Genomic DNA, 57,671 nt, shown 5'->3' with positions numbered 1-57,671 from the left:
AAGTTTTGGCGCTCTTACACGAATTATTAAATCTATCAAGTTCTCAAAGTCTTCCACGTTTTCAAATCCAAACAGGATCTTGTTTACCTCTTGCATATAATCTCTTCTGCTTGTGAAGACCTTGCCGCCACTGCCAATCAGGTTCTCAAACTTCCTTCTTGTGAGTGGAATCTTTTGTCCGTTTATCTTTTCATAGAAGAATATGTCAATCCCAAACCTTCTGTTGTCTGTCAAGACAAAATACCAGCAGTCAACACCTGAGCCTATTTTTGCTCTCATACCCATACCTATTGAAACAAATATGTTTTCCTTTTTGAACTCCAAAAAAAGGTATGCTGTTGACTCATTCTTCCCTGAGATATCCTGCTCGCCTAAGACATAGTCCTCAAGCTTTCTTGCATTTGACCCGAAAGAGTCAAGCCTGGATGGATGATAGTTGCCGTCTAAAAGAAGGGTTATAAAACTCTGCATTGTAACAGACTTTCCAGAACCGTTTGGGCCGCGAATCAGCATCCTGCCCTCGTAAAAGTCAAAATATTCCTCATCATAGTACCAGTAGTTAAAAACACCCGCTCGGGATAGCACCCACCTGTGTTCTTTGCTCATCTTGAGTCAAAAAACCTCCATCTTGTTCTTTTTTCAAAATGCTCTTTCTTTAAATACTCTCTTCAGCTTCATCTGAAACTTGGTACTCGCCAACTACTTTCAGATAAATTGGATAGATTACAACAAATCCGTGTTCTTGAAGCTTTGCAAATCCAAGTTCACATAAAAACTTCAAAAACTCCTCAAACACTTTCTCAAGGCTTTTTTCTCGCCATTCTTTGTTCCAAAAGTTTTTGTACTGCTTTTGCACATCTTCTAAAATGGACCTTAAAGAGGTTACGTGAATCTCCAAGGTCTCATTTGTCGGATGAAGACTATATTCACCCTTTTCTATCTTTGATAAAAGCTCGCTTGCCACCAAAAGAAGAATGTCGCAAAGGTTGCTATCGTCAGGATAGGTATTTTTATAACTCTCGCTAATAGCTAAAAACGCAAAAGACTTGAATATATGAAAACTTGCCTCTGGCAGATGTTTTTCAAGCTCTGATGTAATGTTAACCTTTTGACGCTTTATATACAAAAGCTCATCCTCATTCTCAAAATTAACACTGCCATCAACAACAAGCCCTCTGTACGCCCTAATCCTTTTGATATCTGATATGGGCTGTGAAATTCCGTTTGTAAACTCAAATTCACTATTTAAAATCTCCTGCCAGCTGCTGTACTCAGTAATACTCTTTGGAAATATTCTCATAAAATATCGCGAAATTCCTGTCGACTCGTAAAGCACCTCTGCCTCACTATTTTCCGCAAACTCTTCCTGGTTCCCATCATCAATTCTTATCATCCTCATCTTTTCACAAAACTTAAGCACTCTGATTAGGGAGCGTCTGTTTGAGTAAAGCGTCCAGTCAACCTCTTCATCTGGAAAGTTCATCCTGATATACTCTGTGATGTTAGAAAGCAAAAACTGGTCTTCTGGCCCTTTATCTTCTAAAAAGGCAAGAACAAGGCACAAAAATGCATAGTCTCGCGGCTGTTCAAAATCAAGTACTCCCATATACTCTTTGGGCATAAGCGGCACTTTTTCAAGCTTTACCATGTTTGAGGTTGTTATAAATTTTAAACCCAAGTTTTTTGCAATAAACTCTCTTGTCTCTTTGTCAAGGTTTTTAAGCTGGTAAAAGGTCTCACTATCCTCTTCTTTCAATATCCAAAAATTCTCAAGAAGCTTCAAAAGATCACTCATATTTTTGCTTTTCCTTCTTTCGCAAAGGTTTTTGTTATTCATCAACAAACTCAAGGATATACGCTGGCATGTCCATCTTGCCATCAGTGCACTCTAAGATACACCTTTTGTCATCTTGAGGTCTTATGACTCTAAACTTTTTGCCAGAGTCAGTGTTTGCCACTTTGCTGCTAAGCCCTCGCGACAGCCACACAAAAAGCCTTTTTCTTACCTCTGGTGTAATCCTGGGAAGCTTTTCAAACTCTATTTTGTTTCCTATAAGGAGGCCTTGCAAAAGCTCATTTTCTTCTTCAATCTTTTTTTTGTACTCTTCAAACCTTTTCTTCTTTTCTTCAGAAAACTCGCTTGCAGGGACCACTTTGATCTTTTCTCTTATTAATCTTCCTCGTGATTTCAAAGGCACTTTAAAACTTGGAAGGTCAAGAATGCTAATAGTTGTTGATTCGGTGGCTCTTGGAAAGTCACCTGTGATATATTTTGGACACATCACACCAAATACAACAGCAGACAACTTATGACACTCTGATATGTCAAGATTTGAAAACAGTCTTGCTAAGTGCTTATATTCCTCTGTCCTGTTTACTTTAAGTGTTGAGGACTCTGAAAGCCTTGCTGCATAACTTGAAACCTTTCTAATTATCTGCTGAATCTGCTCAAGAAGTCTTTCTGCCTGCCCGTTTGGACTGACAAACCAGTCTTTTATATTCTGCCATCTGCTTTTGATATACCCTTCTATTGTGCCGCCATCTCTGAATATATTTTTGGGATGTTCTTTTTCTGCCTGAATTATGTACATCAAAAGCTCATCCACCTTGAACTGTGGCAGGTTCAAAAAAAGAGTTCTTATCCTTGGCAGATAACCTTGGAACATGTCATGAAAATTGTAAAGGTAATGTACAAGTTTTGATTTATATTCTAAAAACTTTTCTTTTATCATTAGACTTTCATATTCAGAGGATGTCAGCATAGAAATATACTCTGTATAGCTCTTTTCTATCTCCTCAAATGCGCTTGTTAGCTCATCCCACCAATCAACTGCCTGTTTTTGTGGGTCTTTTAAGACCGAATCAATGCTAATCAAGAGCCCATATATCTTTTCTATATGTTTTGGGTTTAGCTCTGCTTTTGTTTCCTGTGAATTTTCAAGCTCAAACAGAAACCTTTCTATCCTAAGTCCAATTGAGGTAAGCTCGTACAAAAACCTTTTGTTTTTGAACTCTTGCAAGGTGGCTGTTTTAGAGGTATCTTGGGTAGATTTGAGATTACCCCAGTCAACAAGGCTTTTGAGGTCTTGCTCGCACATCTCTTCTGTATATTCAGAAAAGTTTGGAAGAGTCTTTAAAAAGCTGTATATCTCGTCCTTTGTCAGCCTGTTTTTGTACTGCATGTGATTTAAAAAGCAAAACCTCAAAATAGCCCTGTACCTTTCTGCATTTGGCTCAGTGAGATATTTAAACTGTTTCATTTGTGCAAGAAGAGGTATTGTAAATTGTGTCATGGCAATTGTCTCAGCCTTTATAGGAATTTTTAGGTTATTTTATTATACCACAAAAAGAAACCCAAAACAAAAAAGCTCTCATTGGCAGCTTGAAACAAAATCAAAGCAATTTCTGCCAACGAGAGCTGGTGCTTTAGCCTTTTTAACTTGCACTAGGGAGAGCCTTCTTGAGCCTGCTTATCTCAACCTCGTGTCTTCCAAGGATTTCATAAAAGACCTCAACGTTTACTCTCTTCTCTTTCAGCTCTTTTACATCTTCTTTTAGAGTTCTGAAATCATCAGAAAGTCTTCTTACCGCAAGCTCAACAATTGAGATTCTGTCATCTATGTATTTCTTGAGCTCTTCATGCTCTCGTGCATTTTGCTGCATGTAAGACTCTTGAATCTCAGCCATAAGTTCAAGTTTTCTCTTGAGGTCTTCAAGCATAACAGAGTTCTTGGTTGTCTCAACCTCAAGCTTGTCAACACGTTGCTCAAGAATTCCTATTCTTTGTTCTAAACTTTCGACCCTTTGCTCTAAACTATCAACCCTTTTTTCAAGCGCTTCAAGCCTCTGCTCAACTCTGTCAAGTCTCTGCTCTACTCTGTCAAGTCTCTGCTCTACTCTGTCAAGTCGCTCCTCAACTCTGTCAAGCCGCTCTTCAACTCTGTCAAGCCTCTGCTCTACTCTGTCAAGCCGCTCCTCAACCCTGTCAAGCCGCTCTTCAACTCTGTCAAGTCGCTGTTTTACCTCATCTAAGCCTTCATTTATGGTATTGACCCTTTCCAGAACAAGACTTAGCATCTGTTTTATCTCATCCATCCTTTTACATCTCCTTGAGCTGAATTTTAAATTATTATATACAAATATCTCTCAATTGTAAATTAGGAAATATTGTACTGGTTGTATTTTGTCACTAAAACTATTACTTCTGGCTTCACAATAGTACGAAGTTTATTTCAAAATCAACATAGCATCTCCAAAACTGAAAAATCTATAACGCTGGTCAACAGCTATTTTGTATGCATTCATTATTCTCTCATACCCGCCAAATGCACAAACAAGCATCATCAAGGTTGTATCTGGAAGATGAAAGTTTGTAACAAGCCCATCTAAAATTTTAAACTCATAGCCCGGGTAGATGAAGATATCTGTCCATCCTTTTTGTGCCTTTACCAAGCCTTTTTCAACTGCTGCTGACTCCAAAACCCTGCACGATGTTGTCCCAACTGCAATTACCCTTTTGCCAAGTTTTTTTGCCTCATTTATTTTCTCTGCCACATCTTCAGATATCTCATAGTACTCTTCATGCATCTTGTGCTCTTCGATATTCTCAACCTTTACAGGTTTAAATGTGCCAAGTCCAACATGAAGTGTAACATAAAGAGTCTGAACACCTTTCTTTGATATCCTATCCAGAAGTTCTTCTGTAAAGTGAAGCCCTGCAGTAGGTGCTGCAGCAGACCCCGGCACTTTGCTGTAAACTGTCTGGTACCTGTCTACATTATCAAGCTTTTCTTTTATATAGGGTGGAAGCGGAATCTCGCCCAGGCTTTCTAAAATATCTTCAAATACACCTTCATACTCAAACCTGACAATTCGTGTACCTTCATCTTGGTTTACATGAAGAACCTCGGCCTTTAGTCTTCCATCTCCAAATACAAATCTTCTTCCTTTTCGCGCCTTCTTGCCCGGGCGGGTCATAACCTCCCATGTATCTATACTGAGTCTTTTTACAAGCAAAAATTCAATAAAACTGCCTGTGTCCTCTCGCTGGCCTATCAAACGTGCTGGAATTACCTTTGAGTTGTTAAGAACCAAGCAGTCACCTTCATTTAAATACTCTATAATATCGCGAAAAATCCTGTGATCTATCCTGCCATCTGGATGAATTACCATAAGCCTCGAAGAGTCGCGCGGCTCAACTGGTTTTTGTGCTATTAGTTCTTCTGGCAAGTCATAGTGAAAGTCACTTAGTTTCCACTTTCTCATCTTTTCTCAATCTCAACCCCTGTGTAATAGTGTTTTATAATCTGTTTATAGTTATACCCACTGTCAGCAAGGCCTTTTGCGCCCCACTGGCTCATACCAACACCATGTCCCCAGCCTTTGCCGTTGAATGTGTATGTTGTAGGAATGACAGGTACCTCTTCTACTGTCCCATCTTCTTTTACAACCTTTACTGTAGAAGCTGCTGATACACTGCCGCCTGCCCCAGAGCTCAAGCGTGTTTCATCACCTGAATAAATAACATCATATACAGCTGAAATAACATCATTCTTTGCAGAAGAATAAATACTGCTATCAACAGTCTGCCCAAGGGTCATTTTTCCATTTAACACACTTTCACCATTTTCAGCAAGAATCTTACTGTTACCAATCCTTGTTCGCTTTACTTTGCCATTTTCATCTACAACATTGACATCTGCATCTGTTACAATTGTATATGCCTGGCTATAAAGTCCAAACAAAAGCCTTGTTGCTTCTTTCTGGCACTCGTACTCACCAGCTGTTCCAATAATTTTGAGCCTTAATACCCTTCCAGCCTTTGTATACTCTAAAACTTTTATATCAACTATATCCCCTACATCTATATTTTTCTTCTTCAGCATATTTTTTATCTCATCTTTTGTGAACTGGAATGTCCATGATGATTTTGAATTTTTCGCCTCTTTTGAGTTATCAACAGACCTCAAATACTCAACAGGATACAGCCACACATTTTCAGAATCTTCTGTTGGAATTCCACCTGTTGATGAAAAGTACACAGCATCAATTGGTTTGCCTTTATATGTTATTATCTCACCTCTTGTTGAGTCAACAGCTAAAATCGCCCTCTTTTCACCGTATGTGCCATCAACCGCCCCACCATACACCTGGCAATGGTCCGTTGGGCACAGGTCAAAGCCCAAAGCGCCATGTCTGTTCAAGTTCCTCACAGCATATGTCCTTGCAATAACTGCAAACGCTTTAACAGCTTCAATGTTCCAAAACGGGTCTATCTCCATCCTTATAACACCATATAAGTACTCTTCCAATTTTGAAACGTTTATAACAGTCATATCACTGCCCTTTATGCGCTTAAACTCAACCCTTCCTCGATACCACCTGCTGTCCACTTTTATCCTCTCTATACCATTTTCCTGTTGTGGAATGAGCATTAAAAATTTACTGTTTTGCCCATCAAAAGCAAAAAGAACTTTTCCCTTTTCATCCTTTACAAGTACCATTGTCTCAGAGGAATAAAGGGTTGCCCCTTTAAGTTTTGATTGGAGCTTTTTAGCCTCCTGAAGATTGCTAAAATTGCCAATTAGCACAGAGTATCCATTGTTTATATAACCCACAAAAGCATCTTTATATGCACCCAAATAGTCTTTTAGAGCATTCTTTGCAGTAGCATAGGATATATACCTGCCTATTGCAACGTGTATATTTGTCCCTTCTTTGCCATCTTTTTTGTATACGTCCTTTGAAACAATTAAAGTATCTTTCTGAGTATTGGCAACTGTGATAAAGTTCTTATCATCAGAAATTCCTATGTAAAGTCCGCCTTTTGCATAGATTTTTGTTTCAATCACAGGCCTTGATTTGCCATACTTGTCAGCATAGTATATTCCTATTCTTATCCACTCAGGGATTTGAGTTTGTGAAAATGTGGGTAATATATTAACTGAAAGAAGAACAAAGATAATTAACAAAGCGACCCCGCAGCAAGCTTTCTTTTTCAACTTCAGTCTCTCCTTAAAGTTCTGATTTTGAAATTTGAACTTATTATTTTATTGTACCAAAAACCCTCTTGTTAGTCTATTGTAAAAAGAATATAATTTAATCTATAAATTTTATAGACTAATAATTTGGGTGGAGGGGCAAAAAATTGTATATCATAGTGGTTGGGTGCGGGAAAGTCGGGTCTACTTTAGCAAAGTCGCTTGCTGATGAAGGACATGATGTTGTTGTCATAGACTCTGATGCTAAAAACTTTGAACGGCTTGGCCCTGACTTTAATGGCATGAAAATTCAGGGTGTTGTGATTGACGAGGATGTGTTAAAACAGGCAGGGATTGAAAGAGCAGATGCACTGGCAGCAGTAACACCTGATGATAGTACAAACATTATGACAGCCCAGATAGCAGAAGAGATTTATCAAGTTCCAAAAGTGATTGCAAGAATTTATGATCCGCTGCGGGAAGATATTTTCCGCTCGCTTGGCCTTGAGACAATCTGTCCAACAACTTTGGCTGTTGAGTACATTAAATCAATCTTGCTTTCACGTGAGATTCGGCACAAGCACAGGTTTGGCAAAAATGATGTGTTTTTCAAATATGTCACACCAAAAAGAGATGATATTGGAAAAGGTTTGGATAAGATAGTTTTGCCTGAAAATTGTTATCTTTTTGGTATAATCCGAAATGAACATTTTTACTTTAAAAATAAGAACATAAAACTTCAGGAAAATGATATTATGGTAATTGCCGAGAAGAAGGTGAATGCATGAGAGTTGTCATTGTTGGTGGTGGAAAGGTAGGATATTTTTTGACAAAGCTCTTGGCAGAAAGAGGAAAGTATCACATCACTGTGATTGAGGAGCAGCCAGAGCTTTGCAGAAAAGTTGCTGAAGAGTTTTCAAATGTAACCGTGATAGAAGGAGACGGCACATCTTTGGATACACTTTCTGATGCAAAGGTTCATAAGTGTGACTTTTTTATTGCCGTCACAGGAAAGGATGAAGACAACTTAATTGCATGTCAGCTTGCAAAAAGAGTGTTTGAGGTCAAAAGAACAATTGCAAGGGCGAACAATCCAAAAAATATCAATGTAATGAAGCGGCTTGGCGTTGACAATGTTATATCATCAACAGATATCATTGCAAAGATTATAGAGCATGAGGTCGAGATAGAGCCTTTATCTGTTCTTGCAACACTCAAAAATGGTGAAATCATAGTGTTCCAGACAGTTGTGCAGAAAAATTCACCTGCTGCATACAAAAAGATTGCAGAGGTGCCATTCCCAAAAGAGAGCATCATCGGCGCAATAATAAGGGAAAATGAAACATTTGTACCCTCTGGTGACAGTGTAATTCTCCCTGGAGATACTCTTTTGGTCATCATCAATGAAAGGGATAGGAGCCAATTTAAAAAGCTTATTTCTTCAAAATAATGAGGTGACGCAGAATTGAAAAAGAAAAGAGATATCAAAAAAGTCACATTAGGTGTCTTGACAGAAATTGGCCTTGTATTGGGATTTATCGCAGTTGGTTTCATTGGCTCATTGTTAGTTTACTTGATATTCTTGATGCTTAAAAAGTGAGGAGATAAACAAGCGATGGACAAGTTTGTTTTCAAAAGCGACCATATAGAGCTAAGACATGTCCTTTACATGACAGGAAAGACACTGAGTGCAATTGGGCTTGTTGAGATAATTGCAGTTATTACCTCTCTTTTATACAAAGAATGGAATATGGCTTTTAATTTAATGATTGGTACAGGACTATTTTTTGTGTTGAGTTTCATTTTTATTTTCATCGGAAGAGACACAAAAGACCAGAGGTTTTCATGGGGCGCAGGAATGAGCATGGTAGGGCTAACATGGGCACTTGGTGGATTGATTTCAGCCATACCACCTTATCTTTCAGGTCATTTTGCTTCGTATTTAGATGCATTTTTTGAAGTGATGAGCGGGTATACAACAACCGGCCTTGTTTTAATCCAAGACCTTGACCATGCACCAATGGGGCTTAATATGTGGCGACACTTAATTACATATATTGGCGGACAAGGCATGGTGCTCATGACCTTGAGCTTTTTAGCCTCCGGTATGCGCGGGCTTTTAAAAGTTTACATGGGCGAGGCAAGAGATGAGCAAATCTTCCCAAATGTCATTCACACTGCAAGAATAATCTGGTTTGTAAGCCTTTTGTATTTGGTCCTGGGCACAGCGGCACTTACAATAACCGGGGTTTTAATTGGCTTGCCACTGGATATGGCATTTTTCAGGGGTCTTTGGATGTTTTTGGGCGGCTGGAACACGGCCGGGTTTGCACCTCAATCTCAAAATGCAATGTATTTTCATAGCACATCATACGAAATTATTAGTATGATGATAATGCTCTTGGGAACAATAAACTTTGCTCTGCACTATTTTATTCTGAGCGGAAATTACAAAGAAGGAATCAGAAATGCTGAGATAAAAAGCTTGTTTGTGACAATAACATCCCTAAGCGTCTTAGGAATAATTGCCCTCAAGGCAGTTTATTCAACATCAATTATTGCTTTTAGAAAGGTGTTTTACCACTTTGTATCTGCTCACACAGGCACAGGTTTTGCAACACTTTATTCACAGCAGTTTTTCTATGAATGGTCAGATGCTGCTATTATACTCATTGTAATAGCAATGCTTGCTGGCGGGTCAGTGTGCTCAACTGCAGGTGGTATTAAAGCACTCAGAATTGCAATATTGGCAAATGCTCTTGTGAATGATATCAAAAAAATGATTCGACCAGATTCTGCTGTTGTTGTTGAGAAATTTCATCATTTAAAAGAGGTCGCTTTGCAAGACAGGCATGTGAGAAATGCATCTATCATTGTCCTTTTGTACATTGTAACATTTACTATTGGCACTTTGGCCGGCACTTTTTATGGATACCCTCTAAAACAGGCAATGTTTGAGTCAGCCTCAGCGCTGGGCAATGTTGGACTCTCAAGCGGGATTACCCAACCTTCCATGCCAGATGGTTTAAAAGTGATTTATATTTTCATGATGTGGGTTGGAAGGCTTGAGTTTATGTCTGTAATAGCACTTTTTGCATTCTTATTTAAAGAAGCAAGGGAAGGATAGAAAAGAAGATGACGAGAAAATCTTGGATTGTGTTAGTTGTAATTCTTATTGGATTTTTGATAAAGCTCCTGCAAGAAACTGCATCTGCAAAACCCATTGACAGCACCACTCTCATTAACAACGCTTTTAAATATGATGGCAAAGTTGTTGAGTTTCAAGGCGAAGCGATTGGCGAGATAATGAAAAGAGGAGATTTTGCATGGGTCAATATTCATGATGGTCAAAATGCCATCGGAATTTTTATGAGATATGAAGATGCAAAGAAAATAAAATATTTGGGAAGATACCGAGTAAAAGGAGATATTGTTTATGTAAAAGGCATTTTCAATAGAGCTTGCAAAGAACATGGCGGTGATTTGGACATTCATGCTAAACAGGTTGAGATTGTAAAAAGAGGATATAAAGTGGATGAGAAAGTTGACAAGACAAGAGCAGTTTTGGGGATAGGAATTTTCCTTATCGGAAGTTTTCTTATGTGGATTGTGTTTAGAAATAAATGGTAAAGATAAAAATAGACCCTCCCTTTTGGAGTTTGAGTATAAACTTTTTGTCAAAAAGGGAGGGAAAAGAAAGATATCTTAGAATTAGTTTTTAGATTGTTAAACAAGCAAATCTTTTTTGTTGAATATTTTTAGCGAAGTTAATAAAAATACAACAATATATCCAAATAAAATCAAAATGCTTACAAATGGTGTCATTATAGATACCATAACATTTATTGCAATATTATTTTCTAAAATATCTAATGGGTTTAGATAGGTGTAAAGTAAAATTGCTTTTAAAAAATTTACTTTAGAAACTGCCTGTGAAATAGGAGAGACTATAAAATATATACCGTATACCATCAAGAAGCTCAAAGTATTTGCAGTTGAATTGCTTTTGCTAATTGTCGAAATAAAAAAGCTAAGCGCACAGCAAGCAGTTATGATTAAAAGCTGTAAAAGCAAAGCATATATCAAGAATTTTCCTAATGGCACTATATAAGTACTACCATATATTGGTATCAACTCTAAACCGTGTTTTCTGTATCTTGTGCCAACAGTAATCGGACATTTTAAATCTATAAAACCATATAATAATCCTGTTATTATAAACACCAAAATTTCTGAAATTATTACAAGTGCTGAACACACAATAGTTGCAGAAATAAACTTGGAAAGAGCTATTTTAAATCTGCTTATGGGTCTTGCCACCAATAAACTTATTGTTTTTTGAGATATTTCATTTGACATAATGTCTGAAGCAAAGATAAAAACTATAAACGGTAGAAGAAAAATTATCAATCCTAAAAATATGGTCATAACTGTCCAGTTATTGATTTGCCACAAAGTATAAGGTTTTATGTTTTTCTTTAAACAGTATTCATACTCTAATATTTGCTCCCTATAGTATTCTTTTGAATCCAGCAAACTCAAATCAGTAGCTTCTTTCATTGATTTTTTGAGCTTAGCCAGTTGATTTTTAACATCTTTTCTCCAGTCTGTTGATTTCATAGAGATTTTTAAATTATCTATATAAGCCTGACTTTGTAATATTTGCTCATCTATCTTTTGTCTTTTGATAGTGTCTTTTGTTTTCATTCTCTCTTTTTTTAAATTAGCTATCTTTTGCTGTGTAATTTTTATCTCATTTTCAGGAGATGTTGATTTTATAATTGCAATTGTACCCCATACACCTACAATAGATGAAATTAAAATAACAGCAAGTCCAATTAGTATTTTTTTCTGTAAAACATTTTTATAATTTCATTCTTAATAAGATCTTTCATTACTCAACACCTCACCACTGTAAATTTTTAAATACACACTTTCCAAATTCTCAGTCTTTTCATAAAAATCACGAACAGGCACATTATTTTGAAACAAAAAATTGAGAAAATCCATCTTTTTATCTTTCAGAAGCTCCACCTCAATTTTGTCACCATCAGTGCTCACCACTTTTACTTGATTGAACTTCTCAATAATCTTGGTAATTTGTGAAACTTCTAAATTATCCGGGTTCAAAACAACAACAAATCTCTTGCATCCATTTTCTTCTTTCTGTGTTAACTTCTTTACCATTTCAATTTTCCCATCTTTAATAAATATCACTTTCTCACAGATTTCTTCTATTTCATTAAGGTTGTGGGATGAGATAAAAATGGTTGTCTTCTTGTTTTTCGAAAGACTTCTCAATAGGTTCCTTAGCTCAATTATTCCTGAAGGGTCAAGACCGTTTGTTGGCTCATCTAAGATAAGAAGTTTTGGTTCTGTCAAAATTGCCATTGCCAATGCCAGCCTCTGCTTCATTCCAAGTGAATATTTTTTAGCCTTTTCTTTCAAAGCATAATCAATTCCCACAAATTTAGCTGCCTCATAAATCTTTTCCTTACCAATTCTATAAATTCGTGCAATTTGAGCCAAGTTCTCAAAACCGGTTAAAAATTCATAAACCTCCGGTTTTTCAACAATGCAGCCTACATGCCTCATGGCATCTAAAGGTTTTTTGACAACATCATGCCCAAAAATCTTGATTTGGCCATCTGTTGGTCGTATAAGCCCTGTCATCATTTTAATTGTTGTTGTCTTGCCAGCTCCATTTGGCCCCACAAAGCCTACAGTTTCACCCTCATCAATATCAAAAGAAACTTCTTTTATCACTTCTTTTTTTCCAAATCTTTTGTAAACAGAAATGACCTCAACTGCTTTTGATATTTTTCTCAATACACCTCCACTCCCTTATTTATTTTATAAATTTAAGTTCTTATCAATTACCTTAGCACAAACCAAGAGAATAACCGCTATTACCAATATGTGTATTCTACTTACAGCCCAAAACAAATAACTACCATTCAAAGCTTTATAATCTTCTAACTGAGGAAAAAGCAGTGCATCAATAAAAGGATTTGAAATTGAGTATATCAAAATCCCTGGTGCAACTGCCACCATAATGATAGTAATTAATCGGCTGAGCCATATATTCAACCTTTTTAAAATTGTATTAGAAAATGTTATTATCATGAAAATGAATAAGTATGATAAAAAGAATGAAGTAGCAAAGAGTAAAAAGACGCGAAAGGTTTTAAAGGAAGTAAATACTTTTAACAATAAGTTTACTGTATCTTGTATTAAAAAGCTTTGAAAAGTTTGACGAAAAACTATATTTAAAAAAACTTCAATAATTGTAAATGACACCAAATATAATAAGATGTCCAGTAAAATTATTAGCATTCTTCCAAAAACTATATGCATTCCTTTAAGCTTTGGAGATCCAAATATCAAATAACCATGACCTGACCTGAAAACCGAAGAGTATTCAACTAAGGTGTAGATAAACGCTGTCAAAAAAGAAAGGAATAAAGCTATTTCCATAGTATCTTTTTGATTATCAAAATAATCGCCGCCAAAGAGTGCGGCAACACAGCCTAAAACCACCCAGTAAGCAGTTATCCCCTTTCTTCTTTTAATCTCATACTTCAGAAATCTCAAAAACACTTTTACCACCCTTTCTTTTACAAATCCATTTTGGTTTTCATGCGTGAAATGGAAGTCATAGCAAAAAGAACAATCGCAATTAGCGTAATTGCTATAACTATAAAATTTAGCAGAAAAGTAGAAAGATTAACCTTTTGAATTATATCAATTGGTCCACCACCGGCAAAACCTTGTACCAAAAACAAAAGAAGCGCAATTATGTCCACAGCAGTATCCACAGCATTATAACCATGCCTGTTATTCCAACACTTAAATATCATACAAATATGCATCCAAAGACTTAGCATAAGAACAAGTGATAAATCTACCAGAACAATTCCACAATTAGTTTTAAAATCCATAATCTTGTTAAATAATAAAATCCACCACCAATATTTGCCGTAAAGTTTTTCATCTACCATACTCATTGCAAACAAAAGCAATAATAGATAAGCTTTTGTAAGCATTATGTCTAAAACAAAATTAATCAGTCTTGCTAAATAGACATTGGCTGCACTTGCATAAAGAGAACCAAAAATTAGATACTTTTTTCCTTTCGATAAAAGGTTATAATACATAACTATGTGAAGTATTAATAATGATAGTGTTGCAAGCAAGTAAGAAAACGAAACTCCTGCAAGAAAATTTTCAACATCTGGATTATTATTTAGAGTAAGTTTTCCCCCATACCGATAGAAATAAAATACAACTAAGTTTAAAACAATAAAAAATATAATGTAAAAAAATTTTTGATCTATCATCTGGTATTTTATCAATTTAAATATTTTCATCTTTGAGCACCTCTTTGAAAAACTGGTTTATTGAAAGCCCCTTTTCTTCTCTTATTCTTTCGGTTGAACCATAATAAAGTATTTTTCCATTATTTAAGAATATAACTTCATCAAATATGTGTTCAATTTCAGATATGATGTTAGTTGAAATTATGATGCTTTTTTCTTCTGATATATTTTGTAATATCATCTCAAAGACAAAATCTCTTGAAACAGGGTCAACATACGCTAAAGGTTCATCTAAAAGATATAGTTTTGTGTCTCTGGAAAAGAGCATTGCAATGGAAAATTTTTCTATATTTCCTCTTGATAACTGATGTATCTTCCCCTTGGGATTAACTTTTAACTTCTCCAGCAATTTAAATGCTTTTGAGTTGTCAAAATCATCATAAAAATCTTTAAAAAACTCAATGGCATCACTTACTCTCATCCACTTCTCAAACATAATTGTATCAGGTAAAAAAGCAACAAACCTTCTTGTCAAAAGCCCAACCTTCTTGCCTTCAATTAAAATCTCTCCAGTGCTTGGCTGAACAAACCCAGCAATGAGTTTTAAAAGAGTGGTTTTTCCTGCTCCATTTTCGCCTATCAGTCCCACAATTTTACCTTTATCCAGGGAAAAGCTAACATTTTCCAAAGCTATTTTCTTTCTTGAACCATACCACTTTGTTACGTTTTTAACTTCAAGAAGCACTTTTAGCTCTACCTCTCTTTCTTAATCTTTTTTTCAAGAAGCTGTATAATTTCTTTATCTGAAAAACCAATATCATTCATTGACTTAATAAAATCCTCTATCATTTTTGCAGCCATTTCTTCTCTCATCTTAGCTATTACTCTCTCATCCTTTGTCACAAAGTTTCCAATTCCTCTTTCTGTGAAAATAAGATTCTCCCTTTCTAATTCCTGAAGAACCCTTTGAATTGTATTGGGATTTACACCAAACATCTGCGCCATCTCCCGAACAGAAGAAAGTTTTTCTCCCGGCTGCAAATTTCCACTGGCAATTTTCTTTTTTAAAAACTCCATTATCTGTAAGTACACTGGAATGTTAGGGTCAAATTTTAGCAATATAATTCCTCCATGTGTTAGTGTGTTAATTAAATAATACACTAATACTGCAATATTGTCAATACATTTTTTAAATCATATCGTTGTATTTTTAAGGACCGTTTAAAATGAGAAATGTGGTTTTTTTAAAATCATATCCAACAATTTGAAAAACAAATTCGATACAAATTATCACCCAGCCAAAAGTAATAAAAAAATCGCCCCTGATTTGAAATATCCCACAAACCAGAGGCGTAATGCATTTTAAATAACAACTTTTTATAAGCCTTCTCCTTTATTTTCATCACAATTCATCTTCACAGTTTTATTTAATTTATCTTTCATACTTCTTATCCCCAAATACCCAAATATTCCTATTGAGTCAATCACCACGTCAACAGGGCTTGGACCTCTGCCAAAGACAAATATCTGATGAAACTCGTCTGAAATAGCATAAAGGACCGAAAAAATAGCACTTAATATGGCAGATTTTTTTGAACTTTTGTTTGTCTCAAAAAAAGCTCCATAAAACAGCATACATAAGATAAAGTACTCTGTAACATGCGCAATCTTTCTTATTAAAAACTCAAAACCTTTTCTGTTTGCAGCTGTTATAATGTCTTTTCCTGCTAAGGCTTCAATTATCCTTTCAATAAAAAGTGCAATTGAAAAGCTCTTTTGATGCGAAATAGCTCCTTCTTGGGATGAAAAGTAAAAAATCACAGCCATCCACACAAAGACAAGTGCCCATCTTATGTATATTTTTCGTTTCACCAAAGTAGATGTTCCTTTCTTCTATTTGAGCAAAACAGGTGTTATATCATCAATTATATTACCAATTCATCAATCTTACCATTGTGCAATACCACAAAACCGGACAAGACTTTTATAACAAAGTGCCTCATAAACAAGGCTCTGCTAAAATCTCATCAAAAGCTCAAGAAGTTTTCTGTCAAGCTTGTGACCGTAGAAATCTTCATACTCTACATCTTTTCTCTCAGAGTCAATTATTCCAAATGGTCCTCTCAAATTCCAAAGCGCAATGCCAATACCAAACTTTTTTAAAACTTCCAGAACATCAGATAGCCATCTTAAAACAACATCATGAGATGTGTACTTATAAGCTCCCCCTTCACCGCAGATAACCCCAACTCCATAATCAAATAGTTTTGTCCACTTCTCATAATGTCTTCTTAAATATTCCCTGTCAATAACCTCACCATTGTCACGCACAAGCGGCCATGAAGGCTCAGAAAATTTGTCACTTCTTTCAACCCACCCTGCCTTGTAATGTGTCAGCTCAAAAGGAATGTATGCCCTGCAAGCTTGTGCCACACCTAAACTTGTGAGCTCAAAAACAGGTTCATTGCCATAGTCAACACCGTCAATTATAATAAGCCTCTCTTTATCAATCTCTCTTATCTTTTCAATTGTATACGTCATGACTCTTATAAAATCCTCTTTTGTCATCTCCTCTTTTGAATACTGTCTTGGTTCATTTATAAGGTTAAAACTCAAATGTTTTGAAGATATCCCTTTATACCTCTTGGCAAATGTCTGCCAGTATGATACAAATAGTTCAAGAGGTTCTTTGTCTTTCCACAGATTGTAGCCTTCCTTAGTTTTCTCATTTACACAATATCCGGGCGCACCGTGAATGTTCAAGCAAATATGAATACCGTACTTTTGACCCCAGACAACTACTTTGTCTATCATCTCCAAAACTTCCTCTTCGATTTCAGGTCTTCCTTCTACACACCAGTTCCTGTAGTTCATAGGTATTCTTGCAAAGTTGAATCCCCAGTCTGACATCCACTTAAAATCGTCCTCAAAAAAACCATAGCTCTTATTGGAAACAAAAAGCCCAAGTAGGTTGAATCCTTTGTATCTTGGAAGTTTGTTCAATTTTCGGTACCTCCTCATTATCACTCATAAAAAACAAAGGGGAGGTTTTAAAGAAACTAACTTCCCTTTGCCTTTCATTTTAAATCAAATTCAAATCACTGCTGCCTCTAATTTCTTTACTCTATCTATCATTTCTTTAACATCAAGAAGCCATTCTAAAATCAAAAGAATTGAAGAGATCGCATCATAGTAGAAGAAATAATTAATCTTGGTATCAAGAACCACTTTCATATACTCTCTTATCTCATTCCCAGTAAATTTGATTGGAAAATCTACAAGCTTTTCAACATCACTCATAAACGACTTGAAAAATTCTGGCAAGATAATGTGGTCATTTTTGAATTTTTTCATCTCAAGCCATGCAAGGAGCATCTTTAACTTTTCGCCATAGACTGTACAATCACTCATAATCATTATAAAATGCTCGCCTTGTCTGTCAATCAAAAATCCTGCATCATACTCGCTTTGCAAACACAATCCTTTCAGGTTCTCAACACAATGTTTTGACCCACCAGAAATTAAAGTAGCTTTTATGTGATAGCGTGAGCAAATCTTGTCAAATAGTGAAATTATCTCTTTGTCCTCTGAAACAATGCATATTTTTTTATTCCTGAGCTTGTTTACATCAAAAGTTGTCTCAATCCTGTTAAAGTACATCTCTAAGGGAGATGATACAAGCTCATTTACAAAATGAATTGTTGATGATGTTCTAAAATCACACGTCACAAACAGATTTTCAATCTTTCTTTCTAAGCCCTTGTCAATATTTATTCCGTTTTGGTCAAATATCTCAATTCTTATGCTGTTGCCTCGTGATCGCACATAAACACCTGCATCATAATAGTCCTGAACAATATATCTAAATATCGGCAGAATAACTCCTCTTGTTCTGTAAAGTCTTGCACCTGTTATCTGGCATCCTGTCTCAATTGCCTTTCTTATAACACTGCTCTTTTCTGTATAGTCATCTCCAATGAGTATCCGGGCGTTTTTGTCAAACACAGAACCAAGAGAATTTCCAAGCTTTATTGCAAACTGGGGTGTAATTTCTAAATTGAAATCCCCTGTAATACCTCGAATCCAAAATACACTCTTTATCACTTCAGTACCCCAGTATATATTCTCATCTATAACAGTATTTGATTCCACAACCTTTTCAGGCCAGATTTTAGCCTCTGCTCTTACCTCAACAAAATCTTTTAAAAGATTTTTCTCACCAACAACTGCCTTTTCATTGACCCTGACATAGTCTTTTAAAACTGACTTGTTACATATAACACATCCTTTTAACTCACAGTTTTTGCCAATATAACTTCCATTCCATACAATTGCCCTTTCTAATTTGGTTCCTTTTTCTATCTTTACTCCATCACCAATTACAGTAAATTCACCTATTTCAACATCATCTTCAATCTCACATTCACAACCAACAAAAACCTTTCCCATAAATTTAACAGAATCAGAGATATTACAATTATTTCCAATCCGTGAGCTTGCCAAATCAAGGTCTAAAATTCCACCAAGTTTAAATATATCCTTATGTGCTTTTATATAACTGCCAATATCACCAATATCACACCAATACCCTTCCATTTTATACCCGTACATTGGCACATTTTCACTTAAGAGTTTTGGAAATAGGTCTTTGCTAAAATCAAATGGCTTTCCATCTTCTATATAATCCAAAATCTCAGGTTCAATAATGTATATCCCTGTGTTTGCAAGGTTTGAGAAAACCTCACTCCATGAAGGCTTTTCGAAAAATCTTCGAATTCTCCCCTCTTCATCTGTCAAGACAATACCATACTCTATTGGTATCTCAACCTCTTTCAGAACAATTGTGACCTTGCTCTTTTTTTCCTTGTGAAACTTGATTGCAGCAGACAAATCAGCATTTGTAATCCCATCCCCGCTCAAGACAACAAAAGTCTCATCTAAAAACGACTTTGCATTTTTGACAGAACCTGCAGTGCCAAGAGGCCTGTCCTCAACAAAATGTTGCATCTTTACGCCAAATTTGCTGCCATCTTCAAAGTAATTCATTATTTTATCTGGATGATACTGAAGGGTTGTCCCAATTTCATAAATTCCGTGGCGCTTTAAAAGCTTTACAGCATACTCCATAACAGGTCTCCCAAAAAAGGGAATCATTGGCTTTGGCAAGGAAACTGTCAAAGGTCTTAGCCTTGTCCCCGCACCTCCTGCCATTATAATACCTTTCATAACCTTTTAACCTCCCCCACTATTCCCGACTATCTTAAATATTCTTCATGCAAAACCACTCCATTTTTTTGCTTTGGTCAACTATAGAGGCATATACACTTCTTAGTCTTTCAACAATCCTATCCCATGAGAAAATCTCTTTTGCGTCTTCAAAGCCTTTTGTAGCTATTTTCCTTCGCAAGCTATCGTCGTTTAGCAGAAGCAAAATCATGTCTGCCAGTGAATTTGGATTTCCACAGTAAAAGGTAAGGCCATTTTCACCGTGCTTTATAATCTCTGCAAAACCTCCAACATCAGAAACAATTGTTGCACAGCCTGCTGCCATTGCTTCTAACGCAACAATGCCAAATGGCTCATACAAACTTGGAAAAACTGCAATGTCAGCAACTTTAAAAAGCTTTTTCCGCTCTTCATCAGAAATAAAACCTGTAAACAAGACTTTTTGTGAAAGTCCCATGCCATGTGCCCTTGAATAAAGCTCACCATACATCGGGCCATTTCCAGCAATTATAAGTTTTGCATTGTAGTACCTCTCAAGGACTATCCTAAAGCTGTCAAGTAGGACGTGAATTCCTTTTTCGTACACATGCCTTCCGATGAAAAAGATTATTTTTTCACTGTCAAGCGCAAATCTTCTTCTAAATTCGATGTCATACTCAACATTTGAAAACTCTTCAAAGTCAATTCCATTGGGTATGACAACGCATTTGTCAGGTGTGAGGTTAAAAATCCGCTCACATTCGTTTTTCATATAGTTTGAGTTGACAATTACCTTCCACCCCTCAAAAGTCAGCCACCACTCAACGTTGTGAATAAACCTTTGAAGGTCATTGTGAATACCACCATTTCTTCCATGCTCGGTTGCGTGGATTGTGCAAACCATAGGGACTCTTAAAGAGTGTTTTACCATTCTTGCTGCAAAAGCTGTCAGCCAGTCATGGGTATGAATGATATCAAATTTGCCATACTTTCTTGCCAAATCTATAGCTTTTTCTGCCATTGCCATGTTCATAAGCATAACCCAGTCAATGAAATTAAGTGGATTTAGAGGATAGAGAGGAACTCTTGCAATCTTTAGATTTCCATAATCTTCAAATCTTTCGTAATCATCTGAAAATGTAACTACATAGACAGTATCTTTTTTTGAAAGCCTTTGTGAGATGCTTCTTACAACCCTTGAGATGCCGCCAACAATCCTTGGTGGATATTCCCAAGTAAGCTGCAGTATCTGCAACCATTCATCTCCTTTCTTTTGGCAATTTTTTAAGAGGGTTTATATAATTTATACCACTTTGTGTATAGTATTAACAAAAATTTTTCTATATTTTTAATTTCTTTTTCTAATATTATCTTCTCCAATTTATAATACTTTAAGTTTGCAAATCTTTCCCTCAGAACTCTTTTTGCAAATTATATAACTTGCATAAATATTTTATCAAAATTTTGACATTATTGATGTTGCTTTTTTTTTTATGGTATATTTAAAATATCAGCTTAATTTCTAAAATACAACTTTAGAGGAGGGGTTATGTAGAATGCAGGTATATGTTGTAAGAAAAACTCCTATACAGGAATTGAAAGAGTTTTGAGGAAGAGTTTTAAACTGTGTGAAAGAAGGTGTCAAAGAAGTCATAAACGATATATAAAGAACAGCAATAGCTTCAGGTTTAGAAAATGGCATTAAAGGCGGTATTAAGGGTTATAAACAAATCAGAGAATTTAGTGCTATAATGAAAAATGGATATACTTTACGAGGAATAGGGCAAGCTGGCATGCGTGGGGCTGTGAGTGGTTTTGCAAAAGGAATAATTAAAGCACCTGGAATTGTTGGGTGGGGGTCAATAATTTGGTCATTCGGAGAAGGTTTTGTTAGGGGTTGGAGGGAATATGGAAAATAAAAGAAGTTATTATAGTTGGATTGTGGCTGGATGTATTACTTCTATATTACTTCTTTTTGTTGTTTACTACTTTAGAGATTCTTCTTTCTTTAAAGAAGATCCATTAAGCAGAATTATTCAATTATTAATTGTAGTCGGAATAGGAGCCAGTGCAATAATTGATGCTGAATGTGTTGAAAATTCTAACAAAGAACATCTCCGAATTTTATTAAAGAATTTCTTGTTATTTTTTATTTTCTTTTTTCTGCTACTAAATATCGGTCTTTTAGGTTTAAAAATAATACCAAGCATGAAAGACTTTGGAGCTTTTATTTCTCTCGAAGTTTTTTATACATATTCTTTTTTGCGTTCTAATTACTTATATATTCTCAAATTTAAGAATTATAAAAACTATCCAATAACTGTTATATTATCTGGTTCATTATTGGCACTTTTTTTAGGTATAACATTTCCTGATGTAGAAGGTATATATAGATATTTATCAATTTTTGTTGTTGTTACAATACTTTTTGAGTTATTAAATTTAAAATTTAGATAATTTTTTGATTTAATTTATTCATCTTTATGTTTTAGACAATAATATTTTTGGTATTATTATCCTATCTTTGGAATGTATTGGTTTGTATTTTGCAATATGTATTGCGGGCATTGTTTTTCAAGATACCAAACTTGTTATTAAATAGAGAAATTATGAAAATTAATATCGGATAGACAAATATTTAGTAACATAGAATATTTTAAAATAATTATAAAGTGCGAGGTAAATGTTAATGAATCTCTATCTTCCTTTAGAGGTATTTCAGGAAATAAAAATCATAACAGAAAACAATATCATTGAATGCAAGAGAAACAGTGATTTTATTAATATTTCGACTTTCTTAAAAGAAAATGAACCTTTTGTTGTTGCATGTAATGAACAAATAATTATTTCTACAACCACTAAAAAACAAAAAGATTAAAAGAAGAATTGAAAATAGAAAAAATAAAAATTATCGAGATAAAAAAGAATTCTGAAAAATGTTATTTCTCCTTAGCTAATATTCCACCGGGAGAAAAAACAATAATTACTTAATAAAATATGCAGAACATATCATTCTCAACTTTTCTCAACTGGAAGAAGCAACATATGATGTCGAAATAAAATTTATTGACGGTGAAATAATTGGAAAAACTACTTTTAGATATCAACCTTTAAAAAAGAGATTGGAGAAATATTTACCTTTTAATCCTGTGTAATATTAATAAAACCAAAAGATCATATGTTGTTTTAATAGTATCTTGTTTTTAGTTATTATAATTCTACAGTAATATCACATTCGTAAAACTTCGCATTGGCTATAGCTTGAATAAAATATCTAAATTGCTCTATAGAATAATCTCTACCTTCTTCATCTTTAGTTTCAAAAGCTAATATATTTGTCAATTTACCATCACTTCCCCTCATAATGAAAGGATAAATTAATGTTGCATATAAAGCAATCCTATCTTTATATGTCATTTCCCAATTATGCGAACAAAAATAAAATTCCAAAATATGTTCAGTTGTTATATAAGAATTAAACAGTAGTTCTCTACCTGTAAGTATTCTTACAGTTTTGTTATTCTCAAAATATGAAGGGTCTCTTTTTAACTCTATAAATTGCTTTCCTGTAATATAACCTTTATCTACTAAATTATTTATTATCTTAAGTGGGGTGTCTTTTCTTCGAAATTCTCTTTCGAATATCCTCTTAAGCCACAGTTCAAACCTATCAATACTGTTCATAGCATTCCATATGATATACGAAGCCTGTGCCCTTGTCAAAACAGAATTCCTTTTTACTTCTGGCGGAATAAGTTTCATTGAAAGTGCTGTCTCGAATGTTGCAGGGTTAACCCTTGCCCTTTGCAGAATCTGTGTGACAAACCCTTCAGTTGTTGTGATGTATGCAACAGTCGGTTTTGGTGTACTTTTTGTCTGTGTTGCAACTGCAACTGTATTCATTCCAGTATTAGTCTTTGACTCTGGTTTGCTGCTGGTCGTCTTACTGGTCTTCACGCCGTTACCGCACGCTGTCAAAAATAATAACAACGTTATGAGCATAAAAACTGTAACTTTTTTAATGTAACACCTCATGATACTCATCTCATTTCTTATTGTTTTACATTATTTTTTATACCATACTTTTTCAAAAACTGTACACTTTTTCCGAAGAGGCTGTAATTAAATTGTAAAAGTTATATCCTTTCTCATGGCTATATCAACTCCTTTTGCTAAAGTTTTTTCTCATTATAGTTATACCATGATTTTGAAATTTACTGCACAGAAATTTTGTCTGCTAAAAAAAACAAAAAGCCACGGCAAGGTTTTTCCCTGCAAACCTGTACCGTGGCTAACTTCCTTTCGGTTTACTCATTTCGTTTTACTCATCTAAAAAATTTGACACTCTGTATAAACACCTAAAAGATACATTTGTGGTAATTGGTTCTGAATATATTATACCACTGTAGTTTGAAATTGCAACAACAAAAAATTTGACACTTAATATAAACATCTATAAGCTACACTTCTGGCAAATATTTCAAGTATATTGTAGCAGGTTTTTGCCTGTTTTGCAAGAGCTCAATATAACAAAGCAACAAGAATTCGAACTGCAAGCACTGAAAGCATGAAGAGGAATAGGATAACTTCTGGTAGGAGAAGTTTTAGAGTTTGAAGTTCTTTTTGGATATAAAACCTTGGTGGTCTTTCTGGCATTTTGAACGCCTCTCAAAAAACAAAAACCGCAGAAAATCTACGGTTTGGTTTTTATTTTTACATTTTTGTAGACGCATTTTAAGCATGGTTTTGCCACTTGTTTTTATTATACACCCAAATTTTCAGTTTTTGCAACACAATCTTTGTATTTAGTTTTGAATAATTTTTTAGTGGTTTTCCTCGCCTTTTTTTGTATGTTCAAGAATCCAATTTTTAATTTGTTCTCTATCGTATCTTCCTTCGGCAATTGCGACTCCTAACTCTACCAGCTCTTCGTCTGAACACTCTAATGGTATATTATTTATATCACACAAAACCGCCATTAAAGTTATACCCAATCGCTTATTACCATCAATTAGTGGATGGTTTTTTATAATGTTATAGCAAACTGCTGCTATTTTATCGACAACTGCTGGATAAAGCTCAATCCCATCAAATGTCTGGAATGCACTTTCCAACGATGCTCTCAGAAGTCCTTCATCACGAACGCCATAAACACCGCCACTTTCTCTGATAAGCCTTTTGTATATCTCCAGTACCTTCTCATATGGAATTGTTCTCATCATCTCTTAGCAAGCTCTATCAGAGCATTTTTATGTTTTCTTATGAATCTTTCAACCGCATCATCTATTTTCCTGTTTTCAAGTTCTTTTACAAAATCTAACACTTTTATTTGTTCTTCTGGTGTTAAGTTAACAACCTTTCGATAAATTTCTTTTGCTAACTTCATGACCAAAACTCCCCTGTATAAGATTCTCTAATGATGATTATACCACAAACCGGTGTATTTATGCTACAAAAACAAAAACCACAGCTTTTTGCTGTGGCAGTTTTTATCTTTACATTTTTGTAGACAGGTTTTAAGTGCAGTTTTGCCAGCTGTTTTTATTATACACCGTGTTTGCAGTTTGTGCAATATGGTCCGGGAAGAGATTTATCAGGGCTCCGGACAACCGGGCAGAGTCCTGTTCAGGCTTTTTGGGCAGGCTGTGCACAGCTGTGGCAGGGAAAATTGCGGCAGGCTGTTATGTAACCGTTTTCAATACTTTCTTTCAGCCTTTTGATCGTTTTTGTTTGCTACTTTAGCAGCTCAAAAGCCCTTCCCGGACCTGTCCACTTCCTCCAAACCCAGCTGTATTCTTGCTTTGAACCACATACCAGAGTCCGCTGTGAGCTTCCAAGCTACCCTGCAACCTGCCATGGTTTTATGAAAGTTTGAATTGGCTTGAGTTTGTTATAAATAACGAACATTTGTTGGTGTTAAAACCTCGCCTTCTTTTGCTTTTTAAAAAATTTGACACTCTATATAAACACCTATAAACTACACTTCTGGTAGATATTTTAAGTATATTGTAGCAGGTTTTTGCCTGTTTTACAAGAACTCAATATAGCAAAGCGGCAAGGATTCGAATAACAAGCATTGCAAGCATTAAGAGGAATAGGATAACTTCTGGCAAGAGCAGTTTTAGAGTTTGAAATTCTTTTTGAATACAAAACCCTGAAGTTTTCTTTTGCATCTAAAAGCACTCCTGAAAAACAAAAAGCCACAGATGTACACTATTATTCCTTTGTGCAACCTGGTCAGTTCCTCGTTTATCGGCATATGAAAGTATACTCGCTTTTTCCCCCTAAATTCCACTACTTCTACCCAGTAACCATCTTCTTTTGTATCGTTGTAAAGCTTTTCTTTAGCTTCATCAGAAAGCGCATTTATAAGTCCTTCATCGGCAAGAATACCTTCTTTTTCCGGGTCGTTGTAACTTGCAGTCTCAGCATGTGTTTTTGATAAAGGAAAAGGGCACAGCACAGCGGTTAACACCATGGCAAGTACAACCATACATGCTGTGCCCAGCGACAATATCCTTCCACGCATTCTACCCTCACCACCTCACACATTATTTATACTTCGGGTCTGGTTTGAAAACAATATATTTCGAATACTCAACATCGGGCTGGACAAAGTATATTACACTTACAAAATCTAAAACCACATCCTGACCATCACTTATTCGTTCTTCATAGTAGTAAAAATCGGGACACTTTACAAGAGCACCTGGTTTTCCTGCTTTCAGGACACCGGGCTTATCTAAATAGTCTGCTAATTTCCACAGACCTTTTACTGCATCGGGTAACTGTTCACCAAACGCTAATGTTGATACACTTGTCGGGGATATCCATGCTGAAGAATCATCACGCCCAACAATTGGCATTCCTGATTTCTTCTTAATTACATACGTCGGGTAGAACGTCATGTAAAGTGACTTGTCCTTTTCTTGCCACATATACCATCTTGGAACCAGAGCAAGTCTGTGCCAGTAGCCCATTTTGAAACTCTCGCTGTGTTCAAGTTGGTATTTGAGTGTTTTTGCAGCGCCAGGCAATACTCTCACTGTTGCAACAGGTGTTTCAAACACTACAGCGTCAAGTTCGCTAATGACCTGGGTCTCACTGAACGGGGCCATCTGTTGAATCAAAATGTCTATATTTCCAAGGTTTGATCGTCCACAGATTACATCGCCGGTTTGTGTCATGTACAGTGCTGAGTCGTATGTCACCTCGTCAAACACGTCTCTTTTCTTCTCATCAAACAGTCTGTCTATTAACGTCTGCGCTTCCTGCTCGGTCAGAGTTTTACCGGGTTTTGCTCTCACTTTCTGGTAGTATATCGGTGATTTGTCGTAAACGTATATGCCAAGGTCAAACAGTCTCAGCACCGGTTCCTTGTAAAGTTGCGGTATTGATTTTATATCTTCAATATACCCGTACTTTTCAAACCTTTTGTAATCGTAACAGGTGTAAAGTCTCGGAAGTTTTTTGAGCCAGTCATAAATGTATTTGTTGTACCTGAAATCTATCGGATACTGTTTGAACATCACATACTTATCGTTTGAAGGACTGTATTTAGACATATATTTGGCGTACCTGGCCGGTTTTTCATCAGATGTATAAAACACCGCTGGATAATAGTTGTACAGTTTTGACCCAATGACATAGCTATATGGTTTTTTGTTGCGCTCAAAAAAGTATATAGTACGCATCTCTTGTTACAGTTTGTTTTTTCTCTATCATCTTCTTCTTATTTTTCGGGTCAGGGACAAGTGTCGTATAAATAACTTTTTCGTTCTTAACGCATATGATATTGTTTCTTTCCGGAATAGCAATTACAACTTTGTTAGGATACATCTTTTTGAACTTTTGAATCAGAGCACGTGTTTCCTGGACTGTACCATGCGGATGTTTTTTAGGGTCTACTACTATCGGACTGTACACGTATCTGATTTTAATTGAACCGTCAGGATATTTTGTTTCGAGTCGTACAAACTGGTTGAACAACGCATATGCTCCACGTGACGAGTACCCTGTATGCAACACTACGCTCTTGCCTGACAGGTAACTTTCCCACAAATCTTCTACCTTGTAACTCTGTGGCACGTTCTTAACCCTGAGCTGGTCGATCTTGTTTATTGCGTTCCAGATTATCTTGACTTTGTCAGTTTGAAGCTCAAAAAGCTTGGGAGGACTGGGATTGACAAAATATGGACCTCAATTTTGTCACTACATCATTTGCTAATACCAATAAATTCTAAGCCTTCCTCATATGTCATGAAGTTTTTTGGACCCTTTATCTTCATTACATTCAGTATATCTCCAGCTTCTCCCTCAATTTTTTGCTTTATCAAATATTTCTTCCCTTTTATCTCTATTTCAAAAAAGTTCATTGAATATATTGCTTCCATTATCCTTTCACTACTTATTCCTTTACCTTTTCTCCTCAAAATATATTCCAATGTCCTTTGCAGTAAAAATGCCAAAAAACATATCACAAAATGTCCTTTTATTCTGCTTTCTGTAAAGTGATATATCGGTCGCACTTCTAAACAGCTTTTCATTACTCTGAATGACTGTTCTATCTTCCATAAATCGTGATATGCTCCTAAAACCTCTTCTACATCCATATCCTTTTTGCTCGTTTGAATTGCATAATAACCGTCAAATTTCTCATCTCGTTTTATCGCTTCCTCATCCAATACATATTCTTCTGATTTTGATTTCTTCTTCAAATATTTCCTTGCACCTTTCTTTTCTAAGGCTGTTATGCTTCCTTTGTTCTCTAAAAGCTCTTTGGCTTTTCTTACCAATCTCTCTCTGTCTTCTTTGTCTTTCTTGGCTCTCTTGCTTGAATACGTTATTATCAAATTCTCTTCTATTTTGAACTCTTTACCCTCTTCATCCTTGACAATATTTGTTCTTTCCAATACCTTATATTTGAATTCATCACCATAAATTTCTTCAGCATTCAAACATCTTTTGCCATCAAGTCTTTTATATCCTTCTTCATTAAAAACTTCATCTAAAATTTCTTTACTTGCATTCTTTAATCTGCTTGCTACTATATAGTCGTACCCAGCTTCTTTTATCATCTTTAAATTTATTCTGCTGTTAAGCCCTTTGTCTGCTACTATTATTATCTTATCTATACTAAATTTTTCCTTCAGCTTCCTCAGTATCTTTACCATCGTCTTGCTATCTATCGTATTACCAGGAAAAAGTTCATACCCTATCGGTCTGCCTTCTTTGTCCACCAAAAGCCCTAATACAACTTGCACTTCATTTACCTTGTTGTCTTTGCTAAACCCAAAATTTTTAAGTTCATCCGCTCTACAACTCTCAAAGTATATTGTCGTCACATCATAAAACACTACATCAACTACCATCTTAAATAAGTCTTTATTTCTCTGATACAGGTATGTCTCTAAATCTTCTTTTACACTGTCAAGAAAATCTAAACACCTGTACAATTGATTCAAATCTATATCCTCTTCAAATCCAAAATATTTGCTTCTCTGATGATAAGTTCTTAGTTTGCTCATTGGCTCTATCAATCTCTGTATGGTCATTAAAAAACTTACTTTGTCTACATCAAATTTTATCTTTCTCTCTTTTGCTGCTTTCCCTTTTAAAAACTTATCAATTTCAAGCTCCTGCCATAACTTTCTGTATACAATGTATCCCCAGTTTTTTACAACTGCATCCGAAATATCTTCTTCAGATTCAATAGTAACAGCTTTTGCATTCTCAGTAGTTGTTTCAGCGACAATATCAGATAGTTTTTTTACAATGTTTTTAAAAGCGGGGTCATCTTTGAGAATATCAAGTCTACCAAAGTTAAATAGTACTCTTTGCTTTACTTTACCATTTTCACGGTAATTTTCGACTAACCTAACATACTGATAACCGCCAGCATTAGTAATTTTGACAAACATATGGCAACTCCTTGAAGATAGTTTGTTATATTGTACCACAAAATATTTAAAAAGTCAAGCAAATTCAGTATATATTAAGCTAAAATTTGTCCCTACATTTTTTAAAATTTTTTATTTTTCTCTTCTTGAAACCCGCATAAATTAAGACTTTGTTATTTTTTGTTAGCTCAAAAACACCTCTTAACTGACAAAGTCAAGAGGACTGTATTTAGACATATATTTGGCGTACCTGGCCGGTTTTTCATCAGATGTATAAAACACCGCTGGATAATAGTTGTACAGTTTTGACCCAATGACATAGCTATATGGTTTTTTGTTGCGCTCAAAAAAGTATATAGTACGCATCTCTTGTTACAGTTTGTTTTTTCTCTATCATCTTCTTCTTATTTTTCGGGTCAGGGACAAGTGTCGTATAAATAACTTTTTCGTTCTTAACGCATATGATATTGTTTCTTTCCGGAATAGCAATTACAACTTTGTTAGGATACATCTTTTTGAACTTTTGAATCAGAGCACGTGTTTCCTGGACTGTACCATGCGGATGTTTTTTAGGGTCTACTACTATCGGACTGTACACGTATCTGATTTTAATTGAACCGTCAGGATATTTTGTTTCGAGTCGTACAAACTGGTTGAACAACGCATATGCTCCACGTGACGAGTACCCTGTATGCAACACTACGCTCTTGCCTGACAGGTAACTTTCCCACAAATCTTCTACCTTGTAACTCTGTGGCACGTTCTTAACCCTGAGCTGGTCGATCTTGTTTATTGCGTTCCAGATTATGAACGAAGCCTGTGCCCTTGTCAAAACAGAATTCCTTTTTACTTCTGGCGGAATAATTTCATTGAAAGTGCTGTCTCGAATGTTGCGGGGTTAACCCTTGCCCTTTGCAGAATCTGTGTGACAAACCCTTCAGTTGTTGTGATGTATGCAACAGTCGGTTTTGGTGTACTTTTTGTCTGTGTTGCAACTGCAACTGTATTCATTTCAGTATTAGTCTTTGACTCTGGTTTGCTGCTGGTCGTCTTACTGGTCTTCACGCCGTTACCGCACGCTGTCAAAAATAATAACAACGTTATGAGCATAAAAACTGTAACTTTTTTAATGTAACGCCTCATGATACTCATCTCATTTCTTATTGTTTTACATTATTTTTTATACCATACTTTTTTAAAAACTGTACACTTTTTCCGAAGAGGCTGTAATTAAATTGTAAAAGTTATATCCTTTCTCATGGCTATATCAACTCCTTTTGCTAAAGTTTTTTCTCATTATAGTTATACCATGATTTTGAAATTTACTGCACAGAATTTTGCCTGCTAAAGAAACAAAAAGCCACGACAAATTTACTTTCTGACTTTTGCCGTGGCTAACTTCCTTTTGATTTTACTTACCTTTGAACACCTTTCAAAGACAAAAACCGCAAAAAATCTGTGACTTGACTTCTATTTTTACATTTTTGTAGACAGGTTTTAAGTGTAGTTTTCCCCTCTAAATTTGTTATACACCAAAATTTTAGTTTTTGCAACGTAATTTAAGCAAAAGCTCTCGAAACTGTGCAGTTAGACAAAATAAAGTTTGCGTTCACAGAAGTTTACAAAATTCTGGGTTGGAATCAGGGCTTTTGTCGATTATACAGATTTTTTCAGAGCTCCTTTACAATCACTCTTTGTTTTATCTCTTCCCACTCCTGTTTTGTTATTAAGCAGTCATGAAGTGGTAGACGGAAGGTTACAAGTTTGTCTTCAATCCAGTTGGCATACACTACACCATCGCAACTTCTAACAACCGTCAGGAATAATTCCCTGTCAAGTCTTAAGTTTCTAAACCCGGCATTTCTAAAGTAATACTGAATGTTTTCCATTAACTTCTCAGTAAACCATGTTTCAAGGATGATATCTTTACCTTTATACTTAATACACAGAGTATCGATTGGGTCCTTCTCAGTAAGGTATCTGTCAATATAGTCCCACAATGAGCGGTTTAAAAGTTGGTTGTAATGCCGTGGACAAATCCACACCGGTGTTTTTGAAAGTTTGTAGACAGCTTTTTCGCCGCACACTGAGCAGAGTTTATTGCCATCTGTTTCGTATTCAATTTTTTCACGTTTAGATTCTTTTCTGGGATATAATAAAACAATTCTTGCTTTATCGAGTACGTCTGTCATTATACAAAATCCCCCAATCTTTTTTTTGATTTCTTCCCATTCATTTTCAGTGATGATATATTCATCGTTTGTCTCATCAAGAAGATAGGCAAATATTCTGTCGTTTACAATATCAGCATAAGCAATTCTATCATATGCTCTCAGCATTGAGAGAAATATCCCCATATCTATAGATTCATTGTTATCCAACAATTCAAGTGACCTTAGGTGTTCTTCAGTTTCCTTGATAATGCTAACTGTGCCCAAATATGATACCTTATAATATGACAATTTTCCCATAATTATTGTAATTCTTAAATTTGAGAATATATAAATAATTAGAACGCAAAACTGAATATGTAAAGACAATTTCAAATAAAACAAAAACTACCAAGTCTTTAATGCTTGGTATTATTTTTAAAACAAAAAGACCAATGTTTAGAGGTAGAAAAAAGAAAGTAAAAAATAACAGAAAGTTATTTAAAAAAATTCTAAGCATATTCTGTCAGAATTTCCAGTACATTTAGCATCAATTATTGCTCCGACTGCTATTCCAACCACAATCGACAATTGAATAATTCTGTTTAAAGGATTTTCTTTAAAGTAATAAAATTCTTTTAAATAATTCTTCTTCAATTACTTTTGCCTATTTCGAAAAATATGTATGATCGGGGCTCTTTTCTATCCCTATAGCCTTTTTAAATTCTCCATCTTCATTTATCCTGTATTCTAATTCCCTGAAGCTGTTTATCTTGTTTTTGAATTTGTAAACAAAACAAGCTATTATACGGCTTAGCTTAAATTTCTTCGGTCTTCCTCTCCTGCTACTTTTTATCCTTAATCCCAAGGCTTTTATTACTTTCTCGATTGTCATACGTATCTTTAAAAATTTTTGTTTTTGTGTTTTAATAAAATTAGTCATTGCCAACCTCCTCAGTTAGTTTTTAGTCTTCTCTTACTATAATTTTACCTCAAGGAGGATGGCTTTTTATATATATCTATTTATTGTCTTTTCTGTTAATCAGTTTTATTCAACAAGCTATTATTTTTTTTAAAATACCTTATACAAATTTTATTTATTATAATTCTACGGTAATATCACATTCGTAAAACTTCGCATTGGCTATAGCTTGAATAAAATATCTAAATTGCTCTATAGAATAATCTCTGCCTTCTTCATCTTTAGTTTCAAAAGCTAATATATTTGTCAATTTACCATCACTTCCCCTCATAATGAAAGGATAAATTAATATTGCATATAAAGCAATCCTATCTTTATATGTCATTTCCCAATTATGCGAACAAAAATAAAATTCCAAAATATGTTCAGTTGTTATATAAGAATTAAACAGTAGTTCTCTACCTGTAAGTATTCTTACAGTTTTGTTATTTTCAAAATATGAAGGGTCTCTTTTTAACTCTATAAATTGCTTTCCTGTAATATAACCTTTATCTACTAAATTATTTATTATCTTAAGTGGGGTGTCTTTTCTTCGAAATTCTCTTTCGAATATCCTCTTAAGCCACAGTTCAAACCTATATGTGATTGGATAATCAATTTTGCCGTAACACCTGAATTTCCCTCCACCTGATATCCCACATTTATAACATTGTCTTCCTGCCAAATTAAATTGGTTCCATTTTTCTGTAATATCATCTACATCATATTCCTCCTCAATAATCCTGCCGTCTGGACCTACTTTAGCTAATTTGACCTTCTTCGGGTGGGCTTCTTCATTTAAGTTCTCTATAAAACTCAAACTCTCTTTCAATTTCATTGTGTTTATAATTTCTCTAATGTCATATTTTTCTTTTACAGGACACATATGATTAATATAATATTCAATTGCTATTTTCTATCTCCCTTCCCATAGTATTTACTTTCTTATACACTCTTGAATGCTTATTAACTATCCTCATCGTCTTCATCATCCAAGAACAAATCTTCATAATCAGGAACTATTCCATATTCTTCAACCGGATCATACACTTCTTCACTAATGGGTTCGTCTCCAAATCTAACGTCATATCCAAACAACTCAAAAAATTTGTTCATCCTTCTTATAAACTCTTTACAATGCTCTATTAACTTCTTTTTCCCTCTTTTTGATAGTGTCTCATCATAAGCAAACCACAGTTTAACTTTGAATAAATTTTTATCAATTTCTTTAATTTCTGTCAGTTCGCTGTGTATATTGGGCCAGTATGCATTGTATATCTCTTTATTGGGAAAATAAAAATTTATATCAAAAAGAATATGATCACAAAAATAGTAAAAAAACTTTATAAATTTGTCCTCAAAACTTGAAAGTAGATCTGAGGGAATTTTGCCGTTAACTTTAAACTCATATTCTAATATAACATAAGAAGAACTACTCATCTTTAAAACACCCCCTCATTCTATTCTCTATTACATTCAAACATAGGTTCTCTCTTGTCATATACATCAAATATACTAGGCAACCCTATTAGCTTCTTGCCCTCCTCATACCAGTGCCACGGATCATGGTTATATACATTACTGTGCAGTGGCCGCTTCTCATCTTTTATAAGCTCCACCAACCTCTTTATCAATGTCTTTATACCTTCAACATCTCTCTTTAGAATGCTCTCCGCAAATCCACGCGGCAGTATACCATGCCTGCCCTCCATCAGCTTCTCTATCTCCACTGCCTTCTCATAGTTGCCTAAGTAAAACTCGGCTGTCGCCCATAATTTATAAAAATCTGAACTACCCCATGGATACAATACCAATTTCAGCTTTTCCCTTTTCCCCTCCTCATATACCTTATTGAATATCTCAATCGCTTCCTTAAACTTCTCTTCCATCTTCTCTATCTCCCCTATCCACCTCATATGCTTCCCTATCCTCACCTTACACATCGCTACCTGTTCACTTTCATATCCATACTCCTCCATTACCTTTTTTTCAAACTTTATCTCTTCTTCTATACACTTCAAAATATACTCCTTACCCTTCTCATACTCCCCTAAATACATATAAGCCCTGCCCAGAGTCACTGCTCTCAAATCATGCAATAAATATCCCTCATTTAGCATTCTCAACTCCTCATCTATTATCTGCCTTAGCTTCTTACTATTTAGCTTTATCTCCCACCACATACCTTCTCACCTCTCCTCTGTCCTCAAAAATTTTCCTCCCCACCTCTCCCACCCTCATACCCATTCTCTCCTTCAATATATCATCTTTAATATCTCTATGTTCTTCATGTTCTTATTGTCAATAAAAGCCTCTTTTAAATATTCGTCAAATCCCCCATCCCATCTTATCCTCTCGTTCTTAGACGCATATACCAGCGCTGCCCTGTACTGCCCTTTCTTTTTTAAAAACTCTTTAAATCTCGCAAATTCATCAGGCTCCATCTCTTTTTCCATCACTCCTAAATACCTCTCGGGATTTGTACTCAGCCATTCCCAAGAAAGCTGCGCAAGTAACTTCTTCTCCCCAGTATTTTCATCTTTCACATAGTTAAACAGTCTTTTATGCCCTACCATCGGATTTTTAAAGTCTTCTATTGCCCCCTTCACCTCTACTATTAGATATTCGTCTCCTTTCCTAAAAACCAAATCTGGTCCTTTTACTCCATGCCGTGCTTTGTATACGCATTTGTAGCCAAGTGATGTATAATAGTCAACTGCAGCTTCGACTGCAAACCTTTCTGCCCTTATTGTTTTACTTGTGAGATTATTCTTCATCATATATTCATTTACTCTTGCCTCTATACCTTCTATATTTTGTATTTTTAAAGTATCAAATTTTATATTTTGCTCATTAATGAACTTAGCAATTTCGTCAATGGAATTGTGCTGTGCAAACTCAGATGTAAACTTTTGAACTTCTCCACTATTTCCTACAACACTTTCTAATGCTTTAAGATTGTCTTGCCCTTTTGAAAGCATTGCAAAAATAGGTAAAAATACTGATGATGTAAACATACTCTTCCATGCTTCAAATTTTTCAAATATAAATCTTGCTGCAATACTTATGCATTCTTCTCCAAGTCCTATAAATTTCAAAAATCCTCTTGCAGCATCGGCAAAATCACCAATACCCGGTACAAACCCCAGTAGATTTGTAAAAACTCCTACAAAATCAAGTTTTACAAGGCTCGCAATAGCATCTCTTATGTCAGAAAATGGAATAAACCCTGAAGCAATGAGTCCTATTAAATACCCAAGAGATTTTAAAGTCCTTTCTGCCAAAATACCATACCTTACAAGTATCTCACCTGCATCACCGCATGTTGCCCCTGCTAAAATGTCTTTTATATGTTCGAACCATGTTTTATCATACAAGTACGGGTCAAGACCTTTCTCTGCCTCTTCTTTGTCTGCATATGAATCACCATCATAGTTTTTGTGAAGCGGTGAATATCCCATGCTAATTTCAAGACCATCTGACAGTCCATCACCGTCTGTATCACTTATACATGGATTTGTTCCATACTCCTCTTCTTCACTTTCAGAAAGCCCATCGTAGTCAGTGTCCCCATTCGCAGGATTTGTACAAGACTTATAATATTCACCGTTTGGCCCACAAACAAGCTCACCTATCTCATCTTTGTCTGATAGTCCATCTCCATCTGTATCAGGGTTATTTGGATCTGAATATACCATAGTGCCAAAACCTGTTCGTGCACCTTTAACCTCTACACTGTCCGGTATTCCATCACCATCCGTATCAATGGGCTCTGTTACAATCTCGGTTATCCTCTTAAATACTTGAGGCAATTGGGAGGCAGATGATACCGGAAAATACATGCCACCTGTTTGTGCAGCTATATTTTTCAAAAGATTTTCATCAACGCTTGTACCCAAACCAATTGTGTAAATTGTTATATTATTCTCTTTTGCCTGAACTGTAAGGTTTCCATCGTAATATCCTTCACCGTCTGTCAAAAGTATTATTACCTTTATTCTATCGTCAGAACTGTACGAAATTAACTGTTGATTTGCAAGTCTTATACCTGCTGCAATATTTGTACCACCATAGCTGTCAATTCTGTCAATTGCGCTTTTTACCGCTTCAAAATCGTGTGTAAGCGGCTGCAGCAGGTATCCATAACTGTCAAAATCTATAACAGCTGCTCTGTTTCCTGTATAAGTGCATCTACAAACGATTTTGCTGCTGTTTTTCTGTAATTGTTCGGGTCATTCCAACTCATGCTCCCGGATGAATCAAGCACAAACACTATGTCTATATACTTTGTCTGCTGACTCACTTCTCTTTCGCCTTTGTTTACTGGAACTTCCCAAACTGCTTTCCATGTTGGTATATAGAAGAGCACAAAAGTTGTGAAATGATCTGTTTTAGCCCATACTATTTTGTTTTCGACGTCTACACCTTGTTCGTCAAGTGGAACAAATGTCTTTAACTCTTCATCAAAGTAGAACATTTTCACATTCTGAATATCTCCGTTTGGAACTTTTGTCGTTTCAATTGGAATGTATACCTTGGCTTCCTTAAAAGTTGCATATACATCAATGTCAACAGGTGTAGAAACTAAACCATACACCTTCTGGAATATCTCTTCATCCTTGAAACTTCTTGTCTCAACAAATTTCGAAATATCTCCCTCTGCAGTGATTTCAACCTTTGCACCTGTTTGTTCTTCTGTAAATACCTGCCTATATTCTTCAAGTCCGTCCAAAATACCATCCTGGTCTGTATCAGGGTTATTAGGGTCCGTGCCAAGTAAATACTCGCTCTTGTCAAATAGACCATCTTCATCAGTATCACATTTTATCGGTGAACTTTTGAATGTGAATATTTCAAAGTAATCATCTAACTCATCACTGTCTGTGTCAGGCAAAAGAGGGTCTGTACCAAATTCCTGCTCATCAATATTTGTTAGTCTATCTTCGTCCGGGTCTTCCTTACTGTCCGGTATGCTGTCTTTGTCTGTGTCAACAAGGTTACCATCAGTTAAATTGAAAAGTTTTAAAACCTCAAAAAAATCTGAAAGATTATCCCCGTCTGTATCCTTTTTGTTTGTCTTAAGTCCAAATTTTTCCTCTAAAAAGTCCGGACAGGTGTCACTGTCTTTATCCTGCAGCTGCGCAAGTGCCTTTTTCAGTTCGTTTAAACCTTCCCATGACTTTCTGTAAAAATGTATAGCTTGTTCACTATTCCTTTTACTTTCAAACTCATACCCCTTGTTATACTCCTCAATTGCTTTTAAAAACTCTTTTTTCTGTTTTTGAGTAAAAATACTCTCATTTTCTTCACATAACTTCTTTAGATTTTCTACAACCAACCTTGCTGTCTGAATGCAGCTTGTCCTTATCTCTTCTATTGCAGGAACTACATCTTCTTTGATGTTTTCATGGTTTAGATAATGTTCGAGCTTTCTAACTGCTTTTTCAATATAGTCAAAAAAGTTCTGGTCAACAATAGTGGTGTCACTGTCAAAATAATTCATAGCTTTTATCAGTGTAATCTTTACCTGTTTCAATTTTTCGTCGTATGATGGTTTCAGGTCATAAAAAGGTTCTGGTAAGTTAGACAACTTCTCAATCTGAACAAACAAAATCTGCCGTGGACTTTGAATCAAAGATGTATCTTGAACTGATGCTCCTGCCTGAGTCGTACTATTTGCAAGCAAAATTTCAGCCCTTGCAAAATAAGGTACAAAAATATTTGCTGTAAAAATACACAAAATAATGAATGCAATTAGTTTTTGAATTCTTTTTTCATCATAACCCTTCCAAAAAAAGATATTGTTTTTAAATGTTTTATAGTACTATGGAATAATATGTCAATATCAAATGTGTGTTAAATAACAAAACACAAAAAGATAAAGATGAGTAAGAATATTAAAGCACAAAAAAGGTGAATATAATCTTGAGAATATGAGACTCAAGGGATTTAGAAATCATAAAAGATATACAGTACATATCATTCTTGATTTTTCTTAATTTGAAGAAGCAACATATGACGGTGAAATAAAATCTATTGATGATGAAACAATTGGGAAAACAACCTTTAAATATCAACTTTTAAAAAAGAGATTGGAGAAATATTTACCTTATAATCCTGTGTAATAATAAAACTAAAAGACCAGCTGTGTTTAAGAGCAAACAAGCTGGTCTTTATTTTTATCATTAATTTATTCATAAAGATACAGCACATACATTGCATGAGACCATGCCAAAGGGACAACCCAGGCAGGCTTGCCAGTGAGCTTGTCAACCTGCTCTGGGAAAAGTCCGTTTGGCAAACTGTGCGCTTTTGCCCACTCAAAAAGTTTTTCTGCCCTGTCAATCTGCCCTGTTTTTTTGTAGTAAATTGCAAGCCAGAGTGTTGTCAGTATCCATGGATTTCCACCAATGTATTTATCATCGGAATATCTTTTGTAGCCACCCACAATCTTGTTTTGGCATTCCCTTTCGATAGCCAAAACAGTAGCTTTAAAAGCTTCATCCTCAGCATCTATCATTTCGAACGGATAGTAAACCCCCAACATTGAAATGTCAACAACTTCATCTTGCTTCTTGAAATAATAGGTTATCTCATATCTCTCATCTTTTTGCATGTACCTGTTCTCTTCAGGAAGCTTTAAAAATTCCTCATGTGAAATTTTAACATCTGTTGACCTTACATACCGGGAAAGTTTAGGACTGTAAAATCTTGTTGCCATCTGATTTTTTATTGCCTTTAGCTTCTTTTCAATTTCATTTTCAAGCTCAGGAAAATATTTTTTGGCTTTCTTTAGCGCAGCATATATGCTTGCATTTGAGTAAAGATGAATTCCTTCTCTTTCTTCCCACAGGTCAAAGCTTCTGCACACAACTCCTTTTTGTTCATCTACTCTACGTAGCAAGAACAGCAGTGCTTTTTTGAGCTTATCTTTATACAAATCAATCAAATGAAGAGAATTTTTCTTCTCGCAATGTTCTAAAAAGCCCCATACAACCGAAGCAGTCTCATCAATCTGAATTCCCCAGCTTGGTGCCAAACTGCCATCCGTATAATATCTCTGGTCCCAGAATCCTTCCTTCTCCTGACAAGAAAATTTAAAGTCAAAAAATTTTTCAACCTCACTTGACATCCCGAGCTCATCCATTGCTGCTGTTATAAACGCAGCGTCTCTACCCCAGACAAAACCATAACCGCCACAGTGGAAAAACTTCTCGTCAACCTCAGATGCTGCTAAAATTCCACCTGTTTTGGAATTTTGCAGAGTATAAAATACATAGGCACTTCTTTTTTGAAGCTCTATGTTTTTGGGATCTTCTGTACAAATGATCTTTACTTTTGAGAATTTCTTTTCCCAAAAGGCTTTGTTTTGACTGTAAATATCGTCATACCCCTTTTGCTTTAAATAAGAGAGCTTATGATAGACTTCATCTTTTGAGTTTCCAAAAGCAAGAAAACATACAACCTTTCCTGTATTTTCAAGTTTTACTGCAATCTGTGGATTTGTAGCTTCATTCCAGCCTTCCAGCTGATTATCCTTTGCATCATCAATTCCGTTTTTAACTGTAAAGCTTTTTATCTTATTCTCAAAAGCAAGACCTATATATCTCCCTTTAAAATATGCATAGATTATTTCATTTTCTTTATCAGCCTTTGCAGCATTAAAAAGGCTTGAAGAATTTATCATGGGTTCTAAAAAGACATAGAAGTCTTCAAAAGCCGTTTCCCATAAACGAACCAAGCTGTCTGTTTCAAAGTCAACAAAGTCAAGCTGAAAAATTGTCTTGTCTGCAATTTTATATTCAAAAAAGTACGCAAAGTCATCCACAAATCCACTTTTTATCTTGAAATTTTCATCTTCGAAAAATACAAGCCCATCCAAAAAAACAGCTGCCAAAAAGAGTTTTAGCTGCTGATAATAATCTACTGCAGGCCAATAAAACCTTTGCAATATGCCATTTGAATCAAGCTGCCCCAAAACCTTTGTATTCCCAATTATAGCTTCTACTACGTGCGGCTTTCTCATATGATCCCTCTTTTCCATATACAAATTGTTGCGCAAACATTTGCAGTAACCATATTATATCAAATATCTGACTTGTTGTGCATTCAGCAATTTTACTAATTTTATTTTTGCCTTTTTGCTCTAAAAACAAAAACCCCCCTCCGGCATTGAATTATTCTCTTCACGCAAGCTTTAAAACCTGTCACATGCCAGAGAGGGTTATATGAGTATTCTATTTTAGATGTAATTTAGTTTACCTTATCAGCATCTCAACCAAATCACAAACCCTGCTCACCTGAGCACCGTTTAAGCGAATTTTGTACTCTCTTGCAGGCCTTGCAAAGATGAAATTGTCTTGAATATCCTTATCAGCTTCAACTATAAGGCAGATTGCAGGAGTCTTAGGTTTTATTATAATATAGTCATCTTCTATTCTGTACTCAAACTGGCAGGGTTTTAGCTCAAGGTTTACTGGCTTTTCAAATACAAAGTAGTTTTCGTACTCCACTCTATCGACAAAAAGGCTCACAAAAACTATGCTTTCCAAAAGTCCTCTGTCTATCTTATCCCCAATTACAGCTGTTTCAACATGTTTGGGTATATATAACCACTCACCCTTTAAAATATTCAAGTTTTTTACTTTTTCAGAAAATGCCTCAACCACACCATTTTCAGGAATTTCCAGAGTAATGTTTTTCTCGTATAACTTCTGCCCGTCAAAGTTCCAGATTGTGATATTGAGCTGACCCTGTTTGGCCACAAGCTCATCACTAATAACATATACCTTTAGCTTCCCATCCTCATACTCAACAACTGGCAAAAACTTTGCAAATAACCTTTTTGACTCATAGTAAAGCGCCTTTCTTCTTTTCAAATAATCAATTGATGACCATGATATAACAGGCCAGCAATCGTTTAGCTGCCAGTAAATAGCACCGGCAGTTCTAAATTTGTTTTTACGATAATGTTCAACAGCGGCTTTAATAGCCTCTTTTTGAACAAACTGTGAAAGGTAAACAAAAGAATCAAAATCTTTTGGAAGACCAATTGAGCCCGCCATATACCTTATAAGCCTTTCCAAACCTTCTTCCTGCTTTTCGTGCATTCTCAAAGTTTTTGAGAAGATTGTCTGGTCTTTAAGAGGAATGTACTTTTTCATTGTATCAAGGTGTGCTGCTGCCTGAAAACCAAACTCACTCACAAACCTTGCATTGTCGTGCTTGTAGTAAATATAGTCTTTCCAGCCAGCCCAGATATCCCATGTGTGCTTGTCGCCGGCAGTGCTGCTATTTGGATGCTCCCCACCATACGGGCTTGAGATGTGGTACGGTCTTGTTGGGTCAAGCTCTGATAGAATCTGTGGCAAAACCTTCTTGTAAATTCTATTTCCCAAAAATTCTGGGTCGCCAATGTGCCACCAGTCTCTAAATCCCAAGTTGTTTTCGTTATTACCACACCAAAGCACTATGCACGGATGGTTTCTCAGTCGTTTTATCTGGTACTCAGCTTCTTTTTTGAAATTCTCCACAAAAAAGTCAAACTCATCAGGGTAGATTGCGCATGCAAACATAAAATCCTGCCATACCATTATACCGTTTTTGTCACACTCGCTATAAAACCAGTCATGCTCATAAATACCGCCGCCCCAGACCCTGAGCATGTTCATGTTCGCATCTTTTGCCATTTTGATTAAAGCTTTGTAGTCATCTTCTTTCAGCCTTGGCAGGATGGAATCAGCAGGTATCCAGTTTGCCCCTTTTGCAAAAATCTTTTGACCGTTTATTTCAAAGATGAAGCTTTCGCCATATTCATCTTTTTCTTTTATAATCCTAACAGTCCTGAGGCCTGTTGTGACCATTTTTGTTGCTTCTTCGTTTGAGGTTTTTACAACAATTTTAAAAGTATATAAATGCGGCTCTCCATAGCCATTTGGAAACCACAGTTTTGGATTTTCTATTTCAATCCTCTCTTCAATAAAATACCCTTCTTTTGACTTGTAGACATCTGGTATAACTTTTTTAACATATTCGCTATCTGAAATCTCTATTTCAACACTTCTTGGCTTTTCAAATGAATTTATCTTTGCAAAAACTTTGACCACTGCTAAATCTTCTGATAAGTGTTCTGTTTTGATAAACTCATCTGTTATCTCAAGGCCGTTGTTCAGTTCCAAATACACACTCCCGAAGATGCCAATCTGAAGAATCCTTGGACCCCAGTCCCAGCCATATGAATATTGAGCTTTTCTTATCCAGCTTCTGTGGGGATAGTCGTACTTTGATTGGTAAATTTTTTTGAGTCTTTCTGCTTCTTTGATTGGAGAGTAAAGAATTACTTTTAAAATGTTCTTTCCCTCTCTCAAGGCAGTTGACACATCAAATTCATATTTCAAAAACATGTTATTTGTCCTGCCCAAGTAAAAGTGGTTCAAATAAACATCAGCGACCGTATCAATCCCTTCAAACACAAGCTTTTTGACCTGCCAGTCAAGATTTTCAACATAAAACTCTTTTACATACTCAAAGTCCTTTTCTTCAAGAGAGTAAAACAAAACTTCATTTACTCCATAAAATGGGTCTGGAAGCTTGTCAAGGTTGATTAAATCAAGTTGAACACACCCTGGAACTGTGCCATCCAAGTATTCAAGGCTGCCTACTTCTCTAAATTTCCATTTTCCATCAAGACTTACTCTCAATGTAACCCCCCCTGTTTTTCTTTTTTAGCAATATGTTTTGTTCAGATTATATTATAATACTTTGCACATTTACTTTATATGACTGTATTTTAACTCTTTATCTCATAATTTTAAAAAGAAAAACAAACAAAGCTGTGTTTTGTGATATAATTTTAAGAAAAGCATAAAACCGATGAGGAATGTAAATAAATGGACAGAGAGTAAATTATAGACCTTGCCAAAAACTTTATTGAAGAGATAGACAAAGAATACACAGTAAGTATTACATACCTTTTCAGTTCTTTTGCAACTGGTAGTTTTAATAATATGGTGATGTTGACATAGCTGTGATGTTTGAAGAAGAGTTAAATAGCCTTCAAGAAGCTTTTTTGAGAGGAAAGCTCATTGACAAAGCCAAGTATATTTTTTACATAAATGTCGATATTGTGAATTTACAAAATGTAAGCCTTCTTATGCAATATCAGATTATAAGCCAAGGTATAATCTTGAAAGATTCTGAAAATAGAGTTGAATTTGAAGTCAAAGTACTGAGAGAATATCTTGATTTTAGCTATTATTCTAATATCTATAACCAAAGGTAATTTGTGTGGTAAAGAGAGATTTAGTACTTTCAAAAATAAGTAATTTAAGAGAATATCAAGAATTTGTTGACAAGATTATGGAATACATTTAACTGAAAGGTGGCAAAAAAATGAAAGTGGTAATGAGCCAGATAAATTCTATTGTTGGAGATATAAATGGCAATAAGAAAAAAATTATTGATATAATAAATTCTCACAAGGATGCAGATTTGATTGTATTTTCGGAGCTGTGTTTGTGCGGATATCCGCCAAAAGACCTTTTGTTTCAAAAAGATTTTCGGCAAGCTATAGAAAAAGCCCTTTTAGAGATTGCAAATGTGGTAGAAAAAAGTTATGTAATAATTGGTGCACCGACAAAAAGCAACCATCCACAAAAACTTCACAACAGTGCAGTAATTCTTCACAATGGGAAAATTGAAAAAGCCATTCACAAAACACTTTTGCCTTCATACGATGTATTTGATGAAAACAGGTATTTTATACCATCAAGCTGCAGAGAAGTTGTTGAAATAAACAAGGTTGCGTTTGGTATAACCATTTGTGAGGACATCTGGAATATCAACAATGACGAAAATGCAATGTACGATATAAACGTGCTGGAGGAGTTATATGAAAAAGGCGCAAAGGTGTTTATAAACCTCTCAGCATCTCCTTACCACTATAAAAAATTTAAGTCTCAGCGATTGCAAGTTTTAAAAGAAGCAGCAAGAAAATACAAGCTCCCAATAGTCTATGTCAATCAGGTTGGTGGCAATGACGATTTGATCTTTGATGGAAATAGCGTGGTTTTAAATTCAAAAGGCGATGTTGTAATAAAGGCAAAGGAATTCGAAGAGGATGTAATAGAGTTTGAACTTGAGGACATTGAAAAACTTTCCCAAGTTGATATTGAAGAAGACATTTCATGGATAAAAAAGGCGCTTGTGCTTGGTATAAGAGATTACTTTGAAAAGACAGGAGCAGCCAAAAAAGCAGTAGTGGGTCTTTCTGGTGGAATTGACTCATCAGTTGTGTGCTGCTTGGCTGTTGAGGCATTGGGAAAAGAAAATGTCTTAGGCGTTTCTATGCCATCGCGATATTCTTCAGAGCACAGTATAAAAGATGCAATGAAGCTTGCAGAGAATCTTGGAATTGAGTTTAGAATATACCCAATTGAAGACGTCTTTAAAGCATACTTGAGGATGTTCAATGGCAGTGAAACGCCCTTGCAAGACCTTGCAGAAGAAAATATACAAGCGCGAATTCGTGGAAATATTCTCATGTTTATATCAAACAGGGAAAACAGGCTTGTTCTGACAACAGGTAATAAGTCTGAGCTTGCAGTGGGGTACTGCACACTGTATGGCGATATGGCAGGGGGTTTAGCCGTAATCTCAGATCTTCCTAAGATGCTTGTGTATGAGCTTGCAAGGTATATAAATAGGGAAAGAGAAATAATACCACACAACGTTTTAGTAAAACCGCCATCTGCAGAGCTTCGTCCAAACCAGAAAGACACAGACACTCTACCACTTTATGAAATCTTAGACCCTATCTTGGTTGCATATATTGAGGAATTAAAGAGCGTGGATGAGATAGTCCAGATGGGCTATCCTAAAGATCTTGTTTTAAAGATTATCAAGATGGTAGAAAGAGCAGAGTATAAGCGAAAACAGGCAGCACCGGGCTTGAAAGTAACATCAAAAGCATTTGGTACAGGTCGGCGTATGCCAATTGCCCAGAGGTGGGTGTGAATCCAAAAATAAAAAAGACCCCATCTCATGGTTAATTTATCAAAGAGTTGGGGTCTTTTTTAGTTTTTGTGTTTCTATACAATTCTTTTTAGTAATCCTTTATAATTCTGACCGTGCCTTTGGAATTTATAATCTCAATTGAATTTTTGCCAGAGTCAAGGTCTATATAATGGCCACTCGTGGTTTTAATCATGCTAAAATCTGATTTGACTCTGCCCTTTGCATTGACTTTTATACGCGCTTTCACATCTTTGCCAACAAAGAAGGAAATATCTCCCTCGCCCAAATTGACAAGTGACGAAAGTCCAAACCCTAAGAGTGCATCCACTTTAGCAGTTATGTTCCCCTTTGTACCTATAACCTTAAATACGCCTGCCTTTTTAACCTTGAGATTGATATTTCCATTTCCGTTGTTTATAGAAAAATCTCCATTTATATAGTCAAGCCTTATATCTCCTTCCCCGTTTTTTATTTCTATTGAAGCCTTTGCATCTGTCACTGTAACATTTCCCTTGCCGTTTACTATGTATATTGAACCGCCTTGAATATTAGAGATGCTAATATTGCCATTGCTATTTTGGACAAACACTTTGCTATTTTCAGGAAGAAAAATCTCAAATTTGAACTCTTTTTTAGGATTTGAAAGTGTATTTGCTAAAATGGCCTCTCCACTGTAAGCTCTTGCTTTAATATAGAGTCTATCAACAGTACGCTCAATCTTTATTTGCATGTCATCAAAGGTCTTTTCAATCTCTGATTTCGAGAATGCTTTTGCTGAAGTGATTTTGTCATCAATATTCCATATTATCCTTTTGATGTATCTAATTGTGGCATGCTCTGTACCTTTTTTTCCTCTTATAATAATGTTTGCGTTGTCACTGTCAAGCATGAATGCCTTGTCCTTGAAATTTAAAATCTCCCACCTTCCTTCTTTTGAATATTCCTTGACAGCAGACTCCTCATGCTTGCAGCCACTCAGAAGAGACAAAATCAAGACAAAGACAAAGACAAAGAAAATTCTCAGATTCATAAAAAGTCCCCCTTGAGTTTGCGAAAGGAAACAAAAGGTATAGGGTTTATATAAAAATTGTATAATAAATAATCCAAAATGTATACTACCCATAGTACAATTTTGTTAGACCTCTCCAAATCCTCAAGGGGTTTTGTTGTCAAATCTCAACAGTCCACGTATATTTGTTCTCTTGGATGAATATATAAAGTTTTTTATCACCCTTTCCAATCACTTTTTTTGTTATTCGGCTGTCGCCACCCAGTCTAGAAAAATAATCCAAAACAATATTTTTGGCTATATTTGGATTTTGAGTAATTCTTTCAACCAAACAGTTAATATAAACTTGGTCGTTTTTGGACAAAAGGCTATTGCTCAAATCCTTTATTTTTGAAACATCTACAATATCTTCTTTGTTTATAGAAGAGAAAATCAAAATCTCTGGTATTCTGTACTCTCCAAACCTATACCTCTTCAAATTCACAATAGAATTTACATACATCCTGTTAAGTTCACCATTCTGAGTTGCCTCAAACGCTGTCCAAAGGTCATAGTTTGCTATATATGAATTTTCTGTATTCACCCGAGCCGCAACAAAATCTGTTGAAATTGCCTCAGGGCTTAAAAAACCTGAAATACACTTTACATTAATCCCCCAAAGCCCAATTTTCTTGTTGTAGTCATTCTCTATGTTAAGACCATTTTCAGCTATCATCTTTTTCTTTTTTGGATCTATCGGAATAAAGGCAATCATTTTTAAACCCCTCCACAATCTTTTGTATCTGTTCTGATAACTCTTTTAGTTTAAATGGCTGTTTTTTTAGCTTTTCACAAAGCCTTTCAAGTTGTAAAAGGCTCCCAAACACAAGGCAGTCGGACTTATCTGTTGAGTGGTCAATACACCCCTTGTTTACAACAGCATCTGAGCCAATAGAGAGCATTGTTTGCTTGATAATATTTGCCTGTGTTGGTGTGAGGTCTTCTATGTAGATGTGAAGATATAGCATCTTTTTAAGAAGGTATTCTTTTGCGTACTTGTCTGGACCTATCTTTTCAATATACTCTTTTAGTGTTTTGACATCATTGCCAATTAAATAACATCTCAATTTTTCCTTTGCTCCTTTTTTCAAAAATTTTATACTTTTAATTTTACCCTACAAATCTTCACATTTTTATAGTAATAAAAGAGAATTTCTTTATAATTTTTCCCTTCCTTGCAAGGTATTTACACCCCACTGGCTCATACCCAAACCATGATCTTATCCTTTTGTTTTTATTCAATACCCCTTTGCCGCGGGTATATCCAAAACTCTGTTGAATAAAGCCCAAAAATTTGCCTAAATTTTTCACCACTTATAGTGATATCCCCTACCTTTATTGTCTTTACCCTTTGCGTATTTGTTCTTTGCAGAATTTTAATGTTTGAGGAAACCTCTCTTGTGTGTAACTTTAAGTTTGGATAGTAGTTTTTGAGTCTTTTTACAAACTCCTCATAGGAAAAATAAAACTCTCCTGTGTACTTTGGGCACATCTCTTCACCGCGGCTAACAACGCTTTTCAGGTAGGGAATGCTCTGTCCAAACACTTCTTTGGCATCTTCTGTTCTGCCGACTGAGGCTGCGTGAAAAAGACTGTCTATGATCTCCCCGTTGTATACCAAAACCTCACCTTTTGTTGCCTTCACAACAAAGTAAAGTTTCTGGTAGTATTTTGTAAAGTTTTCCCCCATTTCCTTTTCATCTGACTTTTATCAATATATGCCTGGCAGTGTGTAAAATCATCACAGAGATAAACCTTCTGTTTTTCATATCCCGGATGATCAAATTTTTTTACAACCTTACGCATAGCATAGGTTCTGCAGGCAACAGTTTGGGCTTTTAGCGCCTCAATGGGAAACTCTGCTGGCATCTCTGCCGCCAAAGCTCCCAATATATATTGTTCTAAAGGCATCTTTCAACCCTTTTTGTATTTTTTCTCAGCACGTTTACATAAATCTCTGGTTTTTTGCTTTCAATTTTCTTAAGCTCAGAAGATTGAGATAAGGCAACACAAGAAGAAGCATTGCCGTCTTGGCTTTGGTTTTTGACGTTTACCAAGCAAAAAATTACATTTGCTAAAAACAATAGCAATACTGCAGTTGCCATAAAAACCGCCTCATCTAAAAAAGCCTTTTTAAACTGCCTTTTCATCACTCCTCTTTTCACTTGCACCCCCAACTTTTAGAACAATTATGGTCACATCGTCTTTGATTACATAAGAGTTTGACAGTGCCCATTCAAAGATTTGCCTGCCTGCACTTTGGGTTGACAAAAATTCATTTGAGCAAAGATATTCATACAAAGCTCTTTACCCATCTTCACCCAAAAGATCCAAAAGTCCGTCTTAACACATGAATATCATATCACCCTTTTGAAGCTTTTGCTCAATATAATCAAAATGTGATGTTGTTTCAACTCCAGCTGGGAGCGAATTTGAAAAGATTTCAAATTGCACCTGCTTTTAAAAATTCACATGTGAGCTTGAACCTGTCTATACAAACAATATCGACCGATGCAAACCCTTCAAGGTTTTTCATTGCAAGAAGTGAATTAATAAACTTTATAGCAACTTTCCTGTCAAATCCTAAATTGGTGAATTTCTTTAGCGCATCTATTACAATAAAACTGTTTTCTGAAGCAATCCTGCCAGTTCCCATACCATCTGAGATGCAAGCTAAAAACTTGCCGTCTTTGAGCTGCAAAAAGCACACTCTATCACCGTTTACATTCTCCTTGCTTTTTGAAAATATTGCATAGTCCACCTTTATATTTGGTTTTTTCAAAAGACAAATCTGGTACCCACCTGCATGTTTTGGGACCTCTGAGACAACTTCAACCTCACACCCCACAACACTTTTGACAATCTCTTCTATCTCTTTTTTCCGTGGGGATTTAAAGCCATCTTTTAGGTCAATCTTCACCTGAAAATAGTTTTCAGCTTCTATGAACTCAACATTTTCAACATCGTACCCAAACCTGTAAAGCTCAAGCTCTATTTCTCTCGCAGTGCCTCTATCTTGTTTAAAGTTCTTTTCGACCATCTTTGCAGCATCAACTACAATGTCTTTTAAAAGCTCTATCTGGTTCTTAAATGCTTCTTCTTTAAAACTGTTTTCGCTTTTGACAAGTTTTGAAAATTTCAAAGACTCTAAAAGTTCATTTACAATTGTTATGAACTCCTTCGATTTGAGACAGGTAAATTTGAAACCTTTAATTTCGCTTTCAACAATTTTTCCCTTCTTCAATATTATATTTTTAACCTCATTTAGCATATGATTAGTCTGTGAATAGTAGTACTGCCAACATGCTTGAATATTGCTGCAGCCACTACAAACTTTGTTGCAGGTCTGTTCAATAACACTTTTTGCTTCATCTTTGCTCATTATAGGTACTACTTTTTGTGAAGTGCTTTGCCCAAGGTTTTCAAGTACTGAAGCAATGTCAAAGATTTTTCTTTAATCATCTTTTGAACCTCCTCTTTATCAGTTTGTGAATTTTTTACAACTTTTTCAAGCGGAAATATACAAAATAAAATTGAGGCAATCAAAATCTCTCCTAGCTTAAAGCCTGGATTTGAGGATATGTAAAACATTGAAATTACATATCCACAAAAACCGCCCAAAACAACCCCTATCTTCCCAAATCCTTTCATAACCCCAGCAACAAGCGCTGCAAACGCGAAGATACATGCCATTTCAAGCCCACATGTATTTTTTATGCTGTCAAGAAGACCTACTACATATCCCATTGCAGTTGACATTATCATTCCATGAGCAAAAGAGATTGTAAAAAGTAGAATTAAAAACAGTATCCTTTTTATATCCAAAATGGTATCAAATGTGTTGCTAAGCCCAAGAAAACTCAGAGCAAAAACCACAACCGATATTGCTATCTGGTCGTTTGAAATCTGCTTCTTTGACTCCAAAGCTGCAAAAAATCTCTCAAAAAGAAGAACAAAACTGTAACAAAAAAGTGATTCTAAAAGAAGGTACAAAATTTCTATTGGAACCCATTTGAAAACGGCAATTGAAAGTATTCCGCCTACAAACACACCCAATGATGCCACCAAAGCTTTTATGTAGATATTGAATTCAAAAAAAATGATTGATAGCAGTAATTATCAAAAGTGAAATAACATACTTTAATATCAAGGGCTTGTTCAAACTTGAGACTATCCTAAAGATGGAAAATATTACTGCTAAATAGTACATGTAGTCCTTCTTCTTAAAGCTTGATACATAAGAGCTTGAAAAAAAGCTTGTTGAAAAAAGTTCGCACCTTCCAAGCAAAAAAGCCAAAATTAAAATAAGGTACTCTTCAAGCCCGAACAAATAAAGCCCTTTTGAAGCTTTTTCATCTGCCTTTTTGTAACTTTGTCTTTTAAACTACAAAACTTCAAGTTTCTCCAAACCAAATCATCTCCTCTCTTTTTTTATTTAACTTTTGTGCAACATAAAATTTACACTACAGCTTGTGGCAGTTTGTGTTGCAATAGCAAGGTTTACTAAAAATTTTTTACGACAAAATTTGAAAATATGCCCCAAGAAAATAAAAAAGGCACGGGAGTTTATTTTTCCCGCACCTTTTATTTTTCTCCTCTTGACTTTGTCAGTTAAGAGGTGTTTTTGAGCTAACAAAAAATAACAAAGTCTTAATTTATGCGGGTTTCAAGAAGAGAAAAATAAAAAATTTTAAAAAATGTAGGGACAAATTTTAGCTTAATATATACTGAATTTGCTTGACTTTTTAAATATTTTGTGGTACAATATAACAAACTATCTTCAAGGAGTTGCCATATGTTTGTCAAAATTACTAATGCTGGCGGTTATCAGTATGTTAGGTTAGTCGAAAATTACCGTGAAAATGGTAAAGTAAAGCAAAGAGTACTATTTAACTTTGGTAGACTTGATATTCTCAAAGATGACCCCGCTTTTAAAAACATTGTAAAAAAACTATCTGATATTGTCGCTGAAACAACTACTGAGAATGCAAAAGCTGTTACTATTGAATCTGAAGAAGATATTTCGGATGCAGTTGTAAAAAACTGGGGATACATTGTATACAGAAAGTTATGGCAGGAGCTTGAAATTGATAAGTTTTTAAAAGGGAAAGCAGCAAAAGAGAGAAAGATAAAATTTGATGTAGACAAAGTAAGTTTTTTAATGACCATACAGAGATTGATAGAGCCAATGAGCAAACTAAGAAGTTATCATCAGAGAAGCAAATATTTTGGATTTGAAGAGGATATAGATTTGAATCAATTGTACAGGTGTTTAGATTTTCTTGACAGTGTAAAAGAAGATTTAGAGACATACCTGTATCAGAGAAATAAAGACTTATTTAAGATGGTAGTTGATGTAGTGTTTTATGATGTGACGACAATATACTTTGAGAGTTGTAGAGCGGATGAACTTAAAAATTTTGGGTTTAGCAAAGACAACAAGGTAAATGAAGTGCAAGTTGTATTAGGGCTTTTGGTGGACAAAGAAGGCAGACCGATAGGGTATGAACTTTTTCCTGGTAATACGATAGATAGCAAGACGATGGTAAAGATACTGAGGAAGCTGAAGGAAAAATTTAGTATAGATAAGATAATAATAGTAGCAGACAAAGGGCTTAACAGCAGAATAAATTTAAAGATGATAAAAGAAGCTGGGTACGACTATATAGTAGCAAGCAGATTAAAGAATGCAAGTAAAGAAATTTTAGATGAAGTTTTTAATGAAGAAGGATATAAAAGACTTGATGGCAAAAGATGTTTGAATGCTGAAGAAATTTATGGTGATGAATTCAAATATAAGGTATTGGAAAGAACAAATATTGTCAAGGATGAAGAGGGTAAAGAGTTCAAAATAGAAGAGAATTTGATAATAACGTATTCAAGCAAGAGAGCCAAGAAAGACAAAGAAGACAGAGAGAGATTGGTAAGAAAAGCCAAAGAGCTTTTAGAGAACAAAGGAAGCATAACAGCCTTAGAAAAGAAAGGTGCAAGGAAATATTTGAAGAAGAAATCAAAATCAGAAGAATATGTATTGGATGAGGAAGCGATAAAACGAGATGAGAAATTTGACGGTTATTATGCAATTCAAACGAGCAAAAAGGATATGGATGTAGAAGAGGTTTTAGGAGCATATCACGATTTATGGAAGATAGAACAGTCATTCAGAGTAATGAAAAGCTGTTTAGAAGTGCGACCGATATATCACTTTACAGAAAGCAGAATAAAAGGACATTTTGTGATATGTTTTTTGGCATTTTTACTGCAAAGGACATTGGAATATATTTTGAGGAGAAAAGGTAAAGGAATAAGTAGTGAAAGGATAATGGAAGCAATATATTCAATGAACTTTTTTGAAATAGAGATAAAAGGGAAGAAATATTTGATAAAGCAAAAAATTGAGGGAGGAGCTGGAGATATACTGAATGTAATGAAGATAAAGGGTCCAAAAAACTTCATGACATATGAGGAAGGCTTAGAATTTATTGGTATTAGCAAATGATGTAGTGACAAAATTGAGGTCCATATTTTGTCAATCCCAGTCCTCCCAAGCTTTTTGAGCTTCAAACTGACAAAGTCAAGAAAAAGGCACGGGAGTTTATTTTTCCCGCACCTTTTATTTTTCTCCTGAAAAATTTTTTCAGTTGTTATAAAGCCTTGCAATTTATTTGCCCATCTTTTCTTTTAATTTTTGAAGTTCATCTAAGATGTCAGAGTCGCTATTTTCAAGCTCTTTGAACTTATCTTCTAATGTCTTTGTAGAATTCAAAAGCTCCTCTTGCGCCTGGGCCCTTGCTTCTTTCTGTTCAATCTTCTGAGCGTATTTTTCAAACGACTCAAACGCAGATGTATCTGTCAATTTGCTCATTGTCTGTGTAATTGTAATCTGAGCATCAGCTCTTTTGGATTTAGCAATAAGCAAATCTCGTCTTCTCTTTGCCTCTTCAATCTTGTCCTCAAGCATCTTAAGACCGCTTTTGAGCTTTTCAACTGCTTCATGCTGAGCCTCATACTGCTTTTGGTACTCTTGCGCCAGCCTTTCATGTTCTCTTTTCCTTCTGAGAGCTTCAACGGCAAGCTCATCCTCGCCTTTTGACACTGCAAGCTCAGCTTTTTTCTGCCACTCTTCAGCAAGCCTCTTGTTCTCTTCTACTTTCTTTTCTAAAAGCTTTTCATCCGCCAAGGCGTTTGCAACCTCAACCCTTGCCCTCTGCAGCTGTTCTTCCATGTCCTCAATGAGCTGATTGAGCATCTTTTCAGGGTCGGCAGCTTTTTCAATCAGGTCATTGATATTTGCTTTGAGAAGCTGAGCAATCTTTTGAAAAACGCCCATCCTATATTACCTCCTGTTAAAAATAATTATTTTTACTTTTAATAAAAGTTTGTAACAAGCATTTAGAAAATGTCAAAAAGGTCATCGAAAAAGTTTTTAAACGTCCTTTTTAAAAACTCTTCTTTTTTGTTTGGAAACCTTCTTAAAATGATATTTCTTGCAAGACTTTCTGCCTCAAGGTATAGTTTTTTGAAGCTGTCAAAGTCACACTCATACAAAAGATTTCTGAGCCTCTCTTTGTAGCCTTCCAAAACAGTAAAGTCTGCCCTGTCTAAAAGCTTTACTCTTTGTAAAAACTTCGAAAAACTTTCAAGCAGTTTTCTGCATTCCGTAACATCTTTTTCAAAGCTCAATATAAGCATTTCCAAAATCTCAAGTTCTTTTTCAACTACAGCCGGTGACTCCCCTTTTTGAAGAAGTTCTTCTATCTCGCTAATCTTTAAATCAATCTTGTAAAATTTCATGCCTATATTGTCATATTGTGTCTTAAGCTGTGTAAACGTGTCAAGAATAGCTTGATTGTAAGTTTTTCCATAGGTTTTCTCCCTATAAAGGTTAATACTAATTTTTGACAGTTTATCTAAAAATTCCTCAATTAAAATTAACTTTTCAACAGGTTCTGAAACTTTAAGCCTTGCCAAAAGATCATCATATTCTCTTTTTAGATTTTCTGCTCTGAGCGGTGATTTTGACAAAACAAGAGGATACTTTTCTTCAAATTCTCTATTTATAATATTAATCAAGCTTGAGAGATACTCTTCTTTTTTCTCATCTGTCAAACTTTTGTAATATTCTATCTTCTCATCAAGTCTTTTTATACCCTCAAATTTTTCATTTAAAACATTTTCTGAACAGACACTTTCGTAAAGCTGCTCTATTTTGCTTTTTAGTTCTTCTTTGTTTTTGAGAGTTTCAACTATTTTGTCAATTTTCTCTTTCCTTTCAATCTCACTTTTTAATATCTCTTCTGAGTCTTTTAAAACCTTTTCTATAAAGTCCAAATCACTTTTTAATATGTTGTATATGTTCATAAATGTGTTTACTTCGCTCTCTGAATAGCTCTTTTTAATTCCTTCATAATACTCACGCAGGTGCGAAAAGTTCAAAGTGACATTGTTAAACCTCTCTTCAACCTCTTTGTAATTGCTTGTTAACTTCAGGTATGGTAGCTTTTCTTCTGCCTGCAAAATCCTATTTGATATACTTTGAAAATACTCTTCTATAAGCTGAAAATTTTTAAGCCTCTGTGTTTTTGACTTTCCTTTTCGTCTAATTAGATTTACTAACAACGCTATAACTATTACCACACCAACTGCAATGGCAAAAAACAAAATCCCATTTACAATTGTATTAATAAGAATTATCCTTCTTAGCTGGCTATCTGGTGTCTCAAATTCAAAAAATCCTCCCCACATCTTCAAAATCCTCTCTTTTAAAAAGCATCAAAACTTGAAAATTTTTTTCTATATCAACTTCTAACCCATCAAAAGTCTTTGTCTTTGCAATGCCAGTCTGAGAAAGTGCCATGTGTTCAAGCGTATACCCTATCTTTTAAAACGAATATCTGGAGCGATTTGTTACGCGGATTTGCAATCCAGTACTCTAAAACTCCAAACCTACTTTAAAGCTGCATCTTTTTTACATAATCTACTGAAGCTGTTGTAGGCATAAGCACTTCAACAATGAGTTTAGGAATAACCCTTGTATCCTTCATCAGTAATCTTGCCCTTGTCGCAAATTATTACAATATCAGGCTGGACCACATGTTTTTCATTTTCTTCTTCGTCTTCAAATACAATATCAAAAGGGGAAATGTGGTTCATATCACCCTCAATTTACTCTTCATATATCATCTTTATTGTCATTCCACCATCCACAACAAGGTTTGTGCCAGTAATAAACCCGCTTTTTTCGGATGCTAAAAATAGCACCGCATTTGCAACATCCTCAGGTTTTCCACCCCTTCCTGCAGGGTGCTGAAGGTGGTCTATTTCGCGCAAATCAGGCAGCTTTCTGTATTTTCTTTTCTTGTACTCAGATACCTCTATCCAGCCCGGACTTATTGCATTTACCCTGATTTTAAGATGTGATAGTGATACAGCCAAAGAATGAGTCAGCGCCAAAATTCCGCCTTTTGATGCAGAATAAGGCTCTGTGTTTGGCTCAGACATCAAAGCCCTTGTTGAGGCAATGTTCACAATACAGCTTCCTTCTTTCATGAAAGGCAAAAGATACTTTACCATAAGATATGGTGCTCTAAGATTTACATTTATAACATAATCCCACTCTTCAACAGTCCTATCTAAAATCCATTTTGTCGACCCAACGCCCGCGTTGTTGACAAGAACATCTATACTTTTATACTTTTCACCAATTTTCCGGCAAACTCTTTCAATCTGAGATGCATCCTGCAAATCGCATTCAAAAAATTCAATTTTGTCTTCATACCCTTTGAAAAAGTCTTGCATCGCATCCTCAATTGCTTCTCTGTCAACATCAACCGCTGCAACATAAGCACCATTATTCAAAAAAGAAAGAGCTGTCACAAGCCCAATCCCCTGTGCAGCACCTGTAACCACAACCACTTTGTCTTTGAACTCTGGCATAGTTAAAAATTCCATGAAGCACTTTCACACCTTTCATTTAGAATTCATAAGATCTGTGTAGAGCTGAACAACTGTCTTTTTCAATACAGGATGGACAAAATCGGGTGCTATCTCACTCAAAGGAAGTAGTACAAACTCGCGCTTTTGTATCTCAGGATGCGGAATCTTCAGATTTTCTTCATCTATCACCAAAGAGTTGTAAAACAAAATGTCTATGTCTATATTCCTTGGCCCCCATTTAAAAAGCCTCTCTCTTCCCATCTTCTTTTCTATGCTGAGCACAAATTCTAAAAGCTCAAAAGGCGAAAGGCAGGTTTTGCCCATCAAGCAGCAGTTTAAAAACTTTGGCTGCTGTGTATACCCATAAGGCTCTGTCTCAATGATTGTTGAAACCTTTTTGATATCCACCTTTTCTTTTAGATATTCTATTGCAGTCTCTATATTCCTCTGTCTGTCACCAAGATTGCTTCCCAGTGCCAAGATAACTTCCATCTTTTGCATCTTTAGCAGCTCTTTCCTTTCTATGAATGTAAATTTTGCTACTCCTTTAGCCTTTCAAAAAGGTCCTTTATTCTCTTTTGTCTCTCTTCTGTTTCTTTTTTGTCAATCTCAATCAAAAGAACATCTCCTTCTTTTGCACCTTGTGGAACTATATCAGCTGGCACATTTACAATCTTCCCATTTTCAAGCTCAAGGACAGCAAAATCCCCTTCAAACCTGTCAATCACAGCTTTCATTTGAAATTCCCCCTCCCTTTCTTAAGCGTTCATAATAGCCTCTGCCATCAAGATTGCCCTTTTGTTTTCTTTTACATCATGCACTCTTACAAACTCAATTTTCTTGAGAGCACAAATGGTCGAAATTGCAATTGTCCCCTCAAGCCTATCTTCAGGTCCAACACCACCCAAAACAACCCCTATGGTTGACTTTCGGGATGCGCCAATTAAAATTGGTCTTCCAAGGACCTTGAACTCTTCACATCGCCTTATTATCTCCAAATTGTCCTCTGGTCTTTTGCCAAAACCAATGCCGGGGTCTAAGATGATGTTCTCTAAATCTACACCTGCCTTTAGTGCTTCATCTATCCTTCTTTCAAAATACTGTAAAATCTCTTCTATTACATCTTCATAATATGGGTTTTGCTGCATATTTTTGGGCG

Annotated in this window: 64 protein-coding genes and 1 pseudogene (2 of these 65 cut by a window edge); 12 read left to right on the top strand and 53 right to left on the bottom strand. The window is 35.4% G+C overall.

Features of this window, described 5'->3' with window-relative positions; all coding sequences use genetic code 11:
• The 6 genes from OTJ99_RS00570 to OTJ99_RS00545 form a co-directional block, all read right to left on the bottom strand.
• On the bottom strand, positions 1-606 hold the beginning of the coding sequence (locus OTJ99_RS00570; protein WP_045165951.1) for a TIGR02680 family protein. It extends 3,450 nt beyond the left edge of the window; only the first 606 of its 4,056 coding nucleotides appear in the window; it begins with the start codon at positions 604-606; its stop codon lies off the left edge, out of view.
• Positions 607-655: 49 nt separating this feature from the next.
• On the bottom strand, positions 656-1,795 hold the full coding sequence (locus tag OTJ99_RS00565; RefSeq protein ID WP_045166368.1) for a TIGR02678 family protein: 1,140 nt from the start codon (positions 1,793-1,795) through the stop codon (positions 656-658).
• A 34-nt stretch (positions 1,796-1,829) separates the two neighbouring features.
• On the bottom strand, positions 1,830-3,293 hold the full coding sequence (locus OTJ99_RS00560) for a TIGR02677 family protein (RefSeq protein WP_045165952.1): 1,464 nt from the start codon (positions 3,291-3,293) through the stop codon (positions 1,830-1,832).
• Between the two features lie 142 nt (positions 3,294-3,435).
• Positions 3,436-4,095 (bottom strand): hypothetical protein, encoded by a 660-nt coding sequence (locus tag OTJ99_RS00555; RefSeq protein WP_045165953.1) that lies wholly within the window; start codon positions 4,093-4,095, stop codon positions 3,436-3,438.
• Positions 4,096-4,227: 132 nt separating this feature from the next.
• Positions 4,228-5,265, bottom strand: a complete 1,038-nt coding sequence (gene queA, locus OTJ99_RS00550; RefSeq protein ID WP_045165954.1) for a tRNA preQ1(34) S-adenosylmethionine ribosyltransferase-isomerase QueA — start codon at positions 5,263-5,265, stop codon at positions 4,228-4,230.
• Entirely contained in the window at positions 5,262-7,001 is a 1,740-nt protein-coding gene (locus tag OTJ99_RS00545; protein WP_045165955.1) for a SpoIID/LytB domain-containing protein, read from the bottom strand. Before OTJ99_RS00545 ends, queA begins: the two co-directional genes overlap by 4 nt.
• Positions 7,002-7,147: 146 nt before the next feature.
• Between OTJ99_RS00545 and OTJ99_RS00540 the strand changes: the two genes are divergently transcribed.
• The 5 genes from OTJ99_RS00540 to OTJ99_RS00520 are packed head-to-tail and all read left to right on the top strand — an operon-like array spanning position 7,148 to position 10,610.
• Positions 7,148-7,768, top strand: coding sequence for a potassium channel family protein (locus OTJ99_RS00540; protein ID WP_045165956.1), 621 nt, complete (start codon positions 7,148-7,150; stop codon positions 7,766-7,768).
• Positions 7,765-8,430, top strand: coding sequence for a potassium channel family protein (locus tag OTJ99_RS00535; protein WP_045165957.1), 666 nt, complete (start codon positions 7,765-7,767; stop codon positions 8,428-8,430). Before OTJ99_RS00540 ends, OTJ99_RS00535 begins: the two co-directional genes overlap by 4 nt.
• A gap of 15 nt (positions 8,431-8,445) precedes the next feature.
• Positions 8,446-8,580, top strand: a complete 135-nt coding sequence (locus tag OTJ99_RS00530; protein WP_269015389.1) for a hypothetical protein — start codon at positions 8,446-8,448, stop codon at positions 8,578-8,580.
• 15 nt (positions 8,581-8,595) lie between these two features.
• Entirely contained in the window at positions 8,596-10,107 is a 1,512-nt protein-coding gene (locus tag OTJ99_RS00525; protein WP_045165958.1) for a TrkH family potassium uptake protein, read from the top strand.
• Between the two features lie 8 nt (positions 10,108-10,115).
• Positions 10,116-10,610 (top strand): hypothetical protein, encoded by a 495-nt coding sequence (locus tag OTJ99_RS00520; RefSeq protein WP_045165959.1) that lies wholly within the window; start codon positions 10,116-10,118, stop codon positions 10,608-10,610.
• Positions 10,611-10,706: 96 nt separating this feature from the next.
• Here OTJ99_RS00520 and OTJ99_RS00515 read toward each other — a convergent pair whose 3' ends face one another.
• From OTJ99_RS00515 to OTJ99_RS00470, 10 genes are all read right to left on the bottom strand, one after another.
• The gene (locus tag OTJ99_RS00515) at positions 10,707-11,768 is read right to left on the bottom strand and encodes an ABC transporter permease (RefSeq protein ID WP_235375003.1); all 1,062 of its coding nucleotides are present in this window, start codon (positions 11,766-11,768) and stop codon (positions 10,707-10,709) included.
• A gap of 90 nt (positions 11,769-11,858) precedes the next feature.
• Complete coding sequence (locus tag OTJ99_RS00510) at positions 11,859-12,809, bottom strand: ABC transporter ATP-binding protein (RefSeq protein WP_235374869.1); 951 nt, start codon at positions 12,807-12,809, stop codon at positions 11,859-11,861.
• Between the two features lie 24 nt (positions 12,810-12,833).
• Positions 12,834-13,574: a hypothetical protein gene (locus OTJ99_RS00505; protein ID WP_157841365.1), complete on the bottom strand. Its 741-nt coding sequence runs from the start codon at positions 13,572-13,574 to the stop codon at positions 12,834-12,836.
• A 23-nt stretch (positions 13,575-13,597) separates the two neighbouring features.
• Positions 13,598-14,350: a hypothetical protein gene (locus tag OTJ99_RS00500; protein WP_045165961.1), complete on the bottom strand. Its 753-nt coding sequence runs from the start codon at positions 14,348-14,350 to the stop codon at positions 13,598-13,600.
• Positions 14,337-15,044, bottom strand: coding sequence for an ATP-binding cassette domain-containing protein (locus tag OTJ99_RS00495; protein WP_045165962.1), 708 nt, complete (start codon positions 15,042-15,044; stop codon positions 14,337-14,339). Before OTJ99_RS00495 ends, OTJ99_RS00500 begins: the two co-directional genes overlap by 14 nt.
• A gap of 8 nt (positions 15,045-15,052) precedes the next feature.
• The gene (locus OTJ99_RS00490; RefSeq protein ID WP_052671507.1) at positions 15,053-15,418 is read right to left on the bottom strand and encodes a GntR family transcriptional regulator; all 366 of its coding nucleotides are present in this window, start codon (positions 15,416-15,418) and stop codon (positions 15,053-15,055) included.
• 258 nt (positions 15,419-15,676) lie between these two features.
• Positions 15,677-16,171, bottom strand: a complete 495-nt coding sequence (locus tag OTJ99_RS00485; RefSeq protein WP_045166371.1) for a VanZ family protein — start codon at positions 16,169-16,171, stop codon at positions 15,677-15,679.
• A 144-nt stretch (positions 16,172-16,315) separates the two neighbouring features.
• The gene (locus OTJ99_RS00480; protein WP_083943560.1) at positions 16,316-17,302 is read right to left on the bottom strand and encodes a glycoside hydrolase family 5 protein; all 987 of its coding nucleotides are present in this window, start codon (positions 17,300-17,302) and stop codon (positions 16,316-16,318) included.
• Between the two features lie 90 nt (positions 17,303-17,392).
• Entirely contained in the window at positions 17,393-19,525 is a 2,133-nt protein-coding gene (locus tag OTJ99_RS00475) for a sugar phosphate nucleotidyltransferase (protein WP_045165964.1), read from the bottom strand.
• A gap of 34 nt (positions 19,526-19,559) precedes the next feature.
• Entirely contained in the window at positions 19,560-20,759 is a 1,200-nt protein-coding gene (locus tag OTJ99_RS00470; protein ID WP_045165965.1) for a glycosyltransferase family 4 protein, read from the bottom strand.
• 496 nt (positions 20,760-21,255) lie between these two features.
• Between OTJ99_RS00470 and OTJ99_RS00465 the strand changes: the two genes are divergently transcribed.
• From OTJ99_RS00465 to OTJ99_RS00455, 3 genes are all read left to right on the top strand, one after another.
• A complete protein-coding gene (locus OTJ99_RS00465) occupies positions 21,256-21,423 on the top strand; it encodes a hypothetical protein (protein ID WP_235374871.1) in 168 nt (55 codons plus the stop codon).
• Positions 21,413-21,961, top strand: coding sequence for a hypothetical protein (locus OTJ99_RS00460; protein WP_045165966.1), 549 nt, complete (start codon positions 21,413-21,415; stop codon positions 21,959-21,961). The genes OTJ99_RS00465 and OTJ99_RS00460 overlap by 11 nt, the downstream gene beginning before the upstream one ends.
• 226 nt (positions 21,962-22,187) lie before the next feature.
• On the top strand, positions 22,188-22,382 hold the full coding sequence (locus OTJ99_RS00455; RefSeq protein ID WP_269015385.1) for a hypothetical protein: 195 nt from the start codon (positions 22,188-22,190) through the stop codon (positions 22,380-22,382).
• Positions 22,383-22,714: 332 nt separating this feature from the next.
• Here the strand turns inward: OTJ99_RS00455 and OTJ99_RS00450 are convergent, their stop codons facing one another.
• From OTJ99_RS00450 to OTJ99_RS00355, 20 genes and pseudogenes are all read right to left on the bottom strand, one after another.
• Positions 22,715-23,539, bottom strand: a complete 825-nt coding sequence (locus tag OTJ99_RS00450; protein WP_045165967.1) for a hypothetical protein — start codon at positions 23,537-23,539, stop codon at positions 22,715-22,717.
• A 286-nt stretch (positions 23,540-23,825) separates the two neighbouring features.
• Positions 23,826-23,957 (bottom strand): hypothetical protein, encoded by a 132-nt coding sequence (locus OTJ99_RS00445; protein WP_268748517.1) that lies wholly within the window; start codon positions 23,955-23,957, stop codon positions 23,826-23,828.
• Between the two features lie 68 nt (positions 23,958-24,025).
• On the bottom strand, positions 24,026-24,160 hold the full coding sequence (locus OTJ99_RS00440) for a hypothetical protein (RefSeq protein WP_268748518.1): 135 nt from the start codon (positions 24,158-24,160) through the stop codon (positions 24,026-24,028).
• Positions 24,161-24,327: 167 nt separating this feature from the next.
• Positions 24,328-24,726: a type II toxin-antitoxin system death-on-curing family toxin gene (locus OTJ99_RS00435; protein ID WP_108720944.1), complete on the bottom strand. Its 399-nt coding sequence runs from the start codon at positions 24,724-24,726 to the stop codon at positions 24,328-24,330.
• Positions 24,723-24,890: a hypothetical protein gene (locus tag OTJ99_RS00430; RefSeq protein ID WP_200889485.1), complete on the bottom strand. Its 168-nt coding sequence runs from the start codon at positions 24,888-24,890 to the stop codon at positions 24,723-24,725. The genes OTJ99_RS00435 and OTJ99_RS00430 overlap by 4 nt, the downstream gene beginning before the upstream one ends.
• A 735-nt stretch (positions 24,891-25,625) precedes the next feature.
• Positions 25,626-26,033: a hypothetical protein gene (locus tag OTJ99_RS00425; RefSeq protein WP_045165969.1), complete on the bottom strand. Its 408-nt coding sequence runs from the start codon at positions 26,031-26,033 to the stop codon at positions 25,626-25,628.
• Positions 26,034-26,055: 22 nt separating this feature from the next.
• Positions 26,056-27,069, bottom strand: a complete 1,014-nt coding sequence (locus tag OTJ99_RS00420) for a hypothetical protein (RefSeq protein WP_157841366.1) — start codon at positions 27,067-27,069, stop codon at positions 26,056-26,058.
• A gap of 106 nt (positions 27,070-27,175) precedes the next feature.
• Complete coding sequence (locus OTJ99_RS00415; protein ID WP_045165971.1) at positions 27,176-27,592, bottom strand: hypothetical protein; 417 nt, start codon at positions 27,590-27,592, stop codon at positions 27,176-27,178.
• 128 nt (positions 27,593-27,720) lie between these two features.
• Positions 27,721-29,424, bottom strand: a complete 1,704-nt coding sequence (locus OTJ99_RS00410) for an IS1634 family transposase (RefSeq protein WP_045164485.1) — start codon at positions 29,422-29,424, stop codon at positions 27,721-27,723.
• A 322-nt stretch (positions 29,425-29,746) separates the two neighbouring features.
• Positions 29,747-30,235: a hypothetical protein gene (locus tag OTJ99_RS00405; RefSeq protein ID WP_045165972.1), complete on the bottom strand. Its 489-nt coding sequence runs from the start codon at positions 30,233-30,235 to the stop codon at positions 29,747-29,749.
• Between the two features lie 14 nt (positions 30,236-30,249).
• Positions 30,250-30,546: a hypothetical protein gene (locus OTJ99_RS00400; RefSeq protein WP_045165973.1), complete on the bottom strand. Its 297-nt coding sequence runs from the start codon at positions 30,544-30,546 to the stop codon at positions 30,250-30,252.
• Positions 30,547-31,073: 527 nt separating this feature from the next.
• Entirely contained in the window at positions 31,074-31,874 is an 801-nt protein-coding gene (locus OTJ99_RS00395; protein ID WP_235374875.1) for a hypothetical protein, read from the bottom strand.
• A 349-nt stretch (positions 31,875-32,223) separates the two neighbouring features.
• Positions 32,224-32,496 (bottom strand): annotated as a pseudogene (locus OTJ99_RS00390) (ISNCY family transposase); the annotation flags it as partial.
• Positions 32,497-32,653: 157 nt separating this feature from the next.
• Positions 32,654-33,352, bottom strand: coding sequence for a hypothetical protein (locus OTJ99_RS00385; RefSeq protein ID WP_162182169.1), 699 nt, complete (start codon positions 33,350-33,352; stop codon positions 32,654-32,656).
• Positions 33,353-33,480: 128 nt separating this feature from the next.
• The gene (locus OTJ99_RS00380) at positions 33,481-33,954 is read right to left on the bottom strand and encodes a hypothetical protein (RefSeq protein WP_045165976.1); all 474 of its coding nucleotides are present in this window, start codon (positions 33,952-33,954) and stop codon (positions 33,481-33,483) included.
• 20 nt (positions 33,955-33,974) lie between these two features.
• Entirely contained in the window at positions 33,975-34,697 is a 723-nt protein-coding gene (locus tag OTJ99_RS00375; protein ID WP_045165977.1) for a hypothetical protein, read from the bottom strand.
• Positions 34,698-34,769: 72 nt separating this feature from the next.
• On the bottom strand, positions 34,770-36,647 hold the full coding sequence (locus OTJ99_RS00370) for a VWA domain-containing protein (protein ID WP_235375004.1): 1,878 nt from the start codon (positions 36,645-36,647) through the stop codon (positions 34,770-34,772).
• A gap of 23 nt (positions 36,648-36,670) precedes the next feature.
• Positions 36,671-38,200 (bottom strand): VWA domain-containing protein, encoded by a 1,530-nt coding sequence (locus OTJ99_RS00365; RefSeq protein WP_235374877.1) that lies wholly within the window; start codon positions 38,198-38,200, stop codon positions 36,671-36,673.
• 504 nt (positions 38,201-38,704) lie between these two features.
• Positions 38,705-40,540, bottom strand: a complete 1,836-nt coding sequence (locus OTJ99_RS00360) for a glycoside hydrolase family 15 protein (protein WP_045165978.1) — start codon at positions 40,538-40,540, stop codon at positions 38,705-38,707.
• Positions 40,541-40,772: 232 nt separating this feature from the next.
• Positions 40,773-43,214, bottom strand: coding sequence for a beta-mannosidase (locus OTJ99_RS00355; RefSeq protein ID WP_045165979.1), 2,442 nt, complete (start codon positions 43,212-43,214; stop codon positions 40,773-40,775).
• Positions 43,215-43,543: 329 nt separating this feature from the next.
• Here OTJ99_RS00355 and OTJ99_RS00350 point away from each other — a divergent pair, with 329 nt between their 5' ends.
• Positions 43,544-43,795 carry a hypothetical protein gene (locus OTJ99_RS00350; protein WP_235374879.1) on the top strand — a complete coding sequence of 84 codons (252 nt, stop codon included), beginning with the start codon at positions 43,544-43,546 and terminating at the stop codon, positions 43,793-43,795.
• A gap of 110 nt (positions 43,796-43,905) precedes the next feature.
• Complete coding sequence (locus OTJ99_RS00345; protein ID WP_045165980.1) at positions 43,906-45,528, top strand: NAD+ synthase; 1,623 nt, start codon at positions 43,906-43,908, stop codon at positions 45,526-45,528.
• Between the two features lie 88 nt (positions 45,529-45,616).
• On the opposite strand, the gene OTJ99_RS00340 is transcribed toward OTJ99_RS00345, so the two are convergent.
• The 8 genes from OTJ99_RS00340 to OTJ99_RS00305 all read right to left on the bottom strand — a co-directional run bounded on the left by OTJ99_RS00340 (position 45,617) and on the right by OTJ99_RS00305 (position 49,958).
• Entirely contained in the window at positions 45,617-46,558 is a 942-nt protein-coding gene (locus tag OTJ99_RS00340) for a DUF4097 family beta strand repeat-containing protein (protein WP_083943561.1), read from the bottom strand.
• 139 nt (positions 46,559-46,697) lie between these two features.
• On the bottom strand, positions 46,698-47,291 hold the full coding sequence (locus OTJ99_RS00335; protein WP_045165981.1) for a hypothetical protein: 594 nt from the start codon (positions 47,289-47,291) through the stop codon (positions 46,698-46,700).
• Positions 47,242-47,643: a hypothetical protein gene (locus tag OTJ99_RS00330; protein ID WP_045165982.1), complete on the bottom strand. Its 402-nt coding sequence runs from the start codon at positions 47,641-47,643 to the stop codon at positions 47,242-47,244. Before OTJ99_RS00330 ends, OTJ99_RS00335 begins: the two co-directional genes overlap by 50 nt.
• 167 nt (positions 47,644-47,810) lie before the next feature.
• Positions 47,811-48,266, bottom strand: coding sequence for a hypothetical protein (locus OTJ99_RS00325; protein ID WP_235374881.1), 456 nt, complete (start codon positions 48,264-48,266; stop codon positions 47,811-47,813).
• Positions 48,218-48,445 carry a SpoIID/LytB domain-containing protein gene (locus OTJ99_RS00320; RefSeq protein WP_235375005.1) on the bottom strand — a complete coding sequence of 76 codons (228 nt, stop codon included), beginning with the start codon at positions 48,443-48,445 and terminating at the stop codon, positions 48,218-48,220. The genes OTJ99_RS00325 and OTJ99_RS00320 overlap by 49 nt, the downstream gene beginning before the upstream one ends.
• Before the next feature lie 32 nt (positions 48,446-48,477).
• Positions 48,478-48,726: a hypothetical protein gene (locus OTJ99_RS00315; RefSeq protein WP_235374883.1), complete on the bottom strand. Its 249-nt coding sequence runs from the start codon at positions 48,724-48,726 to the stop codon at positions 48,478-48,480.
• Positions 48,710-48,877 (bottom strand): hypothetical protein, encoded by a 168-nt coding sequence (locus tag OTJ99_RS00310; protein WP_235374885.1) that lies wholly within the window; start codon positions 48,875-48,877, stop codon positions 48,710-48,712. Before OTJ99_RS00310 ends, OTJ99_RS00315 begins: the two co-directional genes overlap by 17 nt.
• A 142-nt stretch (positions 48,878-49,019) precedes the next feature.
• A complete protein-coding gene (locus OTJ99_RS00305) occupies positions 49,020-49,958 on the bottom strand; it encodes a SpoIIE family protein phosphatase (RefSeq protein WP_268748519.1) in 939 nt (312 codons plus the stop codon).
• On the opposite strand from OTJ99_RS00305, the gene OTJ99_RS12920 reads away from it, so the two are divergent.
• Complete coding sequence (locus OTJ99_RS12920) at positions 49,891-50,034, top strand: 4Fe-4S binding protein (RefSeq protein ID WP_408612523.1); 144 nt, start codon at positions 49,891-49,893, stop codon at positions 50,032-50,034. The two genes, OTJ99_RS00305 and OTJ99_RS12920, sit on opposite strands and share 68 nt — an antisense overlap.
• On the opposite strand, the gene OTJ99_RS00300 is transcribed toward OTJ99_RS12920, so the two are convergent.
• A complete protein-coding gene (locus OTJ99_RS00300; RefSeq protein WP_268748520.1) occupies positions 49,967-50,626 on the bottom strand; it encodes a hypothetical protein in 660 nt (219 codons plus the stop codon). The genes OTJ99_RS12920 and OTJ99_RS00300 overlap by 68 nt on opposite strands.
• 745 nt (positions 50,627-51,371) lie before the next feature.
• On the opposite strand from OTJ99_RS00300, the gene OTJ99_RS00295 reads away from it, so the two are divergent.
• Positions 51,372-53,075, top strand: a complete 1,704-nt coding sequence (locus OTJ99_RS00295; protein WP_045165983.1) for an IS1634 family transposase — start codon at positions 51,372-51,374, stop codon at positions 53,073-53,075.
• Positions 53,076-53,237: 162 nt separating this feature from the next.
• Here the strand turns inward: OTJ99_RS00295 and OTJ99_RS00290 are convergent, their stop codons facing one another.
• The 8 genes from OTJ99_RS00290 to folP form a co-directional block, all read right to left on the bottom strand.
• Positions 53,238-53,906, bottom strand: a complete 669-nt coding sequence (locus OTJ99_RS00290) for a PspA/IM30 family protein (protein ID WP_045165984.1) — start codon at positions 53,904-53,906, stop codon at positions 53,238-53,240.
• Between the two features lie 62 nt (positions 53,907-53,968).
• Positions 53,969-55,321 (bottom strand): hypothetical protein, encoded by a 1,353-nt coding sequence (locus tag OTJ99_RS00285; RefSeq protein ID WP_045165985.1) that lies wholly within the window; start codon positions 55,319-55,321, stop codon positions 53,969-53,971.
• Positions 55,302-55,433 (bottom strand): hypothetical protein, encoded by a 132-nt coding sequence (locus OTJ99_RS00280; RefSeq protein WP_268748521.1) that lies wholly within the window; start codon positions 55,431-55,433, stop codon positions 55,302-55,304. The genes OTJ99_RS00285 and OTJ99_RS00280 overlap by 20 nt, the downstream gene beginning before the upstream one ends.
• Positions 55,434-55,594: 161 nt before the next feature.
• Positions 55,595-55,729 carry a hypothetical protein gene (locus OTJ99_RS00275; RefSeq protein WP_268748522.1) on the bottom strand — a complete coding sequence of 45 codons (135 nt, stop codon included), beginning with the start codon at positions 55,727-55,729 and terminating at the stop codon, positions 55,595-55,597.
• Between the two features lie 12 nt (positions 55,730-55,741).
• A complete protein-coding gene (locus tag OTJ99_RS00270; RefSeq protein WP_045165986.1) occupies positions 55,742-56,527 on the bottom strand; it encodes an SDR family oxidoreductase in 786 nt (261 codons plus the stop codon).
• An 18-nt stretch (positions 56,528-56,545) separates the two neighbouring features.
• Positions 56,546-57,013: a 2-amino-4-hydroxy-6-hydroxymethyldihydropteridine diphosphokinase gene (gene folK / locus OTJ99_RS00265; protein WP_045165987.1), complete on the bottom strand. Its 468-nt coding sequence runs from the start codon at positions 57,011-57,013 to the stop codon at positions 56,546-56,548.
• A gap of 38 nt (positions 57,014-57,051) precedes the next feature.
• Complete coding sequence (locus OTJ99_RS00260) at positions 57,052-57,249, bottom strand: DUF3006 domain-containing protein (protein WP_045165988.1); 198 nt, start codon at positions 57,247-57,249, stop codon at positions 57,052-57,054.
• Between the two features lie 21 nt (positions 57,250-57,270).
• On the bottom strand, positions 57,271-57,671 hold the 3' end of the coding sequence (folP, locus tag OTJ99_RS00255) for a dihydropteroate synthase (RefSeq protein ID WP_083943562.1). Its footprint extends 727 nt past the window's final position; the window shows 401 of its 1,128 coding nt (coding positions 728-1,128); its start codon lies off the right edge, out of view — the gene reads right to left on this strand; it ends in the stop codon at positions 57,271-57,273.

Origin of the sequence: Caldicellulosiruptor naganoensis (genome assembly GCF_026914285.1) — a bacterium.
GTDB classification, from domain to species: Bacteria; Bacillota; Thermoanaerobacteria; order Caldicellulosiruptorales; family Caldicellulosiruptoraceae; genus Caldicellulosiruptor; species Caldicellulosiruptor naganoensis.
The sequence above is the reverse complement of the archived record's forward strand: the minus strand, read 5'-3'. Positions and strand labels throughout refer to the sequence as shown.

Bases quoted from the DNA above. Each gene is read 5' to 3' on its own strand.
- OTJ99_RS00305 (WP_268748519.1), bottom strand. From the start codon at position 49,958: ATGAGCAAAGATGAAGCAAAAAGTGTTATTGAACAGACCTGCAACAAA.
- OTJ99_RS00350 (WP_235374879.1), top strand. From the start codon at position 43,544: ATGTTTGAAGAAGAGTTAAATAGCCTTCAAGAAGCTTTTTTGAGAGGA.
- OTJ99_RS00565 (WP_045166368.1), bottom strand. From the start codon at position 1,795: ATGAGTGATCTTTTGAAGCTTCTTGAGAATTTTTGGATATTGAAAGAA.
- OTJ99_RS00335 (WP_045165981.1), bottom strand. From the start codon at position 47,291: ATGATTGCCTTTATTCCGATAGATCCAAAAAAGAAAAAGATGATAGCT.
- OTJ99_RS00475 (WP_045165964.1), bottom strand. From the start codon at position 19,525: ATGAAAGGTATTATAATGGCAGGAGGTGCGGGGACAAGGCTAAGACCT.
- OTJ99_RS00380 (WP_045165976.1), bottom strand. From the start codon at position 33,954: ATGAGTAGTTCTTCTTATGTTATATTAGAATATGAGTTTAAAGTTAAC.
- OTJ99_RS00345 (WP_045165980.1), top strand. From the start codon at position 43,906: ATGAAAGTGGTAATGAGCCAGATAAATTCTATTGTTGGAGATATAAAT.
- OTJ99_RS00525 (WP_045165958.1), top strand. From the start codon at position 8,596: ATGGACAAGTTTGTTTTCAAAAGCGACCATATAGAGCTAAGACATGTC.
- OTJ99_RS00260 (WP_045165988.1), bottom strand. From the start codon at position 57,249: ATGAAAGCTGTGATTGACAGGTTTGAAGGGGATTTTGCTGTCCTTGAG.
- OTJ99_RS00560 (WP_045165952.1), bottom strand. From the start codon at position 3,293: ATGACACAATTTACAATACCTCTTCTTGCACAAATGAAACAGTTTAAA.
- OTJ99_RS00290 (WP_045165984.1), bottom strand. From the start codon at position 53,906: ATGGGCGTTTTTCAAAAGATTGCTCAGCTTCTCAAAGCAAATATCAAT.
- OTJ99_RS00410 (WP_045164485.1), bottom strand. From the start codon at position 29,424: ATGTTTGTCAAAATTACTAATGCTGGCGGTTATCAGTATGTTAGGTTA.
- OTJ99_RS00420 (WP_157841366.1), bottom strand. From the start codon at position 27,069: ATGTCTAAATACAGTCCTTCAAACGATAAGTATGTGATGTTCAAACAG.
- OTJ99_RS00445 (WP_268748517.1), bottom strand. From the start codon at position 23,957: ATGTTTATATTAAGTGTCAAATTTTTTGTTGTTGCAATTTCAAACTAC.
- OTJ99_RS00385 (WP_162182169.1), bottom strand. From the start codon at position 33,352: ATGAAATTGAAAGAGAGTTTGAGTTTTATAGAGAACTTAAATGAAGAA.
- OTJ99_RS00555 (WP_045165953.1), bottom strand. From the start codon at position 4,095: ATGGATGAGATAAAACAGATGCTAAGTCTTGTTCTGGAAAGGGTCAAT.
- OTJ99_RS00455 (WP_269015385.1), top strand. From the start codon at position 22,188: ATGTTAATGAATCTCTATCTTCCTTTAGAGGTATTTCAGGAAATAAAA.
- OTJ99_RS00295 (WP_045165983.1), top strand. From the start codon at position 51,372: ATGTTTGTCAAAATTACTAATGCTGGCGGTTATCAGTATGTTAGGTTA.
- OTJ99_RS00280 (WP_268748521.1), bottom strand. From the start codon at position 55,433: ATGGCACTTTCTCAGACTGGCATTGCAAAGACAAAGACTTTTGATGGG.
- OTJ99_RS00460 (WP_045165966.1), top strand. From the start codon at position 21,413: ATGGAAAATAAAAGAAGTTATTATAGTTGGATTGTGGCTGGATGTATT.
- OTJ99_RS00275 (WP_268748522.1), bottom strand. From the start codon at position 55,729: ATGAACCACATTTCCCCTTTTGATATTGTATTTGAAGACGAAGAAGAA.
- OTJ99_RS00430 (WP_200889485.1), bottom strand. From the start codon at position 24,890: ATGAAGTTAGCAAAAGAAATTTATCGAAAGGTTGTTAACTTAACACCA.
- OTJ99_RS00285 (WP_045165985.1), bottom strand. From the start codon at position 55,321: ATGTGGGGAGGATTTTTTGAATTTGAGACACCAGATAGCCAGCTAAGA.
- OTJ99_RS00425 (WP_045165969.1), bottom strand. From the start codon at position 26,033: ATGCGTGGAAGGATATTGTCGCTGGGCACAGCATGTATGGTTGTACTT.
- OTJ99_RS00435 (WP_108720944.1), bottom strand. From the start codon at position 24,726: ATGATGAGAACAATTCCATATGAGAAGGTACTGGAGATATACAAAAGG.
- OTJ99_RS00500 (WP_045165961.1), bottom strand. From the start codon at position 14,350: ATGAAAATATTTAAATTGATAAAATACCAGATGATAGATCAAAAATTT.
- OTJ99_RS00535 (WP_045165957.1), top strand. From the start codon at position 7,765: ATGAGAGTTGTCATTGTTGGTGGTGGAAAGGTAGGATATTTTTTGACA.
- queA (WP_045165954.1), bottom strand. From the start codon at position 5,265: ATGAGAAAGTGGAAACTAAGTGACTTTCACTATGACTTGCCAGAAGAA.
- OTJ99_RS00320 (WP_235375005.1), bottom strand. From the start codon at position 48,445: ATGCCAGCAGAGTTTCCCATTGAGGCGCTAAAAGCCCAAACTGTTGCC.
- OTJ99_RS00360 (WP_045165978.1), bottom strand. From the start codon at position 40,540: ATGAGAAAGCCGCACGTAGTAGAAGCTATAATTGGGAATACAAAGGTT.
- OTJ99_RS00450 (WP_045165967.1), bottom strand. From the start codon at position 23,539: ATGAGGTGTTACATTAAAAAAGTTACAGTTTTTATGCTCATAACGTTG.
- folK (WP_045165987.1), bottom strand. From the start codon at position 57,013: ATGCAAAAGATGGAAGTTATCTTGGCACTGGGAAGCAATCTTGGTGAC.
- OTJ99_RS00395 (WP_235374875.1), bottom strand. From the start codon at position 31,874: ATGGGAAAATTGTCATATTATAAGGTATCATATTTGGGCACAGTTAGC.
- OTJ99_RS00340 (WP_083943561.1), bottom strand. From the start codon at position 46,558: ATGAATCTGAGAATTTTCTTTGTCTTTGTCTTTGTCTTGATTTTGTCT.
- OTJ99_RS00315 (WP_235374883.1), bottom strand. From the start codon at position 48,726: ATGAAAAGGCAGTTTAAAAAGGCTTTTTTAGATGAGGCGGTTTTTATG.
- OTJ99_RS00400 (WP_045165973.1), bottom strand. From the start codon at position 30,546: ATGAGGCGTTACATTAAAAAAGTTACAGTTTTTATGCTCATAACGTTG.
- OTJ99_RS00325 (WP_235374881.1), bottom strand. From the start codon at position 48,266: ATGGGGGAAAACTTTACAAAATACTACCAGAAACTTTACTTTGTTGTG.
- OTJ99_RS00440 (WP_268748518.1), bottom strand. From the start codon at position 24,160: ATGCCAGAAAGACCACCAAGGTTTTATATCCAAAAAGAACTTCAAACT.
- OTJ99_RS00375 (WP_045165977.1), bottom strand. From the start codon at position 34,697: ATGTGGTGGGAGATAAAGCTAAATAGTAAGAAGCTAAGGCAGATAATA.
- OTJ99_RS00520 (WP_045165959.1), top strand. From the start codon at position 10,116: ATGACGAGAAAATCTTGGATTGTGTTAGTTGTAATTCTTATTGGATTT.
- OTJ99_RS00465 (WP_235374871.1), top strand. From the start codon at position 21,256: ATGAAAAATGGATATACTTTACGAGGAATAGGGCAAGCTGGCATGCGT.
- OTJ99_RS00270 (WP_045165986.1), bottom strand. From the start codon at position 56,527: ATGGAATTTTTAACTATGCCAGAGTTCAAAGACAAAGTGGTTGTGGTT.